This is a genomic window from Burkholderia sp. MSMB1459WGS, from assembly GCF_001534535.1.
In the GTDB taxonomy this organism is placed as follows: Bacteria; Pseudomonadota; Gammaproteobacteria; order Burkholderiales; family Burkholderiaceae; genus Burkholderia.
The window spans coordinates 111,193-168,243 of the sequence record NZ_LPMU01000005.1 but is presented as its reverse complement, the minus strand read 5'-3'; the positions used below and the strand labels follow the sequence as shown (position 1 = coordinate 168,243).

The 57,051-nt window shown below is 67.5% G+C and carries 47 protein-coding genes, 2 tRNA genes and 1 pseudogene (1 of these 50 only partly in view); 30 read left to right on the top strand and 20 right to left on the bottom strand.

Features of this window, described 5'->3' with window-relative positions; genetic code table 11:
- The first annotated feature begins 431 nt into the window (after positions 1-431).
- On the top strand, positions 432-2,045 hold the full coding sequence (gshA, locus tag WT97_RS02420; protein ID WP_060352733.1) for a glutamate--cysteine ligase: 1,614 nt from the start codon (positions 432-434) through the stop codon (positions 2,043-2,045).
- Positions 2,046-2,114: 69 nt separating this feature from the next.
- Here the strand turns inward: gshA and WT97_RS02415 are convergent, their stop codons facing one another.
- Positions 2,115-2,432: a DUF4148 domain-containing protein gene (locus tag WT97_RS02415; RefSeq protein ID WP_060278231.1), complete on the bottom strand. Its 318-nt coding sequence runs from the start codon at positions 2,430-2,432 to the stop codon at positions 2,115-2,117.
- A 488-nt stretch (positions 2,433-2,920) separates the two neighbouring features.
- Here WT97_RS02415 and WT97_RS02410 point away from each other — a divergent pair, with 488 nt between their 5' ends.
- Entirely contained in the window at positions 2,921-4,561 is a 1,641-nt protein-coding gene (locus WT97_RS02410) for an L-lactate permease (RefSeq protein ID WP_060030719.1), read from the top strand.
- A gap of 99 nt (positions 4,562-4,660) precedes the next feature.
- Here WT97_RS02410 and WT97_RS02405 read toward each other — a convergent pair whose 3' ends face one another.
- A complete protein-coding gene (locus WT97_RS02405) occupies positions 4,661-5,587 on the bottom strand; it encodes a LysR family transcriptional regulator (protein ID WP_060352732.1) in 927 nt (308 codons plus the stop codon).
- 228 nt (positions 5,588-5,815) lie between these two features.
- On the opposite strand from WT97_RS02405, the gene WT97_RS02400 reads away from it, so the two are divergent.
- Positions 5,816-7,987, top strand: a complete 2,172-nt coding sequence (locus WT97_RS02400) for a phosphocholine-specific phospholipase C (protein WP_059791108.1) — start codon at positions 5,816-5,818, stop codon at positions 7,985-7,987.
- Positions 7,988-8,199: 212 nt separating this feature from the next.
- A complete protein-coding gene (locus tag WT97_RS02395) occupies positions 8,200-8,925 on the top strand; it encodes a phosphonate utilization associated transcriptional regulator (protein WP_059791107.1) in 726 nt (241 codons plus the stop codon).
- 98 nt (positions 8,926-9,023) lie between these two features.
- Here the strand turns inward: WT97_RS02395 and WT97_RS02390 are convergent, their stop codons facing one another.
- The 5 genes from WT97_RS02390 to WT97_RS02370 form a co-directional block, all read right to left on the bottom strand.
- On the bottom strand, positions 9,024-10,412 hold the full coding sequence (locus tag WT97_RS02390; RefSeq protein WP_060352731.1) for an FAD-dependent oxidoreductase: 1,389 nt from the start codon (positions 10,410-10,412) through the stop codon (positions 9,024-9,026).
- Between the two features lie 103 nt (positions 10,413-10,515).
- Positions 10,516-11,646 carry a 2-aminoethylphosphonate--pyruvate transaminase gene (locus WT97_RS02385; RefSeq protein WP_060352730.1) on the bottom strand — a complete coding sequence of 377 codons (1,131 nt, stop codon included), beginning with the start codon at positions 11,644-11,646 and terminating at the stop codon, positions 10,516-10,518.
- Positions 11,647-11,693: 47 nt separating this feature from the next.
- Entirely contained in the window at positions 11,694-13,421 is a 1,728-nt protein-coding gene (locus WT97_RS02380) for a putative 2-aminoethylphosphonate ABC transporter permease subunit (protein WP_060352729.1), read from the bottom strand.
- On the bottom strand, positions 13,418-14,509 hold the full coding sequence (locus WT97_RS02375) for a putative 2-aminoethylphosphonate ABC transporter ATP-binding protein (protein WP_059791153.1): 1,092 nt from the start codon (positions 14,507-14,509) through the stop codon (positions 13,418-13,420). The genes WT97_RS02380 and WT97_RS02375 overlap by 4 nt, the downstream gene beginning before the upstream one ends.
- Before the next feature lie 94 nt (positions 14,510-14,603).
- Positions 14,604-15,656, bottom strand: a complete 1,053-nt coding sequence (locus WT97_RS02370) for a putative 2-aminoethylphosphonate ABC transporter substrate-binding protein (RefSeq protein WP_060352728.1) — start codon at positions 15,654-15,656, stop codon at positions 14,604-14,606.
- 208 nt (positions 15,657-15,864) lie between these two features.
- On the opposite strand from WT97_RS02370, the gene phnA reads away from it, so the two are divergent.
- Both phnA and phnY read left to right on the top strand, forming a co-directional pair.
- Complete coding sequence (gene phnA, locus WT97_RS02365) at positions 15,865-17,103, top strand: phosphonoacetate hydrolase (protein WP_060352749.1); 1,239 nt, start codon at positions 15,865-15,867, stop codon at positions 17,101-17,103.
- Positions 17,104-17,130: 27 nt separating this feature from the next.
- Complete coding sequence (phnY, locus tag WT97_RS02360) at positions 17,131-18,585, top strand: phosphonoacetaldehyde dehydrogenase (RefSeq protein ID WP_060352727.1); 1,455 nt, start codon at positions 17,131-17,133, stop codon at positions 18,583-18,585.
- A 102-nt stretch (positions 18,586-18,687) separates the two neighbouring features.
- Here phnY and WT97_RS02355 read toward each other — a convergent pair whose 3' ends face one another.
- Positions 18,688-19,503: an alpha/beta fold hydrolase gene (locus tag WT97_RS02355; protein ID WP_060352726.1), complete on the bottom strand. Its 816-nt coding sequence runs from the start codon at positions 19,501-19,503 to the stop codon at positions 18,688-18,690.
- A gap of 81 nt (positions 19,504-19,584) precedes the next feature.
- Between WT97_RS02355 and WT97_RS02350 the strand changes: the two genes are divergently transcribed.
- Positions 19,585-20,199 carry a CGNR zinc finger domain-containing protein gene (locus WT97_RS02350; protein ID WP_060352725.1) on the top strand — a complete coding sequence of 205 codons (615 nt, stop codon included), beginning with the start codon at positions 19,585-19,587 and terminating at the stop codon, positions 20,197-20,199.
- A gap of 36 nt (positions 20,200-20,235) precedes the next feature.
- Here the strand turns inward: WT97_RS02350 and WT97_RS02345 are convergent, their stop codons facing one another.
- Complete coding sequence (locus tag WT97_RS02345) at positions 20,236-21,141, bottom strand: DUF3592 domain-containing protein (RefSeq protein WP_060352724.1); 906 nt, start codon at positions 21,139-21,141, stop codon at positions 20,236-20,238.
- A gap of 324 nt (positions 21,142-21,465) precedes the next feature.
- Positions 21,466-21,541 (bottom strand) — tRNA-Lys (locus WT97_RS02340).
- A 190-nt stretch (positions 21,542-21,731) separates the two neighbouring features.
- On the opposite strand from WT97_RS02340, the gene WT97_RS02335 reads away from it, so the two are divergent.
- Both WT97_RS02335 and WT97_RS02330 read left to right on the top strand, forming a co-directional pair.
- Positions 21,732-22,136, top strand: coding sequence for a PaaI family thioesterase (locus WT97_RS02335; protein ID WP_027785770.1), 405 nt, complete (start codon positions 21,732-21,734; stop codon positions 22,134-22,136).
- Positions 22,137-22,144: 8 nt separating this feature from the next.
- Complete coding sequence (locus WT97_RS02330; RefSeq protein WP_059501446.1) at positions 22,145-23,011, top strand: patatin-like phospholipase family protein; 867 nt, start codon at positions 22,145-22,147, stop codon at positions 23,009-23,011.
- A gap of 49 nt (positions 23,012-23,060) precedes the next feature.
- Here WT97_RS02330 and WT97_RS02325 read toward each other — a convergent pair whose 3' ends face one another.
- Positions 23,061-24,074: a D-2-hydroxyacid dehydrogenase family protein gene (locus WT97_RS02325; RefSeq protein WP_034208703.1), complete on the bottom strand. Its 1,014-nt coding sequence runs from the start codon at positions 24,072-24,074 to the stop codon at positions 23,061-23,063.
- Positions 24,075-24,501: 427 nt separating this feature from the next.
- On the opposite strand from WT97_RS02325, the gene WT97_RS02320 reads away from it, so the two are divergent.
- Positions 24,502-25,551, top strand: coding sequence for a LysR family transcriptional regulator (locus WT97_RS02320; protein WP_034208702.1), 1,050 nt, complete (start codon positions 24,502-24,504; stop codon positions 25,549-25,551).
- A gap of 108 nt (positions 25,552-25,659) precedes the next feature.
- Here WT97_RS02320 and WT97_RS02315 read toward each other — a convergent pair whose 3' ends face one another.
- The 3 genes and pseudogenes from WT97_RS02315 to dprA all read right to left on the bottom strand — a co-directional run bounded on the left by WT97_RS02315 (position 25,660) and on the right by dprA (position 30,177).
- A complete protein-coding gene (locus WT97_RS02315) occupies positions 25,660-28,257 on the bottom strand; it encodes a DNA topoisomerase III (RefSeq protein WP_059501444.1) in 2,598 nt (865 codons plus the stop codon).
- 193 nt (positions 28,258-28,450) lie between these two features.
- Positions 28,451-28,831, bottom strand: a complete 381-nt coding sequence (locus WT97_RS02310; RefSeq protein ID WP_060030765.1) for a thioredoxin family protein — start codon at positions 28,829-28,831, stop codon at positions 28,451-28,453.
- 36 nt (positions 28,832-28,867) lie between these two features.
- A pseudogene (gene dprA / locus WT97_RS02305) lies at positions 28,868-30,177 on the bottom strand (DNA-processing protein DprA).
- Between the two features lie 185 nt (positions 30,178-30,362).
- Between dprA and def the strand changes: the two are divergent.
- From def to WT97_RS02235, 14 genes are all read left to right on the top strand, one after another.
- Positions 30,363-30,866, top strand: coding sequence for a peptide deformylase (gene def / locus WT97_RS02300; protein WP_006477461.1), 504 nt, complete (start codon positions 30,363-30,365; stop codon positions 30,864-30,866).
- A 34-nt stretch (positions 30,867-30,900) separates the two neighbouring features.
- Positions 30,901-31,884, top strand: a complete 984-nt coding sequence (gene fmt / locus WT97_RS02295; RefSeq protein WP_059791089.1) for a methionyl-tRNA formyltransferase — start codon at positions 30,901-30,903, stop codon at positions 31,882-31,884.
- A 120-nt stretch (positions 31,885-32,004) separates the two neighbouring features.
- A complete protein-coding gene (locus WT97_RS02290) occupies positions 32,005-32,646 on the top strand; it encodes a LysE family translocator (protein ID WP_059791087.1) in 642 nt (213 codons plus the stop codon).
- A gap of 100 nt (positions 32,647-32,746) precedes the next feature.
- Positions 32,747-33,604 (top strand): zinc metalloprotease HtpX, encoded by an 858-nt coding sequence (gene htpX / locus WT97_RS02285; RefSeq protein ID WP_006485774.1) that lies wholly within the window; start codon positions 32,747-32,749, stop codon positions 33,602-33,604.
- 250 nt (positions 33,605-33,854) lie between these two features.
- Positions 33,855-35,246 carry a 16S rRNA (cytosine(967)-C(5))-methyltransferase RsmB gene (rsmB, locus tag WT97_RS02280; RefSeq protein ID WP_060352748.1) on the top strand — a complete coding sequence of 464 codons (1,392 nt, stop codon included), beginning with the start codon at positions 33,855-33,857 and terminating at the stop codon, positions 35,244-35,246.
- On the top strand, positions 35,243-35,833 hold the full coding sequence (locus WT97_RS02275) for a DUF4390 domain-containing protein (RefSeq protein WP_059501434.1): 591 nt from the start codon (positions 35,243-35,245) through the stop codon (positions 35,831-35,833). The genes rsmB and WT97_RS02275 overlap by 4 nt, the downstream gene beginning before the upstream one ends.
- Entirely contained in the window at positions 35,823-38,237 is a 2,415-nt protein-coding gene (gene esaS, locus WT97_RS02270; protein WP_059791085.1) for a sensor histidine kinase EsaS, read from the top strand. The genes WT97_RS02275 and esaS overlap by 11 nt, the downstream gene beginning before the upstream one ends.
- Positions 38,238-38,939 (top strand): response regulator transcription factor EsaR, encoded by a 702-nt coding sequence (gene esaR, locus WT97_RS02265; RefSeq protein ID WP_006495385.1) that lies wholly within the window; start codon positions 38,238-38,240, stop codon positions 38,937-38,939.
- A 60-nt stretch (positions 38,940-38,999) separates the two neighbouring features.
- A tRNA-Phe gene (locus WT97_RS02260) sits at positions 39,000-39,075 on the top strand.
- 351 nt (positions 39,076-39,426) lie between these two features.
- Complete coding sequence (queC, locus tag WT97_RS02255) at positions 39,427-40,161, top strand: 7-cyano-7-deazaguanine synthase QueC (protein ID WP_059501429.1); 735 nt, start codon at positions 39,427-39,429, stop codon at positions 40,159-40,161.
- Positions 40,162-40,237: 76 nt separating this feature from the next.
- On the top strand, positions 40,238-40,870 hold the full coding sequence (queE, locus tag WT97_RS02250; RefSeq protein WP_006482565.1) for a 7-carboxy-7-deazaguanine synthase: 633 nt from the start codon (positions 40,238-40,240) through the stop codon (positions 40,868-40,870).
- Positions 40,871-40,888: 18 nt separating this feature from the next.
- On the top strand, positions 40,889-41,341 hold the full coding sequence (gene queD, locus WT97_RS02245) for a 6-carboxytetrahydropterin synthase QueD (RefSeq protein ID WP_027785754.1): 453 nt from the start codon (positions 40,889-40,891) through the stop codon (positions 41,339-41,341).
- 331 nt (positions 41,342-41,672) lie between these two features.
- A complete protein-coding gene (locus WT97_RS02240; protein ID WP_006495381.1) occupies positions 41,673-42,458 on the top strand; it encodes an HpcH/HpaI aldolase/citrate lyase family protein in 786 nt (261 codons plus the stop codon).
- Entirely contained in the window at positions 42,455-43,207 is a 753-nt protein-coding gene (locus WT97_RS02235; RefSeq protein WP_059791083.1) for a tetratricopeptide repeat protein, read from the top strand. Before WT97_RS02240 ends, WT97_RS02235 begins: the two co-directional genes overlap by 4 nt.
- 67 nt (positions 43,208-43,274) lie before the next feature.
- Here WT97_RS02235 and rodA read toward each other — a convergent pair whose 3' ends face one another.
- From rodA to WT97_RS02210, 5 genes are all read right to left on the bottom strand, one after another.
- The gene (gene rodA / locus WT97_RS02230) at positions 43,275-44,423 is read right to left on the bottom strand and encodes a rod shape-determining protein RodA (RefSeq protein WP_034208688.1); all 1,149 of its coding nucleotides are present in this window, start codon (positions 44,421-44,423) and stop codon (positions 43,275-43,277) included.
- Positions 44,424-44,434: 11 nt separating this feature from the next.
- Positions 44,435-46,720, bottom strand: coding sequence for a penicillin-binding protein 2 (gene mrdA, locus WT97_RS02225; protein ID WP_059501426.1), 2,286 nt, complete (start codon positions 46,718-46,720; stop codon positions 44,435-44,437).
- A 101-nt stretch (positions 46,721-46,821) separates the two neighbouring features.
- Complete coding sequence (mreD, locus tag WT97_RS02220) at positions 46,822-47,334, bottom strand: rod shape-determining protein MreD (protein WP_059501424.1); 513 nt, start codon at positions 47,332-47,334, stop codon at positions 46,822-46,824.
- The gene (gene mreC / locus WT97_RS02215) at positions 47,331-48,386 is read right to left on the bottom strand and encodes a rod shape-determining protein MreC (RefSeq protein ID WP_059791082.1); all 1,056 of its coding nucleotides are present in this window, start codon (positions 48,384-48,386) and stop codon (positions 47,331-47,333) included. The genes mreD and mreC overlap by 4 nt, the downstream gene beginning before the upstream one ends.
- 138 nt (positions 48,387-48,524) lie before the next feature.
- A complete protein-coding gene (locus WT97_RS02210) occupies positions 48,525-49,568 on the bottom strand; it encodes a rod shape-determining protein (RefSeq protein ID WP_004189550.1) in 1,044 nt (347 codons plus the stop codon).
- 367 nt (positions 49,569-49,935) lie between these two features.
- Between WT97_RS02210 and gatC the strand changes: the two genes are divergently transcribed.
- From gatC to WT97_RS02185, 5 genes are all read left to right on the top strand, one after another.
- A complete protein-coding gene (gatC, locus tag WT97_RS02205) occupies positions 49,936-50,235 on the top strand; it encodes an Asp-tRNA(Asn)/Glu-tRNA(Gln) amidotransferase subunit GatC (protein ID WP_006485929.1) in 300 nt (99 codons plus the stop codon).
- Positions 50,236-50,304: 69 nt separating this feature from the next.
- A complete protein-coding gene (gene gatA / locus WT97_RS02200; protein WP_059791080.1) occupies positions 50,305-51,795 on the top strand; it encodes an Asp-tRNA(Asn)/Glu-tRNA(Gln) amidotransferase subunit GatA in 1,491 nt (496 codons plus the stop codon).
- Between the two features lie 2 nt (positions 51,796-51,797).
- A complete protein-coding gene (gene gatB / locus WT97_RS02195) occupies positions 51,798-53,270 on the top strand; it encodes an Asp-tRNA(Asn)/Glu-tRNA(Gln) amidotransferase subunit GatB (protein ID WP_059791078.1) in 1,473 nt (490 codons plus the stop codon).
- A gap of 118 nt (positions 53,271-53,388) precedes the next feature.
- A complete protein-coding gene (locus WT97_RS02190) occupies positions 53,389-54,228 on the top strand; it encodes a polyphosphate kinase 2 family protein (RefSeq protein WP_059501417.1) in 840 nt (279 codons plus the stop codon).
- A 41-nt stretch (positions 54,229-54,269) separates the two neighbouring features.
- Entirely contained in the window at positions 54,270-55,043 is a 774-nt protein-coding gene (locus WT97_RS02185) for an exodeoxyribonuclease III (RefSeq protein ID WP_059791076.1), read from the top strand.
- A 108-nt stretch (positions 55,044-55,151) separates the two neighbouring features.
- Here WT97_RS02185 and WT97_RS02180 read toward each other — a convergent pair whose 3' ends face one another.
- Entirely contained in the window at positions 55,152-56,204 is a 1,053-nt protein-coding gene (locus WT97_RS02180; protein WP_059501413.1) for an NAD(P)-dependent alcohol dehydrogenase, read from the bottom strand.
- 227 nt (positions 56,205-56,431) lie between these two features.
- Between WT97_RS02180 and WT97_RS02175 the strand changes: the two genes are divergently transcribed.
- On the top strand, positions 56,432-57,051 hold the 5' portion of the coding sequence (locus WT97_RS02175) for an AraC family transcriptional regulator (RefSeq protein WP_034208785.1). The gene runs 325 nt beyond the window's last position; 620 of the gene's 945 nt are visible here — the first part of the coding sequence; its start codon is at positions 56,432-56,434; its stop codon lies off the right edge, out of view.

The following is a 57,051-nucleotide window of genomic DNA, read 5'->3' as shown; positions in this document are numbered from 1 at the left end:
GCGGCCGGGCTGCAACCCGTTGCGCACACGGCGCCGGCATGCGGCAAGCGCCGGCGTGACGCGGCGGGTCATGGCGAGTGCGCGCGTCCGGCGTCGGCCGGACGTCGCGCGTGCGATGCGTGCGTACGCGTCGTTTCGCGATCCAATCGCCGACAAGGTTGCACTTGCCGCCGCTCGTTCGTCGTTCGCGTTCCGTCCGACGAATGGCGCCGGCCGGCATCCGATCGGCGTCGTCCGGAACCGGCGATACTGGCCGGGACTGCCGCGCCCGGCCCGTCCGACGGCCCGCTCAGGCCCGCGCGCCGTGCCCGCGGCCACCTCAAGCGCGGGTTCCGGCGAGATGTTAAAGTGCCCGCTACCAACGAAGCGACCAACAATCCAGCCGGCCGCGCGCGGCGTTCTGCGCGCGGCCGTCACGCACTTGCGTCTCCATGTCGAACACCATGACTCACCGCCAGTCCGAACTGCTGCTGAATCGCCTCGACGCGCTGAGCTCGGGCCCGACGCGGCAGCATCTGCCCGACGGCCTGCGCGGCATCGAAAAGGAAAGCCTGCGCGTGACGCGCGACGGGATGATCGCGTTCACGCCGCATCCGCGCGCGCTCGGTTCGGCGCTCACGCATCCGGCGCTGACGACCGACTATTCCGAAGCGCTGATCGAACTGATCACGCCCGCGGAGCGCGACGCCGCGCTCACGCTCGAACGCCTCGACGATCTGCATCGCTACGTCTATGCATCGCTCGGCGACGAGATGCTGTGGAGCGACTCGATGCCCGGCCTGCTGCCGGCCGACGATCAGATCCCGATCGCCGACTACGGCACGTCGAACATCGGCCGCCTGAAGACGGTGTACCGGCGCGGCCTCGCGTATCGCTACGGCCGCACGATGCAATGCATCGCCGGCATCCACTACAACTACTCGCTGCACGAGGAAGTGTGGCGGCGCCTGCATGCGGAAGAAGGGTCGACGGCGACGCTCGTCGATTACCAGTCGGAACGCTATCTCGCGCTGATCCGCAACTTCCGCCGCCGCAGCTGGCTGCTGATGTACCTGTTCGGCGCGTCGCCCGTGCTCGACACGAAGTTCCTGCGCGGCAAGCCGCACAAGCTCGACACGTTCGACGCCGATACGCTGTATCGGCCGTATGCGACCAGCCTGCGGATGAGCGATCTCGGCTACTCGAACACGACGGCCCAGGCCGCGCTGCACGTCGACTACAACACGCTGCCCGGCTATCTCGACGCGCTGTCGAAGGCCGTCAGCGAGCCGTATCCGGCGTACGAGGCGATCGGCACGCATCGCGACGGCGAGTGGATCCAGATCAACACGAACGTGCTGCAGATCGAGAACGAGTTCTACTCGACGATCCGGCCGAAGCGCGTCACATATTCGGGCGAGCGGCCGCTGCATGCGCTCGCGTCGCGCGGCGTGCAGTACATCGAGGTGCGCTGTCTCGACATCGATCCGTTCGAACCGACCGGCATCGCACTGGAGACCGCGCGCTTCCTCGACGCGTTCCTGCTCGCCTGCGCGCTCGACGAAAGCGCGCCGCTCGACTGCGACGCGTACAAGGAAGCGAACGCGAACTTCGGCAGCGTGACGCTGGATGGCCGCAAGCCGGGGCTCGCGCTGATGCGCGACGGCCAGCCGGTCGCGCTGCAGGCGTGGGCGGACGCGCTGATGGCCGATATCGACATCGTCGGCCGCCGTCTCGACGACATTCGCGGCGGCGACGAGCATGCGCGCGCGATTGCCGCGCAACGCGAGAAGCTCGCCGACCCGGAGCGCACGCCGTCCGCGCGCGTGCTGCGCACGATGCGCGAGAACGGTCAGTCGTTCCTCGCCTTCGCGCTCGCTCAAAGCGAAGCGCATGCCGCGCATTTCCGCGCGCACCCGCCTTCGGCCGAGATGCTGCGCACCGAGCATGCGCTCGCCGCGAAGTCGCTGGCCGAGCAGGCCGAGCTTGAAGCGAAGGAGGCCGGATCGTTCGACGCGTTCGTCGCCGCCTATCGCGCCTATACGCTGAACCGCTTCAGCGTGTGACGATCGCGCATGCGGCCGGCGCACGGTGTGCCGCGCCGCGATGCGATTGCAATCCAGTTCCGTCGACGATCAGTGATGGGCGTACGTGCCGCGATCGGCCGCCTGCGGCAGCGCCGGCTTCGCCGATTCCGCGTGGGCCTGGCCATCGCTGCCGTAACCGGCAGCGTCGCCCTCGCCGCGCGCCTGCGCCGCACGTTGCATGACCGCCTGCATGTTCCGCGGAAAGTCGGGACTGCTTGCGAGGCTCGTCCGGTAGCCGGCGGCCTGCAGTTCCGCGAGTTCCTGGCGGACCTGCGCACGCGTGAGCGTCGACGCGGCTTGCGCGTGAGCGGCGAACGCTGCGCCGATCAGCACGAGCGCGCATGCCGCGTGTTTCATTTTCATCATCGTGTGTGCTCCGTGAGGTTCCGGTGCCGCGCCATCGTCGGCGCGGGAAACGATGCAGCCAGTCTAGGCTTCGGACGCCAAACGAAACATCCTCGCGGCTGGCAGTCACCTTTTCCGGTCGCGCAACATTGCGCGGGTACCGGCATCGCGCGGCCACGCTCGAGCCGGCCGCGACGGGTTTTCTGTCGAACGCGACAGCGGCACGCCATCTGCCGGCCATCGTGCGGCGGCGGATCCGCATCGACTCGCCCGCATCGGGCTTCTCCCCCCTTGTGCAAGCGCGTCGCGCCTCCTAACCTCTTTTAAGCGACCGATCGGTTGGCCGCGCAACGTCGTTGCGTGCGCAAGCGCCCGATCGTAGTCGCGACTGCAGGACATCGACTTGTACCGAGCCCGGCGCATCGACATGCGAACCTGGGTCGGCCGCACAAGGCATGGGACCCGAATACGCGCTGAAGCGCCAACTCGGGTCGACATCTGGAGACACGATGAATCCCACCGACGCCCTACCGCCCGGCATCGTCTTCGCGCAACCGTTGACGCCGGTCGCCCACTCGCTGCTCCTGTCGTTCCTCGTCGCGACGATCCCGATCGCGGTCGCGCTGGTCGCGCTCGGCGTGCTGCGCCGCCCCGCATGGCAGGCGTCGCTCGCCGGGCTCGTCGCGGGCCTCGCGGTCGCGATCGGCGCGTGGGGGATGCCGGCCGGGCTCGCGTTCAACGCGGTCGGCGCCGGCATGGCGCTCGCGGTCGTGCCGGTGATGTGGATCGTCTTCAACGCGCTGTTGCTGTACAACATCGCGGTGAAGTCGGGGCGCTTCGACCAGTTCCGGCAGTGGATGCTCGACAACCTGCCCGACGATCGCCGCCTCGTGCTGCTCGTCGTCGCGTTCTCGTTCGGCTGTCTGCTCGAAGGGATCTCCGGATTCGGCACGCCGGTCGCGATCACGAGCGCGCTGCTGATCGCGCTCGGCTTTCCCGCGCTCGAAGCGCTCACCTATACGCTGCTGTTCAACACGGCGCCGGTCGCGTTCGGCGCGCTCGGCGTGCCGATCACCGTGCTCGGTGCGGTCACGTCGCTGCCGCCCGCGACGCTCGCGCAGATGGTCGGCCGCCAGTTGCCGTTCTTCGCGCTGCTGCTGCCGTTCTACGTGGTCGGCGCATACGGCGGCTTGCGCTCGATCGCGAAGCTGTGGCCCGCGCTGCTCGTGTCCGGCGGCAGCTTCGCGATCGCGCAGTTCGTCACGTCGAACTTCCTCGGCTACCAGCTCACCGACGTGCTGTCGTCGCTCTCGTCGCTGATCGTGACGATCGGCTTCCTGCAGTTGTGGAAGCCGCAGCCCGATCCGCAATATGCGCTCGCGCGCAGCGTGCCGGCCGCGGCCGGCGCCGCGCGCGCGGGCTTCGGCGGCTGGCTGCCGTGGCTCGTCGTGTCGGTGGTCGTGATCGTCTGGGTGCACGCGAACATCGCGGCGATCGGCGACGTGAAGATCAAGTGGCCGGGGCTGCACAACGCCGTGTACGTGTCGCTGTACCACAAGCCGTATGCGGCGATCTGGGATTTCCAGCCGCTCGGCACGGGCACCGCGATCCTCGTGTCGGCGATCGTCACGGCCGCGCTGACGCGCACCGGCCCCGGCGCGTTTGTCGAATGCGTGGTGAAGACGTGGCGCCAGACGTGGATCGCGATCGTCACGGTGATGATGATCGTCGGGCTCGCGTACCTGCTGAACTACTCGGGCATCAGCTACACGCTCGGCACCGGCGTCGCGTCGACGGGCGCGCTGTTCCCGCTGGTGTCCGCGTCGCTCGGCTGGATCGCCGTGTTCCTGTCCGGCAGCGACACGTCGGGCAACGCGCTGTTCGGCAACCTGCAGGTCGTCGCCGCCCGGCAGCTCGGCCTCGATCCGGTGCTGATGGCCGCGACCAACTCGTCGGGCGGCGTGATGGGCAAGATGATCTCGCCGCAGAACATCGCGACGGGCGTGTCGACGACGGACCTGAAAGGGCAGGAGGGCGTCGTGTTCGCGCGCACCTTCTGGCACAGCGTGATCCTCACGCTGTTGCTCGGCGTGCTGGTGTTCCTGCAGCAGCACGTGCTGACCTGGATGATTCCGGCGCTGCCGAAGTGACGCGCGGCGCCACGACAGAAGGAAGGCACGAGGAAAGCAACGAGGGAAGGCGCGGGAAAAGCGCCACGTAGTGTGCGGAAGCGGCGAACGCGCGGCGGCTCAGCGCGCGTTCGCCCGCCGCGTCGTTCGTCCGGGTTCAACCGCATCGACCGCGCCGGCGGCTTCGCCATCGTCCGGCAGGATGCACGCGAGGAACGCGTCGATCGCGGGGCTCTGGCGGCGCGCTTTCAGGTAGTACACGTATTCGTCGATCGTCGTATCGACGCCACGCAGCGCGATCACGCGCAGGTCGGGATGGCGCTCGGCTTCGCCGCGCGGAAACAGGCTGCCGCCCACCCCATGCAGGATCGCCTCGCGAATCGCTTCGCGGCTGCCGATCTCGGCGACCGAGGCGGCCGCGACGCCGGCCGCTGCGAGGATCGTCTCCGTGCAGCGGCGCGTGACCGAACCTTCCTCGCGGATCAGCAGCCGCACGTCGGCGAGTTGCGCCGGGGCGATCGAATCGAACCGCGCGAGCGGATGACGGCGGTGCACGACGAGCACCAGCGGATCGGTCGAGATCACCTTGCGTTCGAGGCCGTCGGCGTCGTTGCGCTGCGACGAGACCGCGAGATCGATGCGGAACTCCTGCAGCGCCTGCAGGATTTCCTCGGAGTTGCCGATCCGGCACGTCAGCGCGATCGACGGATGCGCGCTCGAGAAGCGGCCGACCGCATCCATGATGTAGTACGGGCCCGTCGCGCCGATCCGCAGGTGGCCTTCGAACAGGCCGCCGACGTTGCGCAGCATGATGTCGGCCTGCGCCTCGAGCGCGATCATCTTCTCGACGAGCGGCAGCAGCTCGATGCCCGTCTCGGTCACTTCGAGCTTGCGGCCGCTGCGGTAGAACAGCTCGACGCCGTACAGCTGCTCGACCTGCCGGATCTGCGCGGCAATCGTCGGCTGGCTCACGCCGAGGTGGCGCGCGGCGCGCGTGATGCTGCCCTGCCGGACGGTCGCGTGGAACGCCTTCAGCTGATCGAACACGTGTCGGCTTCTCCCCCCTCTTCATCGCGCGTCAGCGTAGCGCGTGCATGTGTCGGCCGCATGAAAGGCGCGTCGTGCGCGGCTTCGAAAAAAAGCTGGGGGTGAGCGCAAGAAACCTGCGGGAACCGGTCACGGCCGGGACATGCCGGTGCGGGGTAATAACGGCGACGCAGATCGCCGGCCCCGCTCGCCCGGCGCCCCCACTCCCCCGACCACAAGGCTCTCTTCATGTCCTCGAACAATCGACGCGATTTCCTACGCCTCGCCGCGCAGTCGGCCGGCGCGATGGCCGCCTATGCGGGCTTCCCGCCCGCGATCCGCAATGCGCTGGCGATGCCGGCCGCCTATCGCACCGGCACGATCCGCGACGTGGAGCACGTCGTGATCTTCATGCAGGAAAACCGTTCGTTCGACCATTACTTCGGCGGGCTGCGCGGCGTGCGCGGCTTCGACGATCCGCGCCCGCACCTGCTGCCGAACGGCGCGCCGGTGTGGCAGCAACCGCCGGCGTCGGTGTTCACGAAGAACTACCATTCGCGCGGGCTCGATCCGTCGGCGCCGTACGTGCTGCCGTTCTATCTCGATCCGAAGCAGACGACCGAATTCCAGCCGGGCACGAACCATGGCTGGAGCAGCGGCCACCTGTCCTGGAACAACGGCCAGTGGGATCAGTGGGTGAACCAGAAGCAGGACGTGCTGACGATGGGCTACCTGAAGCGCCAGGATCTCACGTACCACTACGCGCTCGCCGACGCGTTCACGATCTGCGATTCGTACTTCTGCTCCGCGCACGCGGACACCGCGCCGAACCGCATCTACCTGTGGACCGGCACGGTCGACTCGCGCAACGTCTACGGCAGCGCGCCGAACGGCCCGGGCATCGGCGAGCGCAACGACGTGAACGGCTACACGTGGACGACCTACGCCGAACGCCTGGAGGACGCGAAGATCAGCTGGAAGGTGTACCAGGGCGGTACCGGCATCCCGGGCGACCCGACCGACAACTACACCGACAACTCGCTGATGTTCTTCAAGAAGTTCCAGGTGAAGGAGGGCGCGAGTGGCCCGCTGGTCGACAAGGGTGCGTCGAACCACACGCTCGCCGAACTGAAGGCCGACGTGCAGGCCAACCGCTTGCCGCAGGTGTCGTGGATCGTGTCGCCGTACAAGTACAGCGAGCACCCGCAGGCGTCGCCGACCGACGGCGCGTTCTACATCAACATGGTGCTCGAGGCGCTGACGTCGAACCCCGAGGTGTGGGCGAAGACGGTGTTCATCCTCAACTACGACGAGAACGATGGGCTGTTCGACCACGTCGTGCCGCCGGTGCCGCCGGTCACGAGCGGCGTGGGTGGCCAGGGCATCGTGTCGTCGAACCTGCTGTCGAACCTCGGCGACGAGCTGCTCGACCTGAACAAGTACCCGGGCGAGATGAGCCCGCTCGTGCCGGGCGCCGATCCGGGCGGCATCCAGCCGATCGGCCTCGGGCCGCGCGTGCCGCTGATCATCATCTCGCCATGGACGAAGGGCGGCTGGGTCTGCTCGGAGACGTTCGACCATACGTCGGTGCTGCGTTTCCTCGAAGCGCGTTTCGGCGTGAAGGAGCCGAACATCAGCGCGTGGCGCCGGTCGATCTGCGGCGACCTCACGTCGGCGTTCGATTTCTCCGCGCGCCCCGACACGCGCACGGTGAGCTTCACGGTGCCGCAGCACATCGCGACGGCCGGCCAGGCGTACCAGGTGCCCGCGCAGCAGTCGATGCCGACGCAGGAACCCGGCACGCGTCCGGCGCGTGCGCTGCCGTACGAGCTGTTCGTGCACAGCCGCGTGGGCGCGCATGACGATACCGTGTCGCTCGACTTCGCGAACACCGGCGACGCCGGTGCCGCGTTCTACGTGTACGACCGGCGCAACCCGGCGACGCCGCCGCGCCGCTACGCGGTGTCCGCGCACGACCGCTTCGTCGATACGTGGAGCACGTCGGCCGCGCGCGGCGAGTACCATCTGGCCGCCTACGGCCCGAACGGCTATCTGTGCGAGTTCCAGGGCAACACGCGGCTCGCCGCGGACGGCCGCCACGCGAACCCCGAAGCGAAGATCGGCTACGACGTGCGCAACCGTCACGTGTACCTGCAACTGCGCAACAGCGGGCGCGCGACCTGTCGCGTGACGGTCGACAACGCGTACAGCCATGCGCCGGCGCGCACCTACACGCTGGAGCCGGGCGAGCGCGTCGAAGGGCACTTCGAGCTGTCGTCGAGCCACGGCTGGTACGATCTGACGATCACCGCGACCACGCTGCGCGGCGGCGACGACAAGGTCGTGCGCCGCTTCGCGGGCCACGTCGAGACGGGCCGGCCGAGCCACAGCGATCCGGGGCCGGTGAAGCGCACGGCCTGACGGCTGCGCCGGCGTCGCGCGAAGCGGGGCGGTTCCCCGCATCGCGCGAGCGCCGCGTGCCGGTTGCATGCCGGCTGGGGTCTGCCCACGTGCGGGCACGCGGAATTGGCTTTTGGAAACTGAAAACTGTTGACAATGTGCCGGGGCGAGGGTATACAAGGATCATTCGCCGATATGGCGCCGTCGTTTTCACCCCAGCCCGCTGCCCGACCATGACTGCCCCGAACGCGCTCAGCGCCATCGAACTCCTGCAAAGCCAGTCGCTCGCGATGATCGTCCAGGACATGCTCGAGCGCGCGATCGTCTCCGGCGAATACGCACCGGGCGAGAAGCTCAACGAAGTCGAGATCGCGACCAGGCTGAACGTGTCGCGCGGCCCGGTGCGCGAAGCGTTCCGCGCGCTCGAGCAGGCCGGCCTGCTGCGCAACGAGAAGAACCGCGGCGTGACCGTGCGCGTCGTGCCGCTGCGCGAGGCCGAGGAGATCTACGAAGTGCGCGCGATGCTCGACGAATCGGTCGCGCGCGCGCTCGCGAAGCGTATCTCGCCCGAGACGCTGAAGGTGCTGAAGGGCATCATCCAGTCGATGAAGGACGCCGCGAAGGCGCACGACGTCACGCGCTACACCGAGCTGAACGTGCAGTTCCACGACGCGATGGTCGTCGGCGTCGGCAATACGCATCTCACCGATACCTACCGGCGGCTCGTGCGCCAGCTCGGCCTGCTGCGTCAGGCGGCGATCGAGGCCGAGGAGGATGCGATCGCCGTGTCGGCGGCCGAGCACGACAAGATCGTGCAGGCGCTCGCGGCCGGCGACGAGGAAAAGGCCGTCGCGCTCGTGCGCGAGCACGTCGCGCACGGCCTCGCGCGGATGCGCCGCACACACGAGCAGGGGTTGCCCGCGGCGGGCAAGGCGGCGCGGGAGAAGGCCGGCGCATAAGCGCCGGCGACGGTCGCGCGGGCTGCCGCGCATCGGCAAAGGGACGCGTCGTCGCGTCCCTTTTTCGTTGCGCTTCAGTTCAGCCGGTCAACACATCGTCACGCCTTGTCGGCTTTCCCCGCCGCGCTCGCAAATTTCGCGAGCCACGTATCGACGACCGACGGCTGCCGGTTCTCGTCTTCCGCGCGTTCCTTGCGGCGAATCGCGTTGCGCACGACGTGCGCGCCGACGTAGCGGATCGGCTCCGGCGGAAAATGGCCGAGCGGGCCGCGTACGATCGGGCTGCGCGTCCACGCGTTGTCGAGGCCGAGCACGAGCGACGACAGGATCTGCCCGCCCATGTAGGTCGGCCCGACGCCGTTGCCCGAATAACCGAACCCGTAGAACACGTTCGGCGCGCCGTCGAGGCGGCCGAAGAACGGGAAGCCCGTCACGGAGCGGTCCGATGGGCCGTTCCAGCTTGCCGTGATCGGCACGTCCGCCAGCGACGGGAAGAACGCGCGCAGGCTCCGTGTGAGCTGCGCCTCGTACGGCGAGCGGCGGTCGAACACCGGCGCGATGCGGCTGCGCCACGAGAACGTGTTGCCGCCCTTGCCGAGCATCAGCCGCCCGTCGGCCGTCGTGCGGTAGTAGTAGACGAAGATCCGCGAATCGAGCACCGACACGCCGTCCACGAGCCCGGTCTGCTCCAGCAACGCCGGACATTTCTCGGTGATCACCATGTCGCTCGACACGACCGCGATCGTGCGTTCGAACTGCGGGAAGCGGCTCGCCATCCACGCATTGATCGCGAACACCAGCTTGCCGGCCGTGACGCTGCCCGACGGCGTGCGTACGACGGCCGGCTGGCCGGGCGTGAAGTCGAGCATCGGCGTGCGCTCGTAGATCCGGATGCCCATGTCGAGCGCAACGCGGCGCAGCCCGCGTACGAGCTTGCCGGGATGCACGGTCGCGGCGACCGGCGAGTAGACGCCGTCGAGATTGCGCGCGGAGCCCGAGCGGCGCGCGACTTCGGCGGGCGGCAGCGGCTCGTAGCTGTGGATGCCGCACGCGGCGAGCGCGTCGAGCACCGGCGCGAGCGTGCCGACCTGCGCGCGCGACGTCGCGGTGTACAACGTGCCGTCGAGCCGCAATTCGGCGTCGATGCCGTGCGCGCGGCAGAAATCGGCGATATGCTGCACGGCCGCTTCCGATGCCTTCACGAGCCGGATCGCCTCGGCTTCGCCGAACAGACGCCGCAGCGTCAGGAATTTCGCGGACCACGTGAGCAGGCAGCCGCCGTTGCGCCCGCTCGCACCGGCGCCGCAGAGGTCGGCTTCGAGGATCGCGATGTCGAGCGCGGGGTGCTGCTGCTTCGCCTGGATCGCGGTCCAGAGTCCCGTGAAGCCGCCGCCGACGATGCACACGTCGGCCTGCGTCGCGCCTTGCAGCGCGGGGGCGAGATCGCCGTCGTTGAACAGCGCTTGTTCGATCCAGAAGGGGCGCATCGGAAGGCTCGTCGATAAGGTAAGGGGCCGCGCGACGCACGGCCGGGAAAAACGGGCGGCCGCATGCTCGTGCGCACGCGGCCGGATGCCTCGCGTCACCTCGTCATGCCGCCGCTTCGGCCGATACGCGGCGCACGCCCATCGCTTTCAGCGTGTCGGCAATGGCCGCGACGGCGCCCGGAATCCCGGCTTCGCCGAAATGGCCGATGCAGCCGACGCGGAACGTCTCTACTTCGGTGAGCTTGCCCGGATACAGAATGTAGCCGCGCTTTTTGACCTCCTGATAAAACCGCTTGAAATCGTAGTTCGGATCGTCCGGCGCATGGAACGTGACGATGATCGGCGCCTGGATCGCCGGATCGAGGAATGGCCGGAAGCCGAGCGCGCGCATCCCGTCGATCAGCGCGCGAGTGTTGCGCTGGTAGCGGCCGCCGCGCGCGGCGAGCCCGCCTTCGTCGACGTATTGCGCGACGGCCGCGTCGAGCGCGGCGACCACGTGCGTCGGCGGCGTGAAGCGCCACTGCGTCGTGCGCTGCATGTAGACCCACTGGTCGTACAGGTCCATCGCGAGCGAATGGCTGTTGCCTTCGCTGCGTTCGAGCGCGCTGCGCTTCGCGATCACGAAGCCGAGCCCCGGCACGCCTTCGAGACACTTGCCGGATGCGGCGATCACCGCGTCGAACGGCGTCGTGCGCGCGTCGATATCGATCGCGCCGAACGAGCTCATCGCATCGACGATCAGCGCCCGCCCGTGCTTCGCGACGGCCTGCGCGACGTCGTGCAGCGGGTTCAGCACGCCGGCGCCGGTTTCGCAGTGGACGAGCGCGACGTGCGTGATGGTCGGATCGGCGGCGAGCGCGCGCTCGACGTCGATCGGATCGACACGGCGATCCTCGCGGTAGTCGATCGTCGTGAGCGTGCGGCCGAGCACGCGGCAGATCTTCGCGATGCGCTGGCAGTACGCGCCGTTGTTCGGCACGAGCACGTGGCCGTCGCGCGGCACGAGCGTGCCGATCGCCGCCTCGACCGAGAACGTGCCGCTGCCTTGCAGCGGCACGCATTCGTGCGTGCCCTCGCCGTGCACGATCTGCAGCAGCCGTTCGCGCAGCCGCGCGGTGATCGCGTTGAAATCGCCGTCCCACGAGCCCCAGTCGCGCAGCATCGCATCGCGCGTGCGGGCGGAGGTCGTCAGGGGGCCGGGGGTGAGCAGGATGGGCTGGGCGGCGAGCGTCATGGTGTCTCCTTGATGAAGTCGGGACGTCACGGGAATGCGGCAGGAACTCAACGGCGATGCGGATGGCGCCACGCCTGCGTACGGCGCAGCAGGCGATGCGAGATGCACGCGAACAGCACGCATGCGAACGACGAGGTCGCGAGCACGAGCGTGGCCATCGCGGCGGCCGGACCCATCTGGCCCGCGTCGTCGAGGTTCAGGATCGCGACCGATGCGGGCTGCGTGTCCGGCGAGTACAGGAACGCGACGGCCGACACCGTCGTCATCCCGTTGACGAACAGGTAACGCGCGATCAGCAGGATCGCGGGCAGGCACACGGGCACCGTCACGCGCAGGAAGGTCTTGTAGAACGGCACCTTCAGCGACGCGGATACGGCCTCGAACTCGCCGTCGATCTGCCTGAGCGCGGTGACGGCGGTGAGGTGGCTCGACGCGTAGTAGTGGACGACCGTGACGATCGCGAGCAGCCACACCGATCCGTACAGCCCGTTCAGCGGATTGCCGGGCGCGTTGAACAGGAAGATGTAGCTGATGCCGAGCACGAGCCCCGGCACGCCCATCGGCAAGATCGCGCACAGGCTGATGAAGCCGCGCAGCCAGCGCGCGCCGCGGGTCTTCTCGATCAGGTAGGCACCCCCGAACACGACGATCGTGCCGCCGAGCGCCACCGTCGCGGCCATCCGCAAGCTGTTCTTGTACGCATCGAAGATGCCGGCCGCGATCAATCCCATCCGGTAGTGCTGCAGCCCGAGACTCATCTGGTACGGCCAGAACTTCACGAACGACGCGAACACCGAGATGCCGACCACCGCGATGAAGAATGCGCACACGAGCGCGCAGTACGCGAGCATCGCGGCGTCGAAGCCGCGCGACGGTTTCGGCTGGTACGGCGTCGAGCGCGCGCCGAGCTGCGACTGCTGGCGACGGCGGACGAAGAAGTCGATGCCGAACGCGACGAGCGCCGGGCACAGCAGCATCAGGCTCACCACCGCGCTGCGGTTGAAGTCCTGCAACCCGATGATCAGCTTGTAGATGTCGGTCGACAGCACGTTGTACGAGCCGCCGATCACGACCGGCACGCCGAAGTCGTTGATGCACATCGTGAACGCGACCATCGTCGCGCTGATCAGCCCGTACTTCGCGCCGGGCAGCGTGATCGTGAAGAACTTGCGCAGGCGGCGCGTGCCCATCGCGTCGGCGGCCTCGTAGAGCCGGCCGTCGGCGAGCGACAGCGCGGTGACGAGGATCATCAGCACGTGCGGGAACGATGCGTACACCATGCTCAGCACGATGCCCGGCAGCCCGTAGATCGAATGGCCGTGCAGCAGCGGCTTGAGCAGCCCCGCGTTGCCGAACCAGTAGATGAACGACACGGCCGACAGCAGCGTCGGCGCGAGCAGCGGCAGCAGCGCGATCGTGCGCGCGGCGTTCTTCAGCGGCATGCACGAGCGCGTGAGCGCATACGCGAACGTGAACGCCATCGGCACGACGATCGCCGTGACGAGCGCGCCGACCGTCAGCGAATGCAGCATCGAGCGCAGCACGCCGCTGTCCTCCAGATACTCGACGAAGTTGTGCGCGCCGACGAAGCGGCCGTCGGCGTCGACGAAGCATTTCTGCACGACGAGCGCGAGCGGCAGCAGCAGGAACAGCGACATCAGCGCGGCCATCGCGAAGAGTGCGAGCTGGGCGATGCGGTCGTGCCAGTGCGTGATCTGTCGCACGTCGGCGGGGGCGGACGCGCCGCGGCGGCGCTCGGTCAGGACGGTGCTCATTGCAGTCGCTCCTTCGCGCACGGGAACACGCGGACATGCTCGCGATCGAGCGCGAGGTCGATGCGCGCGCCGGCCTGCACGCCGGTGCGGTCGACGTCGCGATACGACAGGTCGGCGACGATCTCCTGGCCGTCGAGCCCGTCGATCCGGAAGCTCACGCGGCAGAACGCGCCGAGGAATTCGAGCTTCTCGACGCGGCCGGCCAGCACGTTGTCGGCCGTCTCGCCCGGCACGCGGATGCGCAGGTCCTCGGGCCGCACGTAGACCGACACCGCCGCGCCCTGCGCGGGGCGGGCCGCACCATGGCGGCAATCGAGGCCGACCGCGCCCGCGCGCAGCGTGCCGTCCTGCGCGACTTCGGCGGGAATCGTGTTGACGCGGCCGATGAAATCCGCGACGAACGGCGATGCCGGCTGCCGGTAGATTTCGAGCGGGGTGCCGATCTGTTCGATCACGCCGTGGTTCATCACGACGATGCGATCGGCCATCGACAGCGCTTCTTCCTGGTCGTGCGTGACCATGATCGTCGTCACGCCGAGCCGCTGCTGCAGCGCGCGAATTTCCTGGCGCAGCCGCACGCGCACGCGCGCGTCGAGCGCGGACAGCGGCTCGTCGAGCAGCAGCAGGCCCGGCGACGTCGCGAGCGCGCGCGCCAGCGCGATGCGCTGCTGCTGTCCGCCGGACAACTGGCCCGGATGCTTGCGATGGCTGTCGGGCAGGCCGACCAGCGCGAGCAGCGTGTGCACGCGCTCGTGGATCGCGTCGCGCTTCATCTTGCGGTTCACGAGCCCGTACGCGACGTTGTCGTACACGGTGAGGTTCGGGAACAGCGCATACGACTGGAACACGATCCCGTAGTCGCGCAGTTGCGGCGGCAGCCGCGAGATGTCGCGACCGTCCTGCATGATGTGGCCGGCGTTCTGCGTCTCGAGCCCCGCGATGATCCGCAGCAGCGTGGTCTTCCCGCAGCCGGACGGCCCGAGGAAGCAGATCATCTCGCCCTTCATCACGTTCAGGTCGATGTCGGTGAGGACCTGCGTGTCGTTGTACCGCTTCTCGATGCGTTCTACGCTCAGATAAGGTGCCATGCGCGCCTCCATGGAGGGGCGGCCCGGGGGCCGGGTTCGACGACGGAAAGGGTGACGCGGGGCGGCGCGCGGCGCGACCCCGCTGCGGGCAGCGTCATTGCTGCGCTTTCGCCCCGTAACGCTTCTGCCACGTATCGAGGATCGACTGGCGGTTCTTCGCCGACCACACGAAGTCGTTCTTCACGAGCAGGTCCGAGTAGTTGTCGGGGATGCCGGCCAGCTTTCGCGCCACGCCCGGATACGCGACGATCGCCCACCAGCGCGCGGTGATCTGGTTCGCTTCCTTGCTCGCCATGAAATCGGCGAGCTTCTTCGCGGCGTCGGGCTGTTTCGTCGTCTTCATGATCGCCGTGCCTTCCATGTCCCAGCCGAGCCCTTCCTTCGGGAACACGAGATCGATCGGCGCGCCCTGCGCCTGCAGTTCGTGGCCGCGGAATTCGAACGAGATGCCGATCGGGAATTCGCCGGTGCCGGCGAGCGTGCACGGCTTCGAACCCGAGTGCACGTACTGCGCGACGTTCTTGTCGAGCGCATCCATGAATTTCCAGCCTTTGTCGTCGCCGAAGGTCTGCAGCCACGCGGTCACGTCGAGGTAGCCGGTGCCCGACGACACCGGGCTCGGCATCACGATCGCGCCTTTGTAGACCGGCTTCGTCAGGTCTTCCCACGACGTCGGCTTCGGGATGTTCTTCGCTTGCGCGGCGACGCGGTTGTAGCAGATCGTCGCGCCCCACACGTCCATGCCGACCCAGTGCGGCGGCGTGTTCGCGTCGCTGTACTTGCGCGTGAGCTGGTCGAAGCCCTTCGGCGCGTACGGCATCAGCATGCCTTGCAGGTCGAGCAGCGTGAGGCTCGACGCGGCGAGACCGAGCACGACGTCCGCGCGCGGGTTGCTCTTTTCCGCGAGCAGCTTCGCGGTGACCGAGCCGGTCGAGTCGCGCACCCAGCGGATCTCGATATCGGGGTTCGCCTTCTCGAACGCGTCCTTGTAGGGCTTCATCGCCTCGTCTTCCAGCGCGGTGTAGACGAGCAGCGACGTCTTCGCGTGCGCGGCTTGGGCGGCGCCGAGCGCGACGGCCACCGCCAGCGCGACACGGGCCGCGCCCCTCCATGCATGGAAACGCTTGTGTACCGGCACTTCGTTCATCTTCAGACCCCTTGACTGTGGCGCCGCGGCACGCGGCGGATGAGTGGAGACCAGCCCTCTTGCTGCACCGTTGTTTTGCTTTCTGTTCTCTGCATGTTGTTGACAATCTACAAATCCTCAATTTTAATGTCAAGCATGGAAAACACCTCCCTTCGGCGCGGCGCGGGCGCCGACGGCTCACCCCTTCGACCTGAAAGGAATGAACGTCATGACTGAAACGCCTGTATCCGTGGAAGTGAACGGCCGCCGCTACAACTGGATGAGCCGGCCCGTGGTGGTCGTCTGCGTCGATGGCTGCGCATACGAATATCTGGAAGAGGCCGCCGAGGCCGGCGTCGCGCCGTTCCTGCGCACGCTGCTGAAGCCGGGCACGGCGCTCAAGGGCGAGTGCGTGGTGCCGAGCTTCACGAACCCGAACAACCTGTCGATTGTCACCGGCGTGCCGCCGGCGATCCACGGGATAAGCGGCAATTACTTCTACGATCGCGACACCGGCGCCGAGGTGTTGATGAACGATCCGAAATACCTGGTCGCGCCCACCGTGCTCGCGACCTTCGCCGAACAGGGCGCGCGCGTCGCGGTCGTCACCGCGAAGGACAAGCTGCGCCGCCTGCTCGGCAAGGGGCTGAAGGGCATCTGCTTCTCGTCGGAGAAGGCCGACGAAGCGAGCATCGAGGAAAACGGCATCGACAACGTGCTCGAACTGGTCGGCAAGCCGGTACCGAGCGTGTACAGCGCGGACCTGTCGGAGTTCGTGTTCGCCGCCGGCGTGCGCCTGCTCGAGACGCGCCCGATCGACCTGATGTACTTGTCGACCACCGACTACGTGCAGCACAAGTGCGCACCCGGCACGCCCGGCGCGAACGCGTTCTACGCGATGATGGACACGTACCTGCGGCGCCTCGACGAACTCGGCGCGATCGTCGCGATCACGGCCGACCACGGGATGAACGCGAAGCACGACGACGCGACCGGCGAGCCGAACGTGATCTACCTGCAGGAGCTGTTCGACGAATGGCTCGGCCACGATGCGGCGCGCGTGATCCTGCCGATCACCGATCCGTACGTCGTGCACCACGGTGCGCTCGGTTCGTTCGCGACCGTCTACGTGCCGGCGACGGCCGATGCCGATGCGTTGCGCGCGCGGCTCGCCGCGGTCGACGGCATCGAGGTCGTGCTGACGGGCGCGGAAGGCTGCGCGCGCTTCGAGTTGCCGCCTGCGCGGATGGGTGACCTGATCGTGATCTCGAAGCAGGACGTCGTGCTCGGTACGCGCCGCATCAAGCACGATCTGTCGGGCCTCGACGTGCCGCTGCGCTCGCACGGCGGGATCTCCGAGCAGATCGTGCCGCTGATCTTCAGCAAGCCGGTCGCGACCGACGTCGCGGGCCGCGCGCGGCTGCGCAACTTCGACATCATCGACATCGCGCTCAACCATCTGCAGTGACGCGGACGCATCCGCCAGGAGACACTCATGAACGCCATTGCAGAATCGTCGGATGTCCGCACGCTTCGTCGTGAAGCACTGCGAATCGATGGTGAAAGGATCTACCGCGACGCGGTGATCGACGTGCGCAACCCGTACGACGGCGCGCTGGTCGGCACCGTGCCGAAGGCGACGCTCGACGACGTGCGCCGCGCGTTCGCGGTCGCACGTGCGTACCGGCCGACGCTCACGCGCCACGATCGCGCGGCGATCCTTCGCCGCGCGGCCGACATCGTGCGTGCGCGCACCGCGGAGATCGCGGCGCTGATCACGGCCGAGGCCGGGTTGTGCATCAAGGATTCGACGTACGAAGCCGGCCGCGTGGCCGACGTGCTGACGTTCGGCGCCGGCGAAGTGCTGAAGGACGACGGGCAGATCTTCTCGTGCGATCTGACGCCGCACGGCAAGAAGCGCCGCGTGTACACGCAGCGCGACCCGCTGCTCGGCGTGATTTCGGCGATCACGCCGTTCAATCACCCGATGAACCAGGTCGCGCACAAGATCGTGCCTTCGGTGGCGACCAACAACCGGATCGTCGTGAAGCCGTCCGAGAAGGTGCCGCTGTCGTGCTACCTGTTCGCGGACATCCTGTACGAAGCAGGCCTGCCGCCGCAGATGCTGCAGGTGGTCACCGGCGACCCGAAAGAGATCGCCGACGAGCTGATCACGAACCCGGCGATCGATCTCATCACGTTCACCGGCGGCGTGTCGATCGGCAAGTCGATCGCCGCGCGGATGGGCTACCGGCGCGCGGTGCTCGAGCTCGGCGGCAACGATCCGATCATCGTGATGGAAGACGCCGATCTCGACGAAGCGAGCACGCTCGCGGTGTCGGGCTCGTACAGGAATTCGGGGCAACGCTGCACGGCGATCAAGCGGATGCTCGTGCACGAGTGGGTGGCCGATCGCTTCACGGAGCTGGTCGTCGAGAAAACGCGCGCGTGGTCGTACGGCAATCCATCCGATCCGTCGATCGACATGGGCACCGTGATCGACGAAGCGGCTGCGAAGTTCTGCGAGCAACAGGTGAACGACGCGATCGCGCGCGGTGCGCGGCTGCTGGTCGGCAACGTGCGCGACGGCGCGCTGTATTCGCCGACCGTCGTCGATCGCGTGACGCCCGACATGCCGCTGGTGAAGCATGAAACCTTCGGCCCGGTGTCGCCGATCATGCGCTTTCGCGACATCGACGAAGCCATCCGGATGTCGAACAGCACCGACTACGCGCTGTCGTCGTCGGTATGCACGAATCGCTTCGATCACATCACGCGCTTCATCACCGAGCTGGAAGTCGGCAGCGTAAACGTGCGCGAGGTGCCGGGCTATCGACTCGAATTGACGCCGTTCGGCGGCGTGAAGGATTCGGGGCTCGGGTACAAGGAGGGCGTGCAGGAGGCGATGAAGAGCTTCACGAATACGAAGACGTATTCGCTGCCTTGGTAAGCGATGTGTCACGCGCCCGCGCCGGCATCGCAGCCGGCACGAGCGTCGTTCGATCGGCTCGTATCGTCGGCCGATTCGCGTTTTCGCCGGGCCGGTGCCGGCTCAGCTCGGCGCAGACCCGTCGAGCACGGCCGCGACGATCGCTTCCGGCGCATCTTCCTGAACCAGATGGCCCGCGCGCGGGACCCGGATCAGCTGGCCGTTCGCGATGCGATCGGCCAGGGCCTGTCCTTGCTCGAGCGGAATCCATGCGTCGTCCTCGCCCCACACGATGCGCACCGGAAAGTCCGGCGGCGCATAGCGGGCCTCCGCTTCCTCGATGTAGCGCTGGCGCATCTGCGCGATCTGGCGATAGAACGCGGCCTGGCCGGCCGGCGTGAGCCACGGCGCACGGTAGATCGACAGCACGTCGTCGCTCAACGGTTGCGCGACCGCATTGCCGAGATAGGCCGACAGGAGCGCGCGATGCGCGTACGCGGGCAAGCCGGTGAACGCGGCTTCGTGCTGCGCGACGTGACGCACGAACGGCGAACCTTGCGGCGCGATCGCGACCGGGTTCACGAGCGTGAGATCCGCATACGCGATGCCGTCGAGAAAGTGCGCGCGCAGCACGGTTGCGCCGCCGTAATCGTGCGCGAGCACGCGCGGCCGCGCGAGTTGCCATTCATTCAGCAGCGCGCCGAACAGCGCGTTCTGACGGCCCAGCGACACGTCCGCGTCCGGCATGTCGGACTGGCCGTAGCCGAGCAGGTCGTAGAAATACACGCGATGGCGTCGCGCGAGCCACGGCGCGATCCGGCGCCATACCTGCGACGAAAACGGCGTGCCGTGTACGAGCACGAGCGGCGGGCCTTCGCCGAGCGTGCCCCATGCAATCCGGTGGCCTTCGAAATCGAAGCGGTTCGGGAGTTCGAGCATCGGCTTCTCCGTGATAACCTGTTTTGGTTGTTAACAGGTTACGCCGGATTGTCCGGATGTGAAACCGATAGGCGAGAATAAATGGTTACCCGATCCGACCTGGCGCGACACGGGCATGAATGGCGTGCGGCCGATTTCGTCGGCGGCCATCCGGCGCTCGATTTTCTGAACACGGTGGCCGACACCGGCAAGACGCGCGACGAGGACAAGCTCGTCGACTGGCCGGCCGTGCGCGCATGGGCCGCGAAAGCCGGGTTGCTGGCGCCCGACGATCTGGCGCGGCTGCTGCGTCATCCGCGCCAGGACGGCCCGGACGAGCTGGCGGCGCTGCACCGCTTTCGCGACGACGCGTACGTCGCGATCGCGCATCTGACGGCCGAAGGCGGTGGCAGTGCGGGGGCGCGCGCGGCGGACCGGCTCGCGGTGGCGATCCGCGACGCGATCGGGCGCAGCGCGTTCGACGCGGTCGGCGGCCGCTTCGCGTGGCGGCCCGACGCGCGCGGGGCGTCGCGCTGGATCGATGCGGCCGCGCTCGGTTTCGAGCATCTGATGCGCAGCGACGATTTCGTGCGCGTGCGGCAGTGCGGCCGGTGTACGTGGTTCTTCGTCGATCGCGGCCGCGGTGTCGGGCGGCGGTGGTGCGACATGCGCACGTGCGGGAATCGCGCGAAGGTGGAGGCGTTCAGGGAGCGGTGACGCGTGCGTCGCGACGGTTGCAGCACCGCGTGTGCGTCATCGGGTGGCTTCGTGCGGCCGGTGGTCGGGCCATAACGTCGCGGCGACGAACAGCCCCGCTGCGAGGAACGGCGCGCCGATCGCGAACAGGATGGCCGTGAGGCCCCAGCGATCCCAGAAGCGGTCGACGAGCGCCCGCTCGGGGGTGACGGGATCGTACAGCACGCTGACCGCGTCGCCCTCGCGCAGGCCCGGTTGCGACGACGCCGAGCCCTGGGCGAACGTGATCAGCCGTCCGCTGTCGGTCGTGAACGCGACGATGGCCGAATACAGCGACGTGCGCGACCGCGACGATCGCCCGTTTTTCGCGATCTCGACCACATGGCCGGTCGAGCGCGCATAGTGGTGGACGATCTGCCACTGACGCAGGCCGGCCGCGCCGGCGCCGGCGAGAAAGCTCGTGCCGATCGCGATCGGAATCAGCACGATCGCGACATCCCGGCGGCGCCGTGCCGGCTTGCGTGCGACGCGGGGCCGCGCCGGCTCCGCTTGCCGGCGGCGACGCTCGTCGGCAAGCAGCAGGCTGCCGATCGCGAACGACGCGACGGCGAGCAGCGCCGGCACGGCCACCGGAAACCAGCGCTGCGTGAAATCGTCGATCAGCGCCGGGCGCTCGGGGTGGTCGGGGTCGAGCAGGACGTCGACGTTTTCGCCGATGTCGTAGGCGGGGACCGCCGATGCGGTATTGCCGGCGACTTCGCGGCGCTGGCCGTCGTTCGCGAGGTACGCGACGATCGGCCGGTACGCGCGCATCGCATCGCTGTCCTGGACGATGCGCACGACCGTGCCCGGCGCGCGGACCAGGTGGCCGGGTTCCCGGCTTGCCGTGATGGCGAGTGCGCCGGTCAGCACGGACAGGACGACACCGATCGTCAGCGCGACCAGCGCGTTCTTACCCGGCATGACGCGACCCGGTGCGTGCGTCGCGCGGATTCGGGTGTGCCCGGGGGAGCGGCCCGTCGCGACGGACAGGCCGATATTGGCGCGACCACGCCCTCCGAATGGTCGCGTCTCGTTCACATGCTTCCATGTCTGACGTCCCGTGTTCTCTCAGTGCCGGCGGCAGACGACGATACCTGCGCCGGTCGTGTGATTTTGTCGGACGATTCTAGCGGAAACGATGCGCGACGGGCGTGCGGTGGCGTACCGCGAAAGGCGCGCGCCGCGCGTGCGTCGGCCAAAACGAAAAAGGCCGGTCAGCTTTCGCTGACCGGCCTTTGGAATTCCTGGTGGGGCGTGAGTGACTCGAACACTCGACCTACGGATTAAGAGTCCGCTGCTCTACCAACTGAGCTAACGCCCCCAACAGAAGAAAGATTATGCGTGAGTATTTCGGGCTTGGCAAGCCCTTTCTGCAAATATCCTGAAAATATTTCGTCGAGGCGACGGCGGCCGTATGCGCGGTAACGAGCGGTCGCAGTTTGCGCGCTCCCGGTATGATGACGCCACACGCGTTGCGCGGCGGTCGCGCGACGTTTTCTGGACATTCGAAGATGGACGAAAACGCAGTCCGCGAATTGCTGGATCGCCTGCTGGCCCCGTGGGTCCGCTCGCTGGGTCTGGTCCCCGTGTCGATCGGCGACGACAGCGTCACGCTGCGCCTGCCGTTTTCCGGCGAATTCCGCCATTCGGGCGGCGTGATCTGCGGCCAGGTGTTCACGGCGGCCGCCGACACCGCGATGGTGGTCGCGATCTCGGCCGCGCTCGGCGAATTCCGGCCGATGACGACGGTGTCGCTGAACACGAACTTCATGCGTCCCGTGCGCAAGGGTGACGTGCTCGTCACCGCGCGCGTGCTGCGGATGGGCCGCAACCTCGTGTTCGGCGAAGTCGAGCTGTTCGACGAGGACGGCAAGATGGCCGTCCATGCGACGTCGACCTACGCGCTCGTCAGCTGAGCGGCGCGATGTTCGACCAGATCGTCTTTGCGGGCGGCGGCAATCGGTGCTGGTGGCAGGCTGGCTTCTGGGACGTCGCGCAGCCGGCCCTCGGCCTGCGCCCGCGCGTGATCACCGGCATCTCGGCCGGCGCGGCCACCGCGTGCATGCTGTATACGCGCGACGCCGCGTGGGTGATGCGCTATTACGAAGAGGCGCTGCGCCACAACCGGAAGAACGCGTACTGGGGCAACCTGTTCGGGCGCGAGCCGGTGTTTCCGCACTACCGGATCTACCGCCAGGCGTTGCTCGACATCTACGGCGAGCCGTTCGCAAAGCTCGCCGCGGCGCCGGAGATCCGCATCGGCGTGTCGCACGTGCCGCGCTGGCTCGGCGCGCGCAGCGCGGTCGCCGCCGGCCTCGTCGCGTACAACATCGAAAAGTACGTGCGCAAGACGCTGCATCCGACGCTCGGGCGCACGCTCGGTTTCCGGCCCGAATTCGTGCGCGCGCAGGCCTGCACGCAAGTCGACGAACTCGCCGACCTGATCCTGCAATCGTCTTGTACGCCGCCGTTCACGCCGGTGCTGCGGCGCGGCGGCCGGCCGGTGCTCGACGGCGGGATGGTCGATAACGTGCCGGTCGATGCGCTCGACCCGGCGCCGGGCGACGTGCTGGTGCTCGTCACGCGGCTGTATCCGCGTCCGCAGATGTTCACGGTCGCGCATGGCGACCAGCGGCGGCTGTACGTGCAGCCGTCGAGCAAGGTGCCGATTTCGAGCTGGGATTACACGAGCCCGTCGCAGATGCGGCATGCGTACGATCTCGGTCGGCGCGACGGCGAGCACTTCCTCACGCGTGTCGGCGCGATGACGGGTGGCCGCGTGGCCGCCTGACGATCGGGAACGGAGCAGCGGGGCCGCGCGGCGTGCGCAGCCCGTGCGATCAGCGCTTGCGGATCGGCGTCAGCGCTTCCGGGTTCGCGACGCTCGACATGTCGCCGTCGTCGAACGCGAGAATGTTGCGGAAGGCGGCACTGAAATACAGCTCGTAGCTTTCGCGTTCGACGTAGCCGATGTGCGGCGTGCAGATCACGTTTTCCATCCGCAGCAGGCTGTAGCCCTGCAGGATCGGCTCGCTTTCGAACACGTCGATCGCGACCATCCCCGGACGGTTGTGCGACAGCGCGTTGACGAGCGCGTTGTCCTCGAGCAACTCGGCGCGGCTCGTGTTGACGAGCAGCGACGTCGGCTTCATCCGCATCAGGTCTTCCTGCTTCACGATCCCGCGCGTGTCGTCGTGCAGGCGCAGGTGCAGCGACAGCACGTCGCTCTGCTCGAACAGCGCTTCGCGGCTCTCGGCGGCCGTGTAGCCGTCGGCGCGCGCGGCTTCGAGCGAATGCTCGCGGCCCCAGATCAGCACGTTCATCCCGAACGCCTTGCCGTAACCGGCGACGAGCCGGCCGATCTTGCCGTAGCCCCAGATGCCGAGCGTCTGGCCGCGCAGCACCTGGCCGAGGCCGAAGTTCGGCGGCAGCGCCGACGTCTTCAGGCCCGACTGCTGCCACGCGCCCTGCTTCAGGTTCGCGACGTACTGCGGGATGCGGCGCTGGGCGGCCATCACGAGCGCCCAGGTCAGCTCGGCCGGCGCGACCGGCGAACCGGTGCCTTCGAGCACCGCGATGCCGCGGTCGGTACACGCGTCGAGATCGATGTGGCTCGACACGCGGCCGGTCTGGCTGATCATGCGCAGGTTCGGCAGCTTCGACAGCAGCTGCGAAGTAATCGGGGTCCGTTCACGGATCAGCACGAGCGCCTCGACCTCCGCCAGACGGCTGGCGAGCTGTCCCAGGCCGCGCACCGTATTGTTGAAGACCTTTACGTCGTGGCCGGCGAGCATCTCGAAGCAGTTCAGCTTGCGGACGGCGTCCTGGTAATCGTCGAGGATGGCAATTTTCATGGTGAACGGGGTGTCGCGCGTTGAAAGCGGCACGGGCGGCGGCGCACCTTGCGCACCCGCTCTGCCCGGCCGGGGCCGACATGATGCAACGTCGGCCGCTTTCGTGGTGTCTTTTTAACAGGTTGTTACGCTCCGCCGCAATCGGCGCCGGCCATCCCCGCCGCCACTCGCGCGCCATGCGAACGGGTGCGCTGTTGTGTCGCATCAAACACGTCTTTTCTGATTCGGCCGCTTCCTCGACGAGGTTCACCCAATTGTTGCTCCAAGCAGAATAATTGGATCAACTATCCGCGGAAGCCGAGGATTTTTGACTATTTTTATCGTCAACCGGCCCCTTGTTGAGCAACTCTGCATCTTTTCCGCTGTCGTAGGAGAATTACGCATTTGCTTCATCTTTTTGAAGTTGTAACAGCGGCAGGAGTCGTTTATGGATCATTTGCAGTCGATGCGCGTGTTCGTCAAGGTTGCAGATCTCGGCAGTTTCGCGCGGGCCGCGAGCGCAATGGATATCTCCAACGCGGTCGCGACGCGCCACGTCGCCGATCTGGAAGGCCGGCTCGGCACGCGTTTGCTCAACCGCACCACGCGCAGCCTCTCCCTGACGGAGTCGGGTCAGGTCTATCTGGAGCGTGCCCGCCAGATCCTCGACGAGCTCGAGGACGTCGAGCAGATGGTCGTCGCACGCAATCACGAGCCGGTCGGCACGCTGCGCATCGTTGCGCCGGTCGTATTCGGCCTGCACAACCTCGCTCCCGTGCTGCAGTCGTACACGGAGAATTTCCCCAAGGTGGTGCCGGATCTCACGCTGGTCGACCGGCAGGTCGATCTCGTCGAGGAAGGCTTCGACGTCGGCATCGTCGTCACGCGCCAGATGCGCAGCGCGAGCATCGTCACGCGGCGTCTCACCACCGGTTGCATGACCGTGTGCGCGACGCCGAGCTATCTGGAGAAGCACGGCGTGCCGATTCATCCGGAACAGCTCGCCGAGCACCCGGCCTTGAGCCTGCCGACCGAATACTGGGGCGACGAACGCGTGTTCACGGGGCCGGACGGCGAAGTGCGCGTGCGCCCGACCAACGTGATCGTCGCGAACAACACCGCGATGCTGCGCCAGTTCGCGTTGCTCGGAATGGGCGTCGCGATCCTGCCGAGCTACCTGATCGGCAGCGACATCGCGCGCGGCGCGCTCGTGCGGCTGCTGCCGGAATTCCGGCTGCCGCAGGTCGAGATCAACATCGCCTACCCGAGCCGGCGCCACCTGCCGGCCAAGGTGCGCACGTTCATCGACCACCTCGTCGAACATTTCAGCCACTCGACCGACGCGATGATGGGCGAGCAGTGGGCCGCGCAGGGCGCGACGCCGCCGCCGATCGGCGTGGAGATGCGGGCCGAGCAGCCCGAGTCGACCGATCCGAACCTGCAGCCGCGTCTTGCACGCTCGCCGCGCACGCGCGTGGCGGTGCCGTCGCCGCTGTAACGGCTCGGCGGGCGGCACGAAAAAAAACGCGGATCGATCGATCCGCGTTTTTTTATGGCTGCGTGCCGGTGCCGGACGCGCCGCGAGCGGCGCCCGGCGGCCGGGGCGTCACGAACCCGTCTTGCGCGCCGCCGTCTTGCGAGCGGCGGTCTTGCGTGCCGGTGCCGGTTTCTCTTCGGCGCCTTCGGTCACGGTTTCGGCATCCTTCGCCGCCGATTTGGCCGTTTTCTTCGCGGCGGCGGCCTTCGGCTCCTTCTTCTCGAACTCGAAGCCGATCTTGCCGTCCGGCTGCTTCACGAGGAACGCCTTGAAGTTGCGGCCGGTACGCGACGACTTGAAGTTCGGCAGCAGATCCGTGCGGCCGTCGGCAAGCAGCTTGCCCATCTGCTCGCGCGTGATTTCCTGCTGCAGGATCACCTTGCCCGAGCGGAAGTCGCAGGTCTTCGGGTTCGCCACCGAGTGCTCGCACACGTAGCTCATCCCGTGCTCGAACACGCGGCCCTTGCACTTCGGACACGCGCCGACCGGTTCCTGCGCGGAGAAGTCGGGCGCTTCGCCTTCCTCGCCGCCCTGGTCCTGGCCGAAATCGAACTCGAGCTTGTAGTTCTTCGTCTCGTCGTCGAACGACAGCTTGAGGATCGCCGAGAACGGGCGGCCCATCTTGCTGCGGAACCCCGACAGCGGCCCGATTTCCTTCTTCTGCAGCAGCTCCTCGACTTCCGGGATCTCGAATTGCCGGCTGCCCGGAATCTTCGAGATCGAGAACTCGCACTTCGTGCACGCAAAGCGGCGGTAGTTTTCCTTCACCTGGCCACCGCAGTTCGGGCACGGTGTCTCGAGGGTCGCATAGTCGCCGGGGATCGTGTCCGAATCGTATTCCTTCGCGCGCTTGACGATCTGCTGCGTCATGCGGGCGATTTCCTGCATGAACGCGTCGCGGCCGAGATTGCCGCGCTCCATCTGCGACAGCTTGTATTCCCATTCGCCGGTGAGCTCGGGCGCCGTGAGTTCCTTCACGCCGAGGCCGCGCAGCAGCGTCATCAGCTGGAATGCCTTCGCGGTCGGGATCAGTTCGCGGCCTTCGCGCAGCAGATACTTCTCGCCGAGCAGGCCTTCGATGATCGCCGCGCGCGTGGCCGGCGTGCCGAGGCCCTTCGCGGCCATCGCCTCGCGCAGCTCGTCGTCCTCGACCAGCTTGCCTGCGCCTTCCATCGCCGACAGCAGCGTCGCTTCCGAGTAGCGTGCGGGCGGCTTCGTCACCAGCGCGACGGCGGCGATCTCGTCCGTCTTCACCTTCTCGTCCTTCTGTACCGGCACGAGGTTCGCGTCCGCGCCTTCGGCGTCGCGGCCGTACACCTGCAGCCAGCCCGGCTCGACGAGCACCTTGCCTTCGGTCTTGAAGTGATGGCCGGCGACTTCGGTGATCCGGGTCGTCACGCGGAATTCGGCTGCCGGGAAGAACACCGCGAGGAAGCGCTTCACGACCATGTCGTACAGCTTCTGCTCCGGCTCGGACAGCGACTTCGGCGCCTGCAGCGTCGGGATGATGGCGAAGTGGTCGCTGATCTTCGAGTTGTCGAAGATCCGCTTGTTCGGCTTCACCCAGCCCTTGTCGAGCACCTGCTTCGCATGCGGCAGGTAGTTGTGGCTCTCCTTGAGCATCTCGAGCGTGGACTGGACCGTCGACAGGTAGTCTTCCGGCAGCGCGCGCGCATCGGTACGCGGGTAGGTCAGCACCTTGTGCTTTTCATACAGCGCCTGCGCGAGGCCGAGCGTGTTCTTCGCGGAGAAGCCGAAGCGGCTGTTCGCCTCGCGCTGCAGGCTCGTCAGGTCGAACAGCAGCGGCGACAGTTGCGTCGACGGCTTCGATTCCTCGGACACCGTGCCGACCTGGTCGCGGCAGGCGGCGACGATCGTTTCGGCGGCCGGCAGGCTCCACAGGCGGGAGTCGCGCTTTTCCGGATCGAATTCGTCGCGCTTGAATTTCGGGTCGAACCACTTGCCTTCGTAGAAGCCGGCCGCGCACGCGAATTCGGCCTTCACCTCCCAGTAGTCGCGCGGGACGAAGCGACGGATTTTCTCTTCACGTTCGACGACGATCGACAACGTTGGCGTCTGAACCCGGCCGACAGTGGTCAGGAAGAAGCCGCCGCCCTTGCTGTTGAACGCGGTCATCGCGCGGGTGCCGTTGATCCCGACGAGCCAGTCGGCTTCCGAGCGGCAGCGGGCGGCGTCGGCGAGCGGTTGCATGTCCGAGTCGCTGCGCAGGTTCGCGAACCCGTCGCGGATCGCCTGCGGCGTCATCGATTGCAGCCACAGACGCTGGACCGGCTGTTTCGCCTTCGCGTGCTGCGCGATCAGGCGGAAAATCAGCTCGCCTTCGCGCCCCGCGTCACATGCGTTGATCAGGCGGTCGACGTCCTTGCGCTTCATCAGTTTCGTGAGCACCTTGAGGCGCGACTCGCTTTTTGCGATCGGGTTCAGGTCGAAATGCGGGGGAATGACGGGCAGATGCGCGAAGCTCCATTTCCCGCGCTTGACCTCGTACTCCTCCGGGGCTGCGATTTCCAGCAGGTGGCCGACAGCGGACGAAAGGACGAAATCGTCGCTCTCGTAATACTCGTCATGCTTGGTAAAACCGCCCAAAGCGCGTGCGATGTCGTTCGCGACAGAAGGCTTTTCCGCAATGATCAGTGCTTTGGACATGACAGGTGTGTGTTGGTAGACCGGGTTCGCCGGTTGTGGGTCCCTTTTACGACCGCTTTATAGCACACGCCGCAGCGACGGCGGCTCGGCGTGTAAAAAGCGGCTCATCATAGAGGGGGGCCGCAACGGCGGCAAGCGCCCGGCGCCGCGGGGCGCGCAAACATGCGCAAAACTGCCGCTCCGGGCCGCGAATTCAGGCTTCGACGTTCAGGAGGTTGCGCAATTTCGGTGCGTGCGGCGCACCGGGCACCGCGCTCAAGTCGGACAGCATGCGCTCGACGATCGCCGCGTGCGGCAGCACCGTGCCGAAGAAGCGCGCGGTATGGGCGTCCTCGATCAGGATGGTCGGGAAGTTCTCGACGTCGAGATCGTCGAGCCGGTCGGCATGGGTTTCGATGTCGATCCAGGCGAAGCAGGCGTCCGGATGCGCATCGGCGAGCTGGTCGAAGGCGCTCCGGTAGTCGCGGCACGTGCCGCACCACTCGGCGCACAGGCAGGCCACCAGCAACGTGCCGGGATCGGCGAGGCGCTCGGCAATCCGATCCGCATCGGTGTCGAGATTCAGCGCGGGCATGGAATTCCTTGGATATCGTCGGCGGCCGGGCCGCCCCTATGGCGGGGAATGTAGCATGCCCCGCGCGGACGGGGTGGGCGCCGCGTCGAGCCGCGCGAAGCGTCCGCCGGCGACGCTCGCGATGCGGCCGGCCAGTTCCAGCGCGAGCAGCGCGCCATGCAGCACGTCGTCGGACAGGCCACTGTGCTCGGCGAGCCATTCGTAAGTAACGGGGCCGTATCCGAGTGCGGCGAGCACCGCTTGTTCCGACGGATCGCCCGGTGGCGGGGCTTCGGATCGGGGCGGCGCGGCGGCCGCGACGGCGCGATCCGCTTGCGCGACGCCGGCAGTGGCGGGCGCGCGGATTTCGCCAGCGTTCGCGCGCGGGTTGCCGGCGCGCGCCGCGCCGCCCGTTGTGCGCACCGCCGGCTCGCCGAGCCCGTATTCCTCGAGCACGTCGAGCGGCGCCGCGGTGAGCTTTGCGCCGTCGCGGATCAGCACGTGGCAGCCCTGCGCGAGCGGCGCGTGGATCGAGCCGGGCACCGCGAACACATCGCGCCCCAGTTCGTTCGCGAGCCGCGCGGTGATCAGCGAGCCCGAGCGCGGGGCCGCTTCGACGACGAGCACGCCGATCGCGAGCGCGGCGATCAGCCGGTTGCGCTGTGGAAAATGCGCGGCACGGGCCGGCGTGCCGAGCGGCCATTCCGACACGATCGCGCCGTGCGCGGCGATCTCATGGGCGAGCGCGCGGTGGCGCGCCGGATAGACGAGATCGGCGCCCGTCGCGATCACCGCGACGGTGCCCGACCGGCCGTCGAGCCCGCCGCGATGGGCGGCGCCGTCGATTCCGAGCGCAAGTCCCGAGACGATCGCGAGACCCGCGTCGGACAACGCGTGGGTGAAATGCGTTGCGTCGGCGAGCCCCTGCGGCGTCGCATGGCGGCTGCCGACCACGGCGAGGCCGCGTGCGTGCAGCAGGTCGAGCCGCCCCTTTACATATAGTAGCGGCGGTGGATCATGCAGATCGCGCAGCCGCGGCGGGTAGGCCGGATCGCTCAGCGTGACGAGCACGTTGCCCGGCCCGTCGAGCCAGGCGAGCGCGGCGTCGGTGCGCGTATCGAGATCGTCTCGCTCGCTCGCACGGCTTGCGCGGCGGCGGGGCTGCTCACGGCGGCGATGGCCTGGCCGGACGCGCACAGCACTGCCGCCGGCGAGCCGAATGCCGCGAGCAGCGCCTGCAAGACGGCGGGCGAGAGACCGGGCGCATGCGCGAGCTGCAGCCATGCGCGCAGCGCGGAGGGCGTCAGCGCTTGCGGCGACATGAGGGGGCCCTCGAATGCGGCGGCCAGCGCAGCGCGTGGCGCCATGATAAAATTTTCATCATCCGAAATACTCGACAGGGCCGTGCGCGCAGGCGCCCGGCCGATTGCAGGAGGCGCGATCCGCGGCATTGATATGCCACGCATCCGCCTCATCTTCATTGCATCCCGGCGGCGGCGCCAGCCGGCCGGATGGCCGATGCGGCACGCCGCTTCACCGAATACCGAACGCCATGGCTTTGCTCAATATTCTTCATTACCCCGACAAGCGGCTGCACAAGGTCGCCAAACCCGTCGACAAGGTCGACGACCGGATCCGCAAGCTCGTCGCCGACATGGCCGAGACCATGTACGCGGCGCCGGGCATCGGCCTGGCGGCCACGCAGGTTGACGTGCACGAGCGCGTGATCGTGATCGACGTCTCCGAGGAGAAGAACGAGCTGCGCGCGTTCATCAACCCGGAGATCGTGTGGTCGAGCGACGCGAAGCAGATCTATGAAGAGGGGTGCCTGTCGGTGCCGGGCATCTACGACGAAGTCGAACGCCCCGACCACGTGCGCGTGCGCGCGCTCAACGAGCAGGGCGAGACCTTCGAGCTCGACTGCGAAGGCCTGCTCGCCGTGTGCGTCCAGCACGAGATGGATCACCTGATGGGTCGCGTATTCGTCGAATACCTGTCGCCGCTCAAGCAGACGCGTATCAAGACGAAGATGAAGAAACTCGAACGCGCGATGTGATGCGCGTACGCCCAGCCCGACCCCGAACGCTGTCATGACCCATACGTTGCGCGTGATTTTTGCCGGCACGCCGGAATTCGCCGCGGCTGCCCTTGCCGCGATCCACGAGGCCGGTTTCCCGGTGCCGCTCGTGCTCACCCAGCCCGATCGCCCGGCCGGCCGCGGGATGAAACTCCAGGCGAGCGCCGTGAAGCGCTACGCGGTCGAGCACGGGATGACCGTCGCGCAGCCGCCGTCGCTGCGCCGCGCGGGCAAGTATCCGGCGGAGGCGGCCGACGCGATCGGGCTGCTGCGCACGACGCCGCACGACGTGATGGTGGTGGCCGCGTACGGCCTGCTGCTACCGCAGGAGGTGCTCGACATCCCGCGCGCCGGCTGCATCAACATCCACGCGTCGCTGCTGCCGCGCTGGCGCGGCGCCGCACCGATCCATCGCGCGATCGAAGCCGGCGACGCCGAGACCGGCGTCACGCTGATGCAGATGGATGCCGGCCTCGACACCGGTGCGATGATCGAGGAGGCGCGCATCGCGATCGCGCCCGACGATACGACCGCGACGCTGCACGACCGGCTCGCCGCCGACGGCGCGCGGCTGATCGTCGACGCGCTCGTGCGGCTCGAGCGCGACGGCACGCTGCCGGCGACGCCGCAGCCGGCCGACGGCGTGAGCTACGCGGAAAAGATCGGCAAGCACGAAGCGGCGCTCGACTGGCGCAAGCCCGCCGACGTACTCGCGCGCCAGGTGCGTGCGTTCGATCCGTTCCCGGGCGGCGTCGCGACGCTCGACGGTGCGGCCATCAAGCTGTGGGCGGCCGAGCCCGTGGCGGCGCGCGGCGACGCGGCGCCCGGCACGATCGTCGAGGCCGCGCCGGAAGGCGTGGTGGTCGCATGCGGCAGCGGCGCGCTGCGCGTCACGCAGTTGCAGAAGCCGGGCGGCAAGCGGCTGCCCGCGCGCGAATTCCTCGCCGGTTCGCCGCTCGCCGCAGGCCAGCGTTTCGCGCTGCCCGACGTCGACTGACACGGCCTGAGCGTCATTCGACCGGATTCGCCGGCCCCGCGCAACTGGCCGGACGGCCGAGTCGCGCGGGGCCGCAGGCACGCGTAGAATTTCCCTGCGCTTTCCGGTTTCGAGGTTTTCATGTTCGGCATCGTCCATTTCGACTTCTTCGTGCTCGCGGTTTTCCTGCTGAACATCACGCCCGGCCCCGATACGGCCTACATCATCGGCCGCAGCGTCGCGCAGGGGCGCGGCGCGGGGCTGATGTCGGCGTTCGGTATTTCGGCCGGCTGCTGCGTCCACGCGCTCGCATGTGCATTCGGCCTGACCGCGCTGCTGGCGGCGTCGGCAACCGCGTTCACGGTGATCAAGCTGGTCGGCGCCGCATATCTGATCTATCTCGGCGTGCGGATGATCGTCGCGAAGCAGGCCGCCGCGCCGTCGGGCGCCGAAGCCACGCAGGCCGCGGCCGCCAAGCCGCTGCGCCAGCTTTTCATGCAGGGTTTCTGGACCAACGTGCTGAATCCGAAGGTCGTGCTGTTCTTCGTGTCGTTCTTCCCGCAGTTCGTGTCGGCCGACAGTCCGCACAAGGCGTGGGCATTCCTGACCCTCGGCGCGGTGTTCGTCGCGATGAGCACGGTCTGGACGAGCCTCGTCGCGTGGGTGGCGGGCAGCGTCACGCAGCGCTTTGCCGGCAAGCCGGGCGTCAAGAAGTGGCTCGACCGCACGGTCGGCAGCGCTTTCGTCGGCCTCGGCCTTCGGCTTGCGAGTTCGCAACGCTGAGATTGAATTTTTCCGGCGAGACCTTATCTAACAAATCGCTTACAATTTTCCGCCGTGCTCTGTGATGCGCGGCGGGTCCCCTGACGGATAAGGAGTGGGTATGTTCAATTGGGTCAAAACGGCGATGCTGATGGCCGCGATCACGGCCCTGTTCATCGTGATCGGCGGGATGATCGGCGGCTCGCGCGGCATGACGATCGCGCTGCTGTTCGCGCTCGGCATGAATTTCTTCTCGTACTGGTTCTCCGACAAGATGGTGCTGCGCATGTACAACGCGCAGGAAGTCGACGAGAACACGGCGCCGCAGTTCTACCGGATGGTGCGCGAGCTGGCCACGCGCGCGAATCTGCCGATGCCGCGCGTCTACCTGATCAACGAGGACGCACCGAACGCGTTCGCGACGGGTCGCAATCCCGAGCACGCGGCGGTCGCCGCGACGACGGGCATCCTGCGCGTGCTGTCGGAGCGCGAGATGCGCGGCGTGATGGCGCACGAGCTCGCGCACGTGAAGCACCGCGACATCCTGATCTCGACGATCACCGCGACGATGGCGGGCGCGATTTCGGCGCTCGCGAACTTCGCGATGTTCTTTGGCGGACGCGACGAGAACGGCCGGCCGGCCAACCCGATCGCGGGTATCGCGGTCGCGTTGCTCGCCCCGATTGCGGGCGCCTTGATCCAGATGGCGATTTCGCGGGCCCGAGAGTTCGAGGCCGACCGAGGCGGCGCGCAGATTTCCGGCGATCCGCAGTCGCTGGCCACCGCACTCGACAAGATCCATCGCTATGCGGCGGGCATCCCGTTCCAGGCAGCCGAAGCGCATCCGGCCACCGCGCAGATGATGATCATGAACCCGCTGCACGGCGGTGGCCTGCAGAACCTGTTCTCGACGCACCCGGCCACCGAGGAGCGCATCGCACGCCTGATGGAGATGGCGCGCACCGGCCGCTTCGATTGATACCCCGGCGTACCGCGCGCGGCCGTTGCCGTGCGCGGGCCGCTCCGCCACCCCGCATGCTTCGCGCTGCGGGGTGTTTCATTTGCGCGCGCCGTAAAGGGGCCAAAGGGGGCGGCATGACCGCACGCTACAATGCGCGGTTTGGGATCGCAGGGCCATGTGGCGGCCGCGATCCCGCCGTTTGCCGCCGCCGCTTGCCGCATTTGTTTGCCGCACCCGATTGCGGCGCTTGTTTGCCGATTCCGCACCGATGACACGACCCCGTTTTTCCGCTCCGACTTCTTCCGGCCGCCCGGCGCGCCTGTCTGCGCTGCACCTGTCGCCCGATTCGCTCGGCTTCGCGCTCGACGCGGCCGCGCAGGCGGTCGATGCGGTGCGACGCGGCACCGCGTTGCCGGCGGCACTGTCGGCGGTGTTCGCGCAGATGCCGCCCGGTGCGCAGGCGCTCGCGCGCGGTGCGACCCAGGACGTCGCCTACCGGACGATGCGCCGCCTTGGCAGCGCGGACTGGTTGATCGGCAAGTTCGTCGGCAAGGCGCCGCCCGCGCACGTGCACGCGGTGCTCGCCGGCGCGTTCGCGCTGCTGCTCGACCCGGCGGACGAGGCCGCGTACCCGGCATTCACGGTGGTCGACCAGGCCGTCACCGTCATCGGTGCTCGGCGCGAATTCGCGTTCGCGAAAGGGATGGTCAACGCGGTGCTGCGCCGTTTCCTGCGGGAGCGCGACGCACTCGCCGCGGCGATGCAGGACGATCCGGTCGCGCACTGGAACTACCGCGCGTGGTGGGTCGATGCGGTGAAGCGCGCATGGCCGGACGCGTGGCAGGCGATCCTCGCGGCCGGCGAGCGTCAGGGGCCGTTGACGCTGCGCGTGAACGCGCGTCGTGCGAGCGTCGATGCGTATCTCGACACGTTGCGCGCAAGCGGGATCGACGCGACCGCGATCGGCCGGCATGCCGTGCGGCTCGCATCGGCGCTGCCGGTGGATCGCATTCCGGGATTTGCCGACGGCGTGGTGTCGGTGCAGGACGCCGGTGCGCAACTCGCGGCCGAATGGCTCGGCGCGCGTGACGGCATGCGCGTGCTCGACGCGTGCGCGGCGCCCGGCGGCAAGACCGGCCATATTCTCGAGCTCGCCGATGCGGACGTCGTGGCGCTCGAAAGCGACGCGACGCGCGCGGCGCGCATCGGCGAGAATCTCGTTCGCCTGTCGCTCGCAGCGAACGTGTGCGTCGGCGACGCGGGCACGCCGGACGCGTGGTACGACGGGCGCCCGTTCGATCGCATCCTGGCCGACGTGCCGTGCTCGGCGTCCGGCATCGTGCGGCGGCATCCCGACATCCGTTGGCTGCGCCGAGAGGCCGACATCCCGGCGCTCGTCGCGGAGCAGCGTCGCATCCTGTCGGCGCTGTGGCCGCTCGTGAAGCCGGGCGGCGAACTGCTTTACGTGACCTGTTCGATCTTTCCTGAGGAAGGCGAATGGCAGGCCCGCTGGTTTGAAGCGGCCTGCGAAGATGCGGTACGATTGGACGCCCCTGGCCAACTGCTGCCGGGCGGCGTGCAGGGGCGGGCGGCCGCCGGCGCACTCGACCAGAACATCGATCACGACGGATTTTTCTACGCGCGGTTTCAGAAACGGTGACGATCAAACACCTTTTTCCATTTCGGCTCGCGGCCGTCTTGCTGGTCGCGTTGACGCTGTGCCTGGTCGTCGTCCGGCCGGCGCATGCCGAATCGATCGCCGTGCAGCGCGCGTCGCTTCAGTCGGACGGAAGCGGCTGGAGCCTGGACGCGCGTTTCGACTTCGAGCTGAATCCGAGCCTCGAGGATGCCGTCAACAAGGGCATCCCGCTTTACTTCACGACCGACTTCGAACTGAGCCGCGCGCGCTGGTACTGGTTCGACGAGCAGCCGGTGGCGGTCACGCAGACGATCCGCCTGTCGTTCCAGCCGCTCACGCGCGAGTACCGCGTGTCGACGGGTGGCCTGCAGCTTGGCTTCCCGTCGCTGAAGGATGCGCTCGCGGTGGTTCGTCACATCACGTCGTGGCACGTGATCGACCGCAACCAGGTGCGCGCGGGCGAAACCTACACGGCGTCGGTGCGGATGCAGCTCGATACGGCGCTGATGCCGAAGCCGTTCCAGGTCGATGCCGTGAACAATCGCGACTGGACGCTCGGATCGGACTGGAAGCGCTTCAACTTCACGGTGACCGAACGTGCTAAATAAAGTACGCCGCGCGGCCAGCGGGAAGAGCCTCCTCATCCGCGTGATCGTCTCGACCGTCGCGCTGACCGCGCTGCTGTTGCTCGTGCTGCTCGCGGCTGCGAGCGCGAACACCGAATTCTTCGACCGCTACTACTCGTGGCTGTACGCGACGAACATCGTCGTCGCGCTCGTGTTCCTGCTCGTGGTGCTCGGGCTGATCGGGATGATCGTCGTGCGCCTGAGGAAGGGCAAGTTCGGCACGCGGCTGCTCGCGAAGCTCGCGGTGTTCTTCGCGCTCGTCGGCGTGGTGCCGGGTGGGATCATCTACGTCGTGTCGTACCAGTTCGTGTCGCGCAGTATCGAGTCGTGGTTCGACGTGAACGTCGAGACGGCGCTGACGGCCGGGCTGAACCTCGGCCGCGGGATGCTCGATGCGTCGCTGTCCGATCTGCAGACGAAGGCGCGGCTGATGTCCGACCAGCTCGCGAGCGTCGATGCGAACACGAACGGCACGACGCTCACGCTGCTGCGGCTGCGCGACCAGTTCGGCGTGCAGGACGCGACGATCGTCGAGCCGAGCCGCAGCGGCTCGGGCGCGGCGCCCGACCTTCACATCGTCGCGCAGGCGTCGGGCAATTTCGCGGCGCTGATTCCGGACGACCTGCCGACGCCGCTGATGCTGAGCCAGGCGCGCGAACACGGCGCGTATGCGGCGATCGAGGGCGAAGTCGACGGCGACCCGCGCGCGCATGGCGCGAAGGGCGCGCTGCGGCTGCGCGTCGTGCGGCCGATTCCCGATGCGACGACGTCGCTGCTGCAGCCGGCGGAGCGGTTCCTGCAGCTCACGCAGCCGGTGCCGCCGACGCTCGCGCACAACGCGGACGCCGTGCAGCGCGCGTACCGCGAGTACCAGGAAAAGTCGCTCGGCCGCACGGGCCTGCGCAAGATGTACATCGGCACGCTGACGCTCGCGCTGTTCCTCGCGACCTTCATCGCGATGATGCTCGCGCTCGCGCTCGGCCAGCAGCTCGCGCGGCCGCTGTTCCTGCTCGCGCAGGGCACGAAGGAGATCACGGAAGGCGACTACACGCCGAAGCGCGAGATCAAGACGCGCGACGAACTCGGCTTCCTCACGCAGTCGTTCAACGCGATGACGCGCCAGTTGTCCGAGGCGCGGCTCGCGGTCGAGAAGAACCGCATCGCGCTCGAGCATTCGAAGACGTATCTCGAAAGCATCCTCGCGAACCTGACGGCCGGCGTGTTCGTGCTCGACCGCCAGTTCCGGCTGACGACGGCCAATCGCGGTGCCGAGCGGATCTTCCGGCAGCCGTTCAACTCGCTGATCGGTACGACGCTCGACCGGATCGGCGTGGCCGCCGGGTTTGGCGCGATGGTGCGCAAGGCGTTCGCCGATCGCGAGGCGGCGTCCGACGGCGGCAGCGGCGATCGCGGCCACTGGCAGCAGCAGTTCGCGATCGAGGTGCCGGGCGAAACCGAGCCGCTGACGCTGCTCGTGCGCGGCACGCGTCTCGTGTCGACGGTCGAGGGGCAGGCCGACGATCCGCAGACGTCCGGTTACGTCGTCGTGTTCGACGACATCTCCGACGTGATTTCCGCACAGCGTTCGGTCGCGTGGGGCGAGGTCGCGCGGCGGCTCGCGCACGAGATCAAGAATCCGCTGACGCCGATCCAGCTGTCGGCCGAGCGGCTGCAGATGAAGCTGTCCGACAAGCTCGCACCGCACGACGCGGACGTGCTCAAGCGCGGCGCGACGATGATCGTGAACCAGGTGGCCGCGATGAAGCGGATGGTCGACGATTTCCGCGAATACGCGCGCACGCCGCCGGCGGTGCTCGCGAACCTGCAGTTGAACGAACTGGCGAGCGAGGTGCTCGGGCTGTACGGCGTCGGCGAAGGCAAGAGCGCGATCGTCGCCGAGCTCGCGCCGTCGCTGCCGGTGATTCGCGGCGACGCGACGCAATTGCGCCAGGTGATTCACAACCTGCTGCAGAATGCGCAGGATTCGGTCGCGGAGTCCGCGCATCCGCGTGTGTTGATCGAAACCAAGACAGTAGAATATGGCGACCCCGACGCCGAGGGCAAAACGCGCGTCGCGGTACGTCTGACCGTGTCCGACAACGGGCCCGGTTTTCCGGCACGCATCCTGACGCGCGCGTTCGAGCCTTACGTGACGACGAAGGCGAAGGGCACGGGGCTCGGGCTGGCCACGGTCAAGAAAATCGTTGACGAGCACGGCGCGCGGATCGATCTGCGCAATCGCATGCACGGCGAGACCGTCGAGGGTGCGCAGGTGTCGATCCTCTTCCTGCAGATGGCGAGCGATACGCCAGGCGCCGAATCCGGTGCGCAGGACGGGGCGACTCCCGCCAAGACAAAAGCAAGTGAGCAGACAAAGGCAGCGTAAATGGCAACCATCCTGGTGGTAGATGATGAAATGGGCATCCGGGAATTGCTCTCGGAGATCCTCAGCGATGAAGGACATGTCGTCGAGGCGGCGGAGAACGCGCAGGCCGCGCGGGAATACCGGCTGAATCAGGCGCCCGATCTCGTGCTGCTCGATATCTGGATGCCCGATACCGACGGCGTCACGCTGCTCAAGGAATGGGCGGCGCAGGGGCTGCTGACGATGCCCGTGATCATGATGTCCGGGCACGCGACGATCGATACCGCCGTCGAGGCGACCAAGATCGGCGCGCTCGATTTCCTCGAGAAACCGATCGCGCTGCAGAAGTTGCTGAAGTCCGTGGAGCACGGCCTTGCACGCGGCGCGGCGCCGGTGTCCGCGAACGCGGCGGCGAAGGCGGGCGGCGGGCAGGCCGCGGGGCCGGCGGCGGTCGCGTCGGCTGCGGCGCTGCCGACGCTCGGCGACGACATGGCGTCGGCGCTCGGCCTCGCAGGCCAGACGGCCGCGATCCCGTTCGACATCCCGTTGCGCGAAGCGCGCGATGCGTTCGAGCGCGCGTACTTCGAATATCACCTCGCGCGCGAGAACGGCAGCATGACGCGCGTCGCGGAGAAGACGGGCCTCGAGCGCACGCACCTGTATCGCAAGCTCAAGCAGCTCGGCGTCGAGCTCGGCAAGAAGCCGTCCGAAGGCGCGCTGTAAAATATTTTGCGAAAGCACTTGCTCGGGGGCGAATAGCTCGATATACTTTCATTCTTCGTTGGCCCGGTAGCTCAGTTGGTAGAGCAGCGGATTGAAAATCCGCGTGTCGATGGTTCGATTCCGTCCCAGGCCACCAGCATTTAAAACCCCAAGAATCGGAAGGTTCTTGGGGTTTTTCGTTTGTGATGGGTATTGCGTGCCGTGGGCGGCGAGCCCGGCAGCATTCGCCGGGGCATGATAAAATCCGTGCCCGCTCAATGACTTAGCGCATCGCTTCATGCGCATGGCAGGCCGCCCGCAGTGCGCCTGCCGTGGCGCGCGGCAACGATGCCGCGCGATGAGCGGTATAAGCGCGCCGCCGCATTCGCGGCCGACCGCGCTGCCTATACTGGTCGAGCCGGCGCAGGCCGGCCGCGTCGGGCCGCCCGGCGGCAGCCGGCCTCGGGGCGCAGTGCGACGCGAGCCTACACATTCACGGAGTATCACGGTGATTCGGACAGACGCTAAAGACGGCGCGCTCGTGTTGTTTTCCGGCGGGCAGGACTCGGCCACGTGCGTGGCATGGGCCCTCGAACGCTACCAGACGGTCGAGACGCTCGGCTTCGATTACGGTCAGCGCCATCGCGTCGAACTCGAGTGTCGCGAAGGCGTGCGCGAAGCGCTGAAGCGCAAGTTTCCCGCGTGGTCGGACCGGCTCGGCGACGATCACATGATCGACCTGTCGGTGCTCGGCGCGATCAGCGATACCGCGATGACGCGCACGATCGAGATCGAGACGGCGGCAAACGGCCTGCCGAACACGTTCGTGCCGGGCCGCAACCTGATGTTCATGACGATCGCCGCCGCGATCGCCTATCGCCGCGGGCTGCGCGTGCTGGTTGGCGGGATGTGCGAGACCGACTTTTCGGGCTATCCGGACTGCCGCGACGACACGATGAAGGCGCTGCAGGTCGCGCTGAATCTCGGGATGGATACGCGCATGGTGCTCGAGACGCCGCTGATGTGGCTCGACAAGGCGCAGACCTGGCAGCTCGCCGAACAGCTCGGCGGCGAGGCGCTCGTCGAACTGATCCGCGTCGAGACGCACACGTGCTACGTGGGCGAGCGCGCGGAACTGCACGACTGGGGCTTCGGCTGCGGCGAATGCCCGGCCTGCAAGCTGCGCAAGCGCGGCTACGAGGCTTACCTGAAGGGCGAGCGGGTGACCGAAGCGCCGCTGTGACGCGGCTGCGCGGGCAGCGCTTGATGGACTAACAGATTCTGATCGACAACGAGCGGCGCAAGCCGGACGAAGCACGATGACTTACGCGGTCAAGGAAATTTTCTACACGTTGCAGGGCGAGGGCGCGAATGCGGGCCGGCCGGCCGTGTTCTGCCGGTTCGCCGGCTGCAACCTGTGGTCGGGCCGCGAAGAGGATCGTGCGGAGGCCGTGTGCCGCTTCTGCGATACGGACTTCGTCGGCACCGACGGCGAGAACGGCGGCAAGTTCAAGGACGCCGCGGCGCTCGTCGCGACGATCGCCGGCCTGTGGCCGGAGGGCGAAGCGCACCGCTTCGTTGTCTGCACGGGCGGCGAGCCGATGCTGCAGCTCGACCAGCCGCTCGTCGACGCGCTGCATGCGGCGGGCTTCGAGATCGCGATCGAGACCAACGGTTCGCTGCCGGTGCTCGAATCGATCGACTGGATCTGCGTGAGCCCGAAGGCCGACGCGCCGCTCGTCGTCACGAAGGGCAACGAACTGAAGGTCGTCGTTCCGCAGGACAACCAGCGGCTGGCCGACTACGCGAAGCTCGATTTCGAGTATTTTCTCGTGCAGCCGATGGACGGCCCGTCGCGCGACCTCAACACGAAGCTCGCGATCGACTGGTGCAAGCGTCATCCGCAGTGGCGGCTGTCGATGCAGACCCATAAATATCTGAACATTCCCTGAGCCACGGCTTTTGACATCGTGCTGATTACCCGAAAACTCGAATTCGACGCGGGCCACCGCATTCCCGATCACCGCAGCCAGTGCAGGAACCTGCACGGCCATCGCTACGTGCTCGAAATCACGCTGCGCGGCGATCTCGTCGATACCGAGGGGGCGCCCGACCGCGGCATGGTGATGGATTTCGCCGACGTGAAGGCGCTCGCGGTCGAGCATCTCGTCAGCAAGTGGGACCACGCGTTCCTGGTCTATGCGCGCGACGAGGTCGTGCGCTCGTTCCTCGAGCAGATGGCCGACCACAAGACCGTCGTGCTCGACCGGATCCCGACCGTCGAGAACCTCGCGGCGATCGCGTTCGACCTCCTCGCGAACGTGTACGACGCGCACTACGGCGTGAACCTGCGCCTCGAGCGCGTGCGCCTGTACGAGACGCCGAACTGCTGGGCCGACGTCGAGCGCCAGCCCGGCCGCTGACCCTGCCCTCCCGCGAGGCAGCCCCGCCGTCCGGCGTGGGCCGCCTCGTCGCTGCCGCCGCCGGCTCGCCTTCCTCCGCGCCGTGCCGGTACGGCTTCCCCGTCAGTTCCCGCATCGAGCACCCCGCCGCGCTATGATCGTCGTGCGGCACCGGAAAACGCTCGCGTGAGCGATTTCGCGGCCCGCGCTGTCAGATCGGCCGGCCCGATCCGACTCACGTTCTCCGGCGCGCGATCCGCCGCCGCCATGCTTCGATTGCCCGGCGGCGCGCGTTTCGCTTCGCCTGTTGCTTGTCCCGTTCGATTGCCGTTCCGTTCCGGAGGCCGTATCGATGAGCACGCTCACCAATTCCCTCAAACAACGCCTGCGCGACGGCGACGAGCCGCTGTACGGCCTGTGGCTGTCGCTCGGCAGCGACTCGGCCGCGGAAGCGCTCGCGCATGCCGGTTACGACTGGCTCTGCATCGACATGGAGCATGCGCCGAACGACAGTCGCGACGTGGCGTCGCAACTGCGCGCGATCGCCGCGGCGCACCTACCGAGCGAACCGGTCGTTCGCGTGCCGGCGCGGGAGCCGTGGCTCGTGAAGCGCGCGCTCGACGCCGGCGCGCGCACGCTGATGTTCCCGTGTATCGAGACGCCCGACGACGCCGCGCACGCGGTGCGGCTCACGCGCTTTCCGTCGCCCGAATCGCCCGACGGGCTGCGCGGGGTCGCAGGCATGGTGCGCGCGGCGGCGTTCGGCATGCGTCGCGACTACCTGCAGACGGCGAATGCGCAGGTCGCGGTGATCGTGCAGGTCGAATCGGCACGCGGCGTCGACGAAGTCGAGCGGATCGCGGCGACGCCCGGTGTCGATTGCCTGTTCGTCGGCCCGGCCGATCTCGCGGCGAGCCTCGGGCATCTCGGCGATATCCGTCACCCGGACGTCGAAACCGCGATGGCGCGCGTGCTCGCGGCCGGCAAGCAGGCCGGCGTCGCGGTCGGCATCTTCGCCGGCGACACGGCGGCCGCGCGCCAGTATCGCGAGGCCGGTTACCGGATGATCACGGTGTCGGCCGACGTGAGCTGGCTGCTGCGCGCGACGCGGCAGGCGTTGCAGGAGGTGCGGTCATGAACGGCGCAGACGGTGCGTGCCGCCGGCGCGCGCGGCTCGGGGCGATGGTCGGCCTGTGGGCCGTGTGTGCGGCGGCCGTCGCACAGGGCGCACCGCAAGCGAAGCCCGATCCGTCGCACGAAACGCAATCGGCGGTCGCCGACTACAACGCCGGCGACTATCGCGCGGCGCTGGTGCAATTCCACGATGCGGCCGAGCGTGGCGATCGCCTCGCGCAGTTCAACTACGCGATGATGCTGCTGACCGGGGAAGGCGTGACGGCGAACGTCGACGAAGGGCTGCGCTGGCTGAAGCGGGCGGCGGACGCGAACATGTCGCATGCGCAGTACGTATACGGCCGGATGTTCGACGACGGCGAGTTCGTCGCGCGCAACCCGGCCGAAGCGCATCGCTGGTTCCTGCGGGCCGCGAAGCAGGGGCACGTGCAGGCCGAGCTGTCGCTCGCGAACCAGTTCCTCGACGGGCGCGGCACGCCGCGCGACAACCGGCAGGCGTTCGCGTGGTACAAGCAGGCCGCCGACGCGGGCGAGCCCATCGCGCAGTACGTGACCGCGTCGTTCTACGAGCGCGGCGGCGACGGCGTCGCGCAGAACCTGAACATCGCACGCGCGTATTATGCGGCGGCGGCCGCGCAGGGCGACGAGACGGCCGAGCTGAAATTCAAGGAGTTGAGCGCGCGGCTGAAGGCGCCGATGCCGGCGTCGGGCGCCGGCGCGGAACAAGGCAAGCCGCACGCGCCGACGCAGTAAGTACCCGCGCCCAATGAAAAACGGCGCCGGAGCGCCGTTTTCGTGTGCCGCGGTGCGGGCCGCGTGCTCAACTCTTCATCAGCCGCCGCTGCCGTCCGACGCTCATGATCATCCCGATCGCGATGCCGAGCGTCGTGAGCGCGGTGCCGCCGTAACTCATGAACGGCAGCGGCACGCCGACGACCGGCAGCACGCCGCTCACCATCCCGATGTTGACGAACGCGTAGACGAAGAACGCGAGCGTGAGCGAGCCCGCGAGCAGCCGGCCGAACAGCGTCGCGCCCTGCGCGGCGATGTAGAGCCCGCGCGCGATCAGCGCCATGTACAGCGTCAGCAGCACGAGGCCGCCGGCGAGCCCCCATTCCTCCGAGAACACCGCGAAGATGAAGTCGGTGTGTTTCTCCGGAATGAATTCGAGGTGCGCCTGCGTGCCTTTCAAGTAGCCCTTGCCGAGCACGCCGCCCGAGCCGATCGCGATCACGGCCTGGATCGTGTGGAAGCCCTTGCCGAGCGGGTCGGACGTCGGATCGAGCAGCGTGCACACACGGTGCTTCTGGTAATCGTGCATCAGCGGCCACTGCACTTCGGGCTGGCAGATGCGCTCTTCGAACACGGCGATCGAGCCGACCGCGATTACGCCCGCGACGAGCACCGGCACGATCAGCTTGAACGACAGGCCGGCGAGGTAGATCACGAAGAAGCCGGCCGCGAACACGAGCAGGCCCGTGCCGAGGTCGGGCTGCTTCGCGATCAGGCCGACCGGCACCAGCAGGATCCCGAACGCGGCGACGAAGTCGTACCAGCGCAGCCCGCCTTCGCGACGCTGGTAGTACCACGCGAGCATCAGCGGCGTCGCGATCTTGAGGATTTCCGACGGCTGGATCACGACGCCGACGTTCAGCCAGCGCTTCGCGCCCTTCTTGGTCATCCCGAACAGCGCGACGGCGATCAGCAGCGTGACCCCGAACGTGTAGAGCGGGACCGCGAAGCGCATCAGCGTGGTTGGCGGGATGTTGGCGATCACCCACATCAGCACGAACGTCAGCAGGATGTTGCGCAACTGGTCCTCGACGCGGCCCGGCACGTCGATCGACGCGCTGTATAGCGTGACGATGCCGACGCACAGCAGCAGGAACACGATGAGCGCGAGTGGGCGGTCGAACCCCGCGAACATCTGCTTGATCTTGTCGAGCCAGGCGCGCTTGTCGAATTGCATGCCTTTCTCCGTCAATGAGCGGTGCCGGCGTCCGCCGCTTTCGCGGGGGCCGTCGCACGGTGGTTGTCGTCCCGCGGCGCGGCGACGAGCGGTTGCGCGTCGCTCGCGGGCCGGCGCGGCCGGTGCGGGCGCCGGATCGGCGGCAGGCTTGCGGCCATTGGCGCCGCGGCGCTCGCGTCGGCCGGCGGCGTGGCAGTGGCGCCGGCGCCGGCCGTACCGGAGGCCGCCGATGCGGCCGATGCCGCCTCGGCCGCGCTGGCCGCCGACGGCACGACCGGCTGCGGCAGCGCGGTGAAGCCGGCCGCGATGGTGGCGGGCTTCGAGGTGTCGCCGACCACGGGCGCGCTCACCGGCTCGGTGGCCGACGCCGCGGCGGCCACGGCCGCAGCTTCGTTTTTCGGGTTCTGGCGCTCGACGAGATAGTAGTCGAGCACGCGACGCGCGATCGGGCCGGCGGCCTGGGCGCCCCAGCCGCCGTTTTCGACGACCAGCGCGACGGCGATCTGCGGGTGGTCGACCGGCGCGTACGCGATGAACAGCGCGTGGTCGCGCAGGTGTTCGGCGAGCAGGTGGCCCTTGTAGTTCGAGCCCTGCAGCGAGAATACCTGCGCGGTGCCGGTCTTGCCGGCAGCGAGGTACGGCGCGCCGCGGAACACCTTGTACGCGGTGCCGGACGGGTTTTCGATCACGTTCTCCATCCCGCGCTTCACGACGTCGATGTCGGCCGCCTTCAGCGGGATCACGTCGCTTTCCTTCGGCACGGTCAGGTGGCGCGCGCGCGAGATCGGATCCTCGACTTCCTTCACGAGGTGAGGCTTCATCACGACGCCGTTGTTCGCGAGCGTCGCGGTCGCGTGCGCGAGCTGCAGGATCGTGAACGAGTTGTAGCCCTGGCCGATCCCGAGGCTGATCGTCTCGCCGTCGAACCACTTCTGCTGCGCGGCCTTCTTGAATGCCTTCTTCTTCCAGTCGGTCGACGGCAGGATCCCGCGCGCCTCGCCCTGGATGTCGATACCGGTGATCTGGCCGAAGCCGAACGGCTTCATGAAGTTCGCGATCGCGTTCACGCCGAGGTCGCGCGCGAGCATGTAGAAGTAGGTGTCGTTCGACACCATGATCGCCTTGTTCATGTCGACCCAGCCCTGGCCCGAGCGCACGTCGTTGCGGAACGTGTGGCCGCCGAACGTGAAGTAGCCGGGATCCTGGAAGCCCCAGCCCGGCGTGCGCTTGCCGAGCGTCAGGCCGGCGAGCGCCATGAACGGCTTGTACGTCGAGCCGGGCGGGTAGGTGCCGTGCAGCGGGCGGTTCAGCAGCGGCTTGTCGGGCGAGTTGTTCAGCTCGTCCCAGGTCTGCTGGTCGATGCCGTCGACGAACGAATTCGGGTCGAAGCTCGGCGACGACACGAACGCGAGCACGTCGCCCGTCTTCGGCTCGATCGCGACGAGTGCGCCGCGCTTGCCCGCGAACGCCTGCTCGGCAACCTGCTGCAGCCCGATGTCGAGCGACAGCACGAGGTTGTTGCCGGGCGTCGCCTGCGTGCGCGACAGCGTGCGCACCGGCCGGCCGCCGGCCGTCACCTCGACTTCCTCGAAGCCGGTCAGCCCGTGCAGCTCGGTTTCGTAGCTCTGCTCGACGCCGATCTTGCCGATGTAATCGGTGCCCTTGTAGTTGTTCGCGTCGCGGCGCGGATCGTAGTGTTCCTGGTCGCTGTCGTTGTCGTCGCTCATCGCGTCGATGCGATCCTGGTCGCGCTTCGAGATCCGGCCGATGTAGCCGATCACGTGCGCGGCCGTCATGCCGAGCGGGTACTGGCGGAACAGCCGCGCGCGCACGTCGACGCCGGGGAACCGGAAACGCTGCGCGGTGAAGCGCGCGACTTCCGCGTCGGTGAGGCGCGTACGGATCGGCAGGCTCTCGAAGTTCTTCGAGTCTTCCTGCAGCTTCTTGAAGCGGCGGCGGTCGCGTGCGTCGATCGGGACGATCTCGGACAGCTTGTCGATCGTGTTGTCGAGCGTGTCGTCGAGCTTCGACGGCGTGATCTCGAGCGTGTACGCCGAGTAGTTCTTCGCGAGGATCACGCCGTTGCGATCGGTGATGATCCCGCGGTTCGGCACGATCGGCGCGACCGAGATACGGTTTTCCTCGGCCTGCAGCGCGTATTTGCCGTGCTGCATCAGCTGCAGGTAGAAGAAGCGGCTCGCGAGCAGCCCGAAGCAGACGAACACGAACACGCCCGCCGCCGCGACGCGCAGGCGGAACCTCGAGAGCTGCTGTTGGGTGTCGTTGAATTCGGTCATTTAAGGGCAATCTGGCCCGCGCGCAGGCGCAGGCGAGGTGCCGCCCCGGAGCGCGGCGCGCGGCGGGCGTGGGGGCGGCGGGTATTCAAGGTCGGTCCGGCTCAGATCGGGCGCGTATCGTCCGGGTCGACCGGGCGGCGTTGCGGCATCAGCAGCAGATGGCTCGCGATCGGCCACAGCGCGGCTTCGACGAAACCGTCGACCAGATAGCGCCAACCGGGGAACGCGGCGCCCATCATCAGGCGGATCACGAACGGGACGAGCTGCGCGCCGACCAGCAGCGGCGTGACGTACAGCACCTGCACGCCGATCGGCATCCACAGCACGCGGCGGTGGATCGTGATCGCGCCGTACGACAGCAGCGTATAGGCGAGCGCGTGCTCGCCGAGCAGCCCCGCGTCATGCACGTCCATCAGGATGCCGAGCGCGAACGCAACGCCCATCCCGACCTTGCGCGGCTGGTGGACGTTCCAGAACAGCAGCACGAGCGCGACGAAATCGGGCACGCCGGGCAGGCGGCCCCACGGCATCAGGTTCAGCAGGAACGCGGCGGCGAGGCTGAAGACGATGAAGTACGGATTGACCGGCTGCAGGATGTATTGCGGGCGGTTCATCGCTGGGCTCCCGATTGCCCCGCGGCGGGCTTGGCCGGCGCGGCGGGGGCCGGCGCCGGTTTCGCAACGGCCGGCTGGGCCGCGGCGGCCGGTTTCGCATTCGCGTCGGCCTTCTCGGCCTTGTCGGCTTTTTCGGCCTTCGCGGCGGCTTTCGCGCCCTTCTTGCCCTTCGCGTTCTTGTCGGCGGCGGGATCGGGCTCGGCCGGGCGCGGTGGGATGTCGTTCCGGTAATGCAGCACGAGCATCTGGCGCGCGCCGCGCACGGCCGCGACCGGTGCGCACGTCACGCGGGCGAACGCGGTATCGGCGAGCTTGTCGACGCGCACGACCTTCGCGACCGGCAGGCCGGGCGGATAGACGCCGTCGAGGCCGCTCGTGACGAGCTCGTCGCCGGCGACGAGATCCGCGCTCGTCGGCACGAAGCGCAGGTCGAGCGAATCGCCCTTCGGCGTGCCGTAGATCACGCTGCGCAGGCCGGTGCGCAGCACCTGCACGGGAATCGCGAGATCGCGGTCGGTGACCAGCGTGACTTCGGATTGCAGCGGGAACACGCGCGTTACCTGGCCGACCACGCCGTCCTCGCTGACGACGGGCGAGCCGTCCTGGATGCCTTGCTGCGAGCCTTGCCCGACCACGATCTTCTGCGTGAACGGATCGCTCGTGTCGTACTGGATCTCGACCGGCGTCGATTGCGTCGCGATGTGCTGGCGCAGCTCGAGCACCGCGCGCAGGTGCGCGTTTTCCTGCGCGAGCACGGCGGCCTGGTTGGCCTGCGTGGACAGCTGCAGGTTGCGCTTGCGCAGGTCGTCGTTCTCGTGGCGCAGCGACGCGCCGGTGACGGCGATGTCGGCCGCGCCCATGAACAGGTCGCGCGGGACGAGCGCCGCGCGTTGCAGCGGATAGAGCACGGTGCCGAGCACGCCGCGGACGATTTCGAGCGTGCTGAAGCGCGCGTCCGACACGAGGAGCGCGATGGCGAGGGCGACGAAGAAGATGAGCCGCGCGAGCGCGGGCGGACCTTGCTTGAAGAGGGGCGGCGGACTGTATTCCATGGTCGGCGCCGGGCGCGTGTGATCGGTTAAATAATGCTCAGACGCGCAAACGGCGCGGCGGTTCGTTCTGAACGAGCGATCCGGCCACGCCGCGGGTGCGTCATATCAAACGGGACTGCCTAGGCGATCACTGGGCGATCACTCGTACGAGAAGATGCTGCCCAGCTTGTCCATGCGCTCGAGCGCCATGCCGGAGCCGCGCACGACGCAGGTCAGCGGATCTTCCGCGACGAGCACCGGCAGGCCGGTTTCTTCCGCGAGCAGGCGATCGAGGTCGCGCAGCAGCGCGCCGCCGCCCGTCAGCATCATCCCGCGTTCGGCGATGTCGGCGCCGAGTTCCGGCGGCGTCTGTTCGAGCGCGATCTTCACCGACGACACGATCTGGTTCAGCGGATCGGTCAGCGCTTCGAGAATTTCGTTGCTGGAGATCGTGAAGCTGCGCGGGATGCCTTCCGACAGGTTGCGGCCCTTCACTTCCATTTCCTTGACTTCGGAGCCCGGGAACGCGGAGCCGATTTCCTTCTTGATCGCCTCGGCGGTTTGCTCGCCGATCAGCATCCCGTAGTTGCGGCGGATGTAGTTGACGATCGCCTCGTCGAACTTGTCGCCGCCGACGCGCACCGAACCCTTGTAGACGATGCCGCCGAGCGAGATCACGCCGACTTCGGTCGTGCCGCCGCCGATGTCGACGACCATCGAGCCGGTGGCTTCCGACACCGGCAGGCCCGCGCCGATCGCGGCCGCCATCGGCTCCTCGATCAGGTAGACCTGCGATGCGCCGGCGCCGTGCGCGGCTTCCTTGATCGCGCGGCGCTCGACCTGGGTCGAGCCGCACGGCACGCAGATGATGATGCGCGGCGACGGCGAGAACATGCGCGACTCGTGGGCCGTCTTGATGAACTGCTTGATCATCTGCTCGGTGACGGTGAAGTCGGCGATCACGCCGTCCTTCATCGGGCGGATCGCCTCGATGTTGCCCGGCACCTTGCCGAGCATCTGCTTGGCTTCCTTGCCGACCGCCTGGATCGTCTTCTTGCCGTTGGGGCCGCCTTCCTGGCGGATCGACACGACGGACGGCTCATCGAGCACGATGCCCTTGCCGCGCATGTAGATCAGGGTGTTTGCGGTGCCGAGGTCGATCGCGAGATCGTTGGAGAAGTAGCTGCGCAAAAAACCGAACATTCAGAATCCTGTTTCGCTCTGGGCCGGCCCTGCATAGCGAGCGCTGAGGGCGGCAGCGGAAAAAATAACAGCCTCGGGAAGCGTGGCGGAAGCGGCCGCCGCGGCGCACGAAGCTGCGAGTGATGTCTACCGGGGATCGCACGAAGCACGCACGGCTTGCCGAAGAGGGGCGAAACGGTGCGGGAAAAGGCTGCCGGGTTTGGGTCGAACGCGTAATGATACCTTATAATTTCTCGGTATTTGAATCGAAACGGGCGGTATTTTTGCCGCTTCGGCCCCGATTTTTGAGGGTGGGATCGCACCCTCCAACCCCCCGCCGCAGTGCTGCTTTCGACGCACTGCGCAGTCTTGTTTTTCCGGTGATCGCATGGCCCTGACCCTGACCGATGTGAAACGCATCGCGCACCTGGCGCGACTCGAAATGGCCGATGCCGACGCCGAGCACATGCTCGGCCAGCTCAACGAATTCTTCGGCCTCGTCGAGCAGATGCAGGCGGTCGACACCGCCGGCATCGCGCCGCTCGCCCACCCGATCGAACAGATCCAGGAAGTCGCGCAGCGCCTGCGCGACGACGCCGTGACGGAAGTCGTCGATCGCGACGACAACCAGCGTCCGGCGCCGGCCGTCCAGGACGGCCTCTATCTCGTGCCGAAGGTGATCGAGTAAGCATTCGATGACAAGCGCGCCGGCCGTCCGGCGCCGCGCGCCACCCAGAATTCCCAGGAAAACCACTCAATGCACGCAAAAAGCCTGACCGAACTGCGCGCCGCGCTCGCCGCCAAGGAATGCTCGGCCGTCGAGCTCGCGCAGCACTACCTGAAACGGATCGACGCCGCGCGCGACCTGAACGCGTTCGTCCATGTCGACGCCGACCTCACCCTCGCGCAGGCGAAAGCCGCCGACGCCGAACTCGCGCGCGGCGCGGGCGGCGCGCTGACCGGCCTGCCGATCGCGCACAAGGACGTCTTCGTCACGCGCGGCTGGCGCTCGACCGCCGGCTCGAAGATGCTCGCGAATTACGAGAGCCCGTTCGACGCGACCGTGGTCGCCCGCCTGCAGGCGGCCGGCATGGTCACGCTCGGCAAGACCAACATGGACGAGTTCGCTATGGGCTCGTCGAACGAGAATTCCGCGTTCGGCGCGGTGAAGAACCCGTGGGACACGAACGCGGTGCCGGGCGGCAGTTCGGGCGGCAGCTCGGCCGCCGTTGCCGCGCGCCTCGCGCCGGCCGCGACCGGCACCGACACCGGCGGCTCGATCCGCCAGCCCGCGTCGTTCGCGGGCGTGACGGGCATCAAGCCGACCTACGGCCGCGTGTCGCGCTACGGGATGATCGCGTTCGCGTCGTCGCTCGACCAGGGCGGCCCGATGGCGCAGAGCGCGTCCGACTGCGCGCTGCTGCTGAACGCGATGGCCGGCTTCGACGAGCGCGACTCGACGAGCCTCGAGCGCGACGATGAGGACTTCACGCGCCACCTCGGCCAGCCGTGGGCGCCGGGCAACGACGCCGCGAAGCCGCTTGCGGGGCTGCGCATCGGGCTGCCGAACGAGTATTTCGGCGACGGCCTCGCCGACGACGTGCGCGCGGCGATCGACGCGGCGCTCAAGCAATACGAAGCGCTCGGCGCGACGCTCGTGCCGGTGTCGCTGCCGAAGACGGAACTGTCGATCCCCGTGTACTACGTGATCGCGCCGGCCGAGGCGTCGTCGAACCTGTCGCGTTTCGACGGCGTGCGCTTCGGCCACCGCGCCGCGCAATACGGCGATCTGCTCGACATGTACAAGAAGTCGCGCGCCGAAGGCTTCGGGCCTGAAGTGAAGCGCCGGATCCTGGTCGGCACCTACGTGCTGTCGCACGGCTACTACGACGCGTACTACCTGCAGGCGCAGAAGATCCGCCGCATCATCGCGAACGATTTCCAGGAAGCGTTCAAGTCCTGCGACGTGATCATGGGCCCGGCGTCGCCGACGGTCGCATGGGATCTCGGCGCGAAGGGCGACGATCCGGTGGCGATGTATCTCGCCGATATCTACACGCTGTCGGTGAGCCTCGCCGGCCTGCCCGGCATGAGCGTGCCGTGCGGCTTCGGAGCGGGCGCGAACGCGAAGCGCCCGGTCGGTCTGCAGATCATCGGCAACTATTTCAACGAAGCCCGGATGCTGCAGGTCGCCGACGCGTTCCAGCGCGCGACCGACTGGCACAAGCAAGTTCCGGCGGGGGTGTAAGCATGACTCAATGGGAAGTCGTTATCGGTCTCGAGACGCACGCGCAGTTGTCGACCGTCTCGAAGATTTTCTCGGGCGCGTCGACGCAGTTCGGCGCCGAGCCGAACACGCAGGCGTGCCCGATCGACCTGGCGCTGCCGGGCGTGCTGCCGGTGCTGAACCGCGGCGCGGTCGAGCGGGCGATCCGCTTCGGCCTCGCGATCGGCTCGACCATCGCGCCGCGCAGCATCTTCGCGCGCAAGAATTATTTCTACCCCGATCTGCCGAAGGGCTATCAGATCAGCCAGTACGAGATTCCGGTCGTGCAGGGCGGCTCGATCACGATCCAGGTGCCCGCCAACGAAAAGGCCGGCAAGCCCGCGTACGAGAAGACGGTCAACCTGACCCGTGCGCACCTCGAGGAAGACGCAGGCAAGTCGCTGCATGAAGATTTCGCCGGGATGACCGGGATCGACCTGAACCGCGCAGGCACGCCGCTGCTCGAGATCGTCACCGAGCCGGAAATGCGCAGCGCGGCCGAGGCCGTCGCGTACGCGAAGGCGCTGCACGGGCTCGTCGTGTGGCTCGGCATTTGCGACGGCAACATGCAGGAAGGCTCGTTCCGCTGCGACGCGAACGTGTCGGTGCGCCCGGTCGGCCAGGAGAAGTTCGGCACGCGCGCGGAAATCAAGAACCTGAACTCGTTCCGGTTCCTCGAGGAAGCGATCAACTACGAAGTGCGCCGCCAGATCGAGCTGATCGAGGACGGCGGCGAAGTCGTGCAGGAAACGCGCCTGTACGATCCGGACAAGCGCGAGACGCGTTCGATGCGCAGCAAGGAAGACGCGCACGATTACCGCTACTTCCCCGATCCCGACCTGATGCCGCTCGTGATCGGCCGGGACTGGGTCGAGCGCGTGCAGTCCGGCATGCCGGAGCTGCCGGCCGCGATGCAGCAGCGCTTCGTCGACGAGTACGGCGTGTCCGCGTACGACGCGGGCGTGCTGACGTCGAGCAAGGCGATGGCCGCGTACTTCGAAGCGGTGGTCGCGAAGGCCGGCGCGGCGAACGCGAAGATCGCCGCGAACTGGCTGATGGGCGACGTGTCGTCGCAGCTGAACCGCGACGGCATCGAGATCGACGCGATTCCGGTGTCGGCCGCACAGCTCGCGCTGTTGCTGCAGCGCATCGCCGACGGCACGATCTCGAACAAGATCGCGAAGGAAATCTTCGCGACGATCTGGGACGAGAAGGCGACCGACGAAGGCGCGGCCGATCGCATCATCGACGCGAAGGGGCTCAAGCAGATCTCCGACACCGGCGCGCTGGAAGCGATCATCGACGAAGTGCTCGCGGCGAACGCGAAGTCGGTCGAGGAATTCCGCGCGGGCAAGGAAAAGGCGTTCAACGCGCTGATCGGCCAGGCGATGAAGGCGACGAAGGGCAAGGCCAATCCGCAGCAGGTCAACGAACTGCTGAAGAAGAAGCTCGGCTGAGCATGCGCGCGCGCCTGAACCGCGCTTGACGACGGGCCGCTCCGGACCAGTTCGGGGCGGCCCGTTGCGTTTGGTGGATGCGTTATCGTATGCATCGCACCGTCCAACGGAGGAACGAATGGCGAAACAACCGTCGCTCGACGATTTTCGCGTGCCCTACAGCACGCGCGAGAAGGAAGCCGCCGCATTCAAGCTCGACGCGTTCGACCCGGCCGCGAAGCCGTTTTCGTCCGGTTCTAAGGAGGCCGATCGCGAACGGCTGTCGGTCGTGTCGACCGAGCTCGACGTCCAGCAGGAGCGCCTGCACACGCAGCAGAAGAAGCGCGTGCTGCTCGTGCTGCAGGGGATGGACACGAGCGGCAAGGACGGCACCGTGCGCGCGGTGTTTCGCGAGGTCGATCCGCTCGGCCTGCGCATCGTGCCGTTCAAGGCGCCGACGCCGATCGAGGCCGCGCACGACTTCCTGTGGCGCGTGCATGCGCAGGTGCCGGCGGCGGGCGAACTCGCGATCTTCAACCGCAGCCACTACGAAGACGTCCTGGTGCCGCGCGTGCTCGGCACGATCGGCGACAAGGAGTGCGAGCGCCGCTACCGGCAGATCCGCGATTTCGAGACGATGCTGTTCGAGAACGGCACGACCATCGTCAAGTGCTTCCTGCACATCTCGAAGGACGAGCAGCGCGCGCGGTTGCAGGCGCGCATCGACGATCCGACCAAGCACTGGAAATTCGACATCTCCGATCTCGACGCGCGCAAGCACTGGGACGCTTACCAGTCCGCGTACCGCGACGCGCTCGCCGCGACGTCGGCCGAGCACGCGCCGTGGTACGTGATCCCCGCGAATTCGAAGACGCACCGCAACGTGATGATCGCCGAGCTGCTGCTGCGCACGATGACCGACATGAAGCTGGAATTCCCGCCGCCGAAGCCCGAGCTCGAAGGCGTGAAGATCCGTTAAGCTGCCACTCTGTAAAAACATCGAACTGAACGGAACCCGACATGATGCGAGTGATTACCGCCAACCTGAACGGCATCCGCTCCGCCGCGAAGAAGGGCTTCTTCGACTGGCTCGGCGAGCAGAACGCCGATTGCGTGTGCGTGCAGGAAATCAAGGTATCGGCCGACGACCTGCCGGCCGAATTCGTCGAGCCGCACGGCTTCAAGAGCTATTTCCACCACGCCGAGAAGAAGGGTTACAGCGGCGCGGGCGTGTACAGCCGCCGCGAGCCCGATGACGTGATCATCGGTTTCGGCAGCAGCGAATTCGATGCCGAAGGGCGCTACGTCGAGGCGCGCTACGGCAAGCTGTCGATCGTGTCGGTGTACGTGCCGTCCGGATCGAGCGGCGAAGAGCGCCAGCAGGCGAAGTACCGCTTCATGGCCGAATTCATGCCGCATCTCGCCGCGCTGAAGAAGAAGCGCGAGGTGATCCTGTGCGGCGACGTGAACATCGTCCACAAGGAAATCGACATCAAGAACTGGAAGAGCAACCAGAAGAACTCGGGCTGCTTGCCGGAAGAGCGCGAATGGCTCACGAAGCTGTTCGACGATGTCGGCTACGTCGACGTGTTTCGCACGCTCGACCCGCGTCCCGAGCAGTACACGTGGTGGAGCAACCGCGGCCAGGCGTACGCGAAGAACGTCGGGTGGCGGATCGATTACCAGATCGCGACCCCGGGTGTGGCCGGTACCGCGAAAAGCACGTCGATCTTCAAGGACATCAAGTTCAGCGATCATGCGCCGCTGACGGTCGACTACGACTACAAGAAGTGATGGCCGGCGCTGCGCCGCGCGCGCAGCCGCCGGGCGAGTGATCCCGGTCGCCGGATGAAAGACGGGCCGCCTGTTCCGACAGGCGGCCCGTTTCGCATGGGGCGACGCTTACTGCTTGAGCGACGCCATGTCGATCACGAACCGGTACTTCACGTCGCTCTTCAGCATCCGCTCGTAGGCCGCGTTGATCTGCTGCATCGGAATCGTCTCGATATCGGACGTGATCCCGTGCTCCGCGCAGAAGTCGAGCATTTCCTGCGTTTCCGCGATGCCGCCGATCAGCGAGCCCGCGAGGCGGCGCCGCTTGAAGATCAGGTTGAACACCTGCGGCGACGGGTGGTCATGCTCCGGCGCACCGACCAGCGTCATCGTGCCGTCGCGCTTCAGCAGGTGCAGGAACGGATTCAGATCGTGCTGCGCGGCGACCGTGTTCAGGATGAAGTCGAAGCTGTTCAGGTGCGCGTTCATCTGCGCTTCGTCCTTCGAGATCACCACTTCGTGCGCGCCGAGCCGCTTGCCGTCCTCGATCTTCGACGGCGACGTCGTGAACAGCACGACGTGCGCGCCCATCGCGCGCGCCAGCTTCACGCCCATGTGGCCGAGGCCGCCGAGACCGACGATCCCGACTTTCTTGCCGGGGCCGACGTTCCACTGCCGCAACGGCGAGTAGGTCGTGATCCCCGCGCACAGCAGCGGCGCGGCGCCGGCCGGGTCGAGCGTGTCCGGCACGCGCAGCACGAACGCCTCGTCGACGACGAGCTGCGTCGAATAGCCGCCGTACGTGATGTCGCCGGTCACGCGATCCTGGCCGTTGTAGGTGCCGACGAAGCCGTTCTCGCAATACTGTTCGAGACCTTCCGCGCAGCTCGCGCACGTGCGGCACGAATCGACGAGGCAGCCGACGCCGACCAGTTCGCCGACCTTGAAACGCGACACCTGCGGGCCGGTCGCGGTCACGCGGCCGACGATTTCATGGCCCGGCACGACCGGATAGATCGTGTTGCGCCATTCGTTGCGGGCCTGATGAAGATCCGAGTGGCAGACGCCGCAGTAGAGGACGTCGATCTGGACGTCGAGGTCGCGCAGCGCGCGACGCTGGAATTCGAACGGGGCGAGCGGCGACTGCGAATCCGTCGCCGCGTAGGCATAGGTTGTGCTCATGCGGTGGGCTCCTTGTCCGGAAAAGATCCGGCGAAACAGACTGCCGTCGCATCGTGTGGCGATGCGGCGAGACAGGTGCCTATCGTAAGGAGCGCACCGCCGCGGTGAAATACCCGAAGGTCTGGAAGATTTGCCTATTCCTCTCGAATTGCCAGCGAACAGCCGTCAAAATGCGTTAGCGGTGCTACATTGCGAGCCAGATTCTCTTGCCGGACAGGACCAAGCCGATGAGCTTCCAGCCCCTTTTCGACGACTCGGGCGACCGTGTGCGGCGCCGCATGATCGAGCTGCATTCACGTCTCGCGCCGAATGAAGGCGATACGCTGGCGGCGCTCGACGGCGTGCGCTTCATTCGCGTGAGCCGTCCGGTGCCGCGCATGCCGGTGCTGTACGAACCGAGCATCGTCGTCGTGTGCCAGGGCCGCAAGCTCGGTTATCTCGGCGATCGCTCGTTCGTCTACGACGCGCAGCAGTATCTGGTGCTGTCGGTACCGTTGCCGTTCGAATGCGAAACCTTCGCGACCATGGACGAGCCGTTTCTCGCGATCTCGATCCGCGTTGATCTCGCGGTGATCGCCGAGCTCGCGATCCTGCTCGACGAGACGCTCGGTGCCGCTGTTAGCGAGCCGCACGGCGTCTATTCGACGCCGCTCGATGCGCCGCTCGCCGACGCGGTGGTGCGCCTGCTCGAAACACTCGCGTCGCCGCACGACACGCGCGTGCTCGGGCCCGCGATCATGCGCGAGATCGCGTACCGCGTGCTGACCGGCGCGCAGGGCGACGCGATTCGTGCGGCGCTCGTCCAGCAGCATCATTTCGGCCGCGTCGCGAAGGCGCTGCGCCGCAT

What these genes read in the sequence shown, in the direction of transcription:
- gshA (WP_060352733.1), top strand. Translation starts at nt 432, where the DNA reads ATGTCGAACACCATGACTCACCGCCAGTCCGAACTGCTGCTGAATCGC.
- WT97_RS02400 (WP_059791108.1), top strand. Translation starts at nt 5,816, where the DNA reads ATGTCCTCGAACAATCGACGCGATTTCCTACGCCTCGCCGCGCAGTCG.
- WT97_RS02410 (WP_060030719.1), top strand. Translation starts at nt 2,921, where the DNA reads ATGAATCCCACCGACGCCCTACCGCCCGGCATCGTCTTCGCGCAACCG.
- WT97_RS02330 (WP_059501446.1), top strand. Translation starts at nt 22,145, where the DNA reads ATGTTCGACCAGATCGTCTTTGCGGGCGGCGGCAATCGGTGCTGGTGG.
- WT97_RS02320 (WP_034208702.1), top strand. Translation starts at nt 24,502, where the DNA reads ATGGATCATTTGCAGTCGATGCGCGTGTTCGTCAAGGTTGCAGATCTC.
- WT97_RS02290 (WP_059791087.1), top strand. Translation starts at nt 32,005, where the DNA reads ATGTTCGGCATCGTCCATTTCGACTTCTTCGTGCTCGCGGTTTTCCTG.
- WT97_RS02190 (WP_059501417.1), top strand. Translation starts at nt 53,389, where the DNA reads ATGGCGAAACAACCGTCGCTCGACGATTTTCGCGTGCCCTACAGCACG.
- WT97_RS02335 (WP_027785770.1), top strand. Translation starts at nt 21,732, where the DNA reads ATGGACGAAAACGCAGTCCGCGAATTGCTGGATCGCCTGCTGGCCCCG.
- rsmB (WP_060352748.1), top strand. Translation starts at nt 33,855, where the DNA reads ATGACACGACCCCGTTTTTCCGCTCCGACTTCTTCCGGCCGCCCGGCG.
- WT97_RS02350 (WP_060352725.1), top strand. Translation starts at nt 19,585, where the DNA reads ATGGTTACCCGATCCGACCTGGCGCGACACGGGCATGAATGGCGTGCG.
- WT97_RS02375 (WP_059791153.1), bottom strand. Translation starts at nt 14,509, where the DNA reads ATGGCACCTTATCTGAGCGTAGAACGCATCGAGAAGCGGTACAACGAC.
- WT97_RS02380 (WP_060352729.1), bottom strand. Translation starts at nt 13,421, where the DNA reads ATGAGCACCGTCCTGACCGAGCGCCGCCGCGGCGCGTCCGCCCCCGCC.
- WT97_RS02240 (WP_006495381.1), top strand. Translation starts at nt 41,673, where the DNA reads ATGAGCACGCTCACCAATTCCCTCAAACAACGCCTGCGCGACGGCGAC.
- WT97_RS02395 (WP_059791107.1), top strand. Translation starts at nt 8,200, where the DNA reads ATGACTGCCCCGAACGCGCTCAGCGCCATCGAACTCCTGCAAAGCCAG.
- WT97_RS02385 (WP_060352730.1), bottom strand. Translation starts at nt 11,646, where the DNA reads ATGACGCTCGCCGCCCAGCCCATCCTGCTCACCCCCGGCCCCCTGACG.
- WT97_RS02180 (WP_059501413.1), bottom strand. Translation starts at nt 56,204, where the DNA reads ATGAGCACAACCTATGCCTACGCGGCGACGGATTCGCAGTCGCCGCTC.
- queE (WP_006482565.1), top strand. Translation starts at nt 40,238, where the DNA reads ATGACTTACGCGGTCAAGGAAATTTTCTACACGTTGCAGGGCGAGGGC.
- WT97_RS02345 (WP_060352724.1), bottom strand. Translation starts at nt 21,141, where the DNA reads ATGCCGGGTAAGAACGCGCTGGTCGCGCTGACGATCGGTGTCGTCCTG.
- WT97_RS02310 (WP_060030765.1), bottom strand. Translation starts at nt 28,831, where the DNA reads ATGCCCGCGCTGAATCTCGACACCGATGCGGATCGGATTGCCGAGCGC.
- def (WP_006477461.1), top strand. Translation starts at nt 30,363, where the DNA reads ATGGCTTTGCTCAATATTCTTCATTACCCCGACAAGCGGCTGCACAAG.
- gatB (WP_059791078.1), top strand. Translation starts at nt 51,798, where the DNA reads ATGACTCAATGGGAAGTCGTTATCGGTCTCGAGACGCACGCGCAGTTG.
- mreC (WP_059791082.1), bottom strand. Translation starts at nt 48,386, where the DNA reads ATGGAATACAGTCCGCCGCCCCTCTTCAAGCAAGGTCCGCCCGCGCTC.
- phnA (WP_060352749.1), top strand. Translation starts at nt 15,865, where the DNA reads ATGACTGAAACGCCTGTATCCGTGGAAGTGAACGGCCGCCGCTACAAC.
- mreD (WP_059501424.1), bottom strand. Translation starts at nt 47,334, where the DNA reads ATGAACCGCCCGCAATACATCCTGCAGCCGGTCAATCCGTACTTCATC.
- WT97_RS02415 (WP_060278231.1), bottom strand. Translation starts at nt 2,432, where the DNA reads ATGATGAAAATGAAACACGCGGCATGCGCGCTCGTGCTGATCGGCGCA.
- WT97_RS02325 (WP_034208703.1), bottom strand. Translation starts at nt 24,074, where the DNA reads ATGAAAATTGCCATCCTCGACGATTACCAGGACGCCGTCCGCAAGCTG.
- WT97_RS02390 (WP_060352731.1), bottom strand. Translation starts at nt 10,412, where the DNA reads ATGCGCCCCTTCTGGATCGAACAAGCGCTGTTCAACGACGGCGATCTC.
- WT97_RS02355 (WP_060352726.1), bottom strand. Translation starts at nt 19,503, where the DNA reads ATGCTCGAACTCCCGAACCGCTTCGATTTCGAAGGCCACCGGATTGCA.
- WT97_RS02315 (WP_059501444.1), bottom strand. Translation starts at nt 28,257, where the DNA reads ATGTCCAAAGCACTGATCATTGCGGAAAAGCCTTCTGTCGCGAACGAC.
- gatC (WP_006485929.1), top strand. Translation starts at nt 49,936, where the DNA reads ATGGCCCTGACCCTGACCGATGTGAAACGCATCGCGCACCTGGCGCGA.
- WT97_RS02185 (WP_059791076.1), top strand. Translation starts at nt 54,270, where the DNA reads ATGATGCGAGTGATTACCGCCAACCTGAACGGCATCCGCTCCGCCGCG.
- phnY (WP_060352727.1), top strand. Translation starts at nt 17,131, where the DNA reads ATGAACGCCATTGCAGAATCGTCGGATGTCCGCACGCTTCGTCGTGAA.
- WT97_RS02370 (WP_060352728.1), bottom strand. Translation starts at nt 15,656, where the DNA reads ATGAACGAAGTGCCGGTACACAAGCGTTTCCATGCATGGAGGGGCGCG.
- htpX (WP_006485774.1), top strand. Translation starts at nt 32,747, where the DNA reads ATGTTCAATTGGGTCAAAACGGCGATGCTGATGGCCGCGATCACGGCC.
- fmt (WP_059791089.1), top strand. Translation starts at nt 30,901, where the DNA reads ATGACCCATACGTTGCGCGTGATTTTTGCCGGCACGCCGGAATTCGCC.
- gatA (WP_059791080.1), top strand. Translation starts at nt 50,305, where the DNA reads ATGCACGCAAAAAGCCTGACCGAACTGCGCGCCGCGCTCGCCGCCAAG.
- esaR (WP_006495385.1), top strand. Translation starts at nt 38,238, where the DNA reads ATGGCAACCATCCTGGTGGTAGATGATGAAATGGGCATCCGGGAATTG.
- WT97_RS02210 (WP_004189550.1), bottom strand. Translation starts at nt 49,568, where the DNA reads ATGTTCGGTTTTTTGCGCAGCTACTTCTCCAACGATCTCGCGATCGAC.
- WT97_RS02235 (WP_059791083.1), top strand. Translation starts at nt 42,455, where the DNA reads ATGAACGGCGCAGACGGTGCGTGCCGCCGGCGCGCGCGGCTCGGGGCG.
- rodA (WP_034208688.1), bottom strand. Translation starts at nt 44,423, where the DNA reads ATGCAATTCGACAAGCGCGCCTGGCTCGACAAGATCAAGCAGATGTTC.
- mrdA (WP_059501426.1), bottom strand. Translation starts at nt 46,720, where the DNA reads ATGACCGAATTCAACGACACCCAACAGCAGCTCTCGAGGTTCCGCCTG.